General features: G+C 70.2%; 63 protein-coding genes (2 of these 63 running past the window's edge). 31 read left to right on the forward strand and 32 right to left on the reverse strand.

What is annotated here, in order from left to right; all coding sequences use genetic code 11:
- Positions 1–831, reverse strand: partial view of a glycoside hydrolase family 3 N-terminal domain-containing protein gene (locus ABD798_RS22960; RefSeq protein WP_344878113.1) — the 5' end (the start) only. Its footprint begins 1,482 nt before the window's first position; 831 of the gene's 2,313 nt are visible here — the first part of the coding sequence; its start codon is at positions 829–831; its stop codon lies off the left edge, out of view.
- A 108-nt stretch (positions 832–939) separates the two neighbouring features.
- On the opposite strand from ABD798_RS22960, the gene ABD798_RS22965 reads away from it, so the two are divergent.
- Positions 940–1,746, forward strand: a complete 807-nt coding sequence (locus ABD798_RS22965; RefSeq protein WP_344878115.1) for a TSUP family transporter — start codon at positions 940–942, stop codon at positions 1,744–1,746.
- Here the strand turns inward: ABD798_RS22965 and ABD798_RS22970 are convergent, their stop codons facing one another.
- The 5 genes from ABD798_RS22970 to ABD798_RS22990 form a co-directional block, all read right to left on the reverse strand.
- Positions 1,747–2,514, reverse strand: a complete 768-nt coding sequence (locus ABD798_RS22970) for an esterase/lipase family protein (RefSeq protein WP_344878117.1) — start codon at positions 2,512–2,514, stop codon at positions 1,747–1,749.
- A gap of 103 nt (positions 2,515–2,617) precedes the next feature.
- On the reverse strand, positions 2,618–3,373 hold the full coding sequence (locus ABD798_RS22975) for an esterase/lipase family protein (protein WP_344878119.1): 756 nt from the start codon (positions 3,371–3,373) through the stop codon (positions 2,618–2,620).
- Positions 3,374–3,465: 92 nt separating this feature from the next.
- Positions 3,466–3,675 (reverse strand): type II toxin-antitoxin system antitoxin, encoded by a 210-nt coding sequence (locus ABD798_RS22980; protein ID WP_344878121.1) that lies wholly within the window; start codon positions 3,673–3,675, stop codon positions 3,466–3,468.
- A 10-nt stretch (positions 3,676–3,685) separates the two neighbouring features.
- On the reverse strand, positions 3,686–4,612 hold the full coding sequence (locus ABD798_RS22985; RefSeq protein ID WP_344878123.1) for an SPFH domain-containing protein: 927 nt from the start codon (positions 4,610–4,612) through the stop codon (positions 3,686–3,688).
- 376 nt (positions 4,613–4,988) lie between these two features.
- A complete protein-coding gene (locus tag ABD798_RS22990) occupies positions 4,989–5,567 on the reverse strand; it encodes a class I SAM-dependent methyltransferase (RefSeq protein WP_344878125.1) in 579 nt (192 codons plus the stop codon).
- Between the two features lie 194 nt (positions 5,568–5,761).
- Here ABD798_RS22990 and lepA point away from each other — a divergent pair, with 194 nt between their 5' ends.
- The gene (gene lepA / locus ABD798_RS22995) at positions 5,762–7,606 is read left to right on the forward strand and encodes a translation elongation factor 4 (protein WP_344878127.1); all 1,845 of its coding nucleotides are present in this window, start codon (positions 5,762–5,764) and stop codon (positions 7,604–7,606) included.
- Positions 7,607–8,023: 417 nt separating this feature from the next.
- On the opposite strand, the gene ABD798_RS23000 is transcribed toward lepA, so the two are convergent.
- Entirely contained in the window at positions 8,024–8,479 is a 456-nt protein-coding gene (locus ABD798_RS23000; RefSeq protein WP_344878129.1) for an HD domain-containing protein, read from the reverse strand.
- A 683-nt stretch (positions 8,480–9,162) separates the two neighbouring features.
- On the opposite strand from ABD798_RS23000, the gene ABD798_RS23005 reads away from it, so the two are divergent.
- The 7 genes from ABD798_RS23005 to ABD798_RS23035 all read left to right on the forward strand — a co-directional run bounded on the left by ABD798_RS23005 (position 9,163) and on the right by ABD798_RS23035 (position 15,668).
- Positions 9,163–10,458: an ATP-binding protein gene (locus tag ABD798_RS23005; RefSeq protein WP_344878131.1), complete on the forward strand. Its 1,296-nt coding sequence runs from the start codon at positions 9,163–9,165 to the stop codon at positions 10,456–10,458.
- Positions 10,455–10,868, forward strand: coding sequence for a roadblock/LC7 domain-containing protein (locus ABD798_RS23010; protein ID WP_344878133.1), 414 nt, complete (start codon positions 10,455–10,457; stop codon positions 10,866–10,868). The genes ABD798_RS23005 and ABD798_RS23010 overlap by 4 nt, the downstream gene beginning before the upstream one ends.
- The gene (locus tag ABD798_RS23015) at positions 10,865–11,218 is read left to right on the forward strand and encodes a DUF742 domain-containing protein (RefSeq protein WP_344878135.1); all 354 of its coding nucleotides are present in this window, start codon (positions 10,865–10,867) and stop codon (positions 11,216–11,218) included. The genes ABD798_RS23010 and ABD798_RS23015 overlap by 4 nt, the downstream gene beginning before the upstream one ends.
- Positions 11,196–11,795 carry a GTP-binding protein gene (locus ABD798_RS23020; RefSeq protein ID WP_344878137.1) on the forward strand — a complete coding sequence of 200 codons (600 nt, stop codon included), beginning with the start codon at positions 11,196–11,198 and terminating at the stop codon, positions 11,793–11,795. Before ABD798_RS23015 ends, ABD798_RS23020 begins: the two co-directional genes overlap by 23 nt.
- The gene (locus ABD798_RS23025) at positions 11,792–13,141 is read left to right on the forward strand and encodes a cytochrome P450 (RefSeq protein WP_344878139.1); all 1,350 of its coding nucleotides are present in this window, start codon (positions 11,792–11,794) and stop codon (positions 13,139–13,141) included. The genes ABD798_RS23020 and ABD798_RS23025 overlap by 4 nt, the downstream gene beginning before the upstream one ends.
- A gap of 43 nt (positions 13,142–13,184) precedes the next feature.
- Positions 13,185–14,540 (forward strand): cytochrome P450 family protein, encoded by a 1,356-nt coding sequence (locus tag ABD798_RS23030; RefSeq protein WP_344878141.1) that lies wholly within the window; start codon positions 13,185–13,187, stop codon positions 14,538–14,540.
- Positions 14,541–14,609: 69 nt separating this feature from the next.
- Positions 14,610–15,668, forward strand: coding sequence for an NAD(P)H-dependent flavin oxidoreductase (locus ABD798_RS23035; RefSeq protein WP_344878143.1), 1,059 nt, complete (start codon positions 14,610–14,612; stop codon positions 15,666–15,668).
- On the opposite strand, the gene ABD798_RS23040 is transcribed toward ABD798_RS23035, so the two are convergent.
- Positions 15,669–17,105 carry an amino acid permease gene (locus ABD798_RS23040; RefSeq protein ID WP_344878145.1) on the reverse strand — a complete coding sequence of 479 codons (1,437 nt, stop codon included), beginning with the start codon at positions 17,103–17,105 and terminating at the stop codon, positions 15,669–15,671. It abuts the gene before it with no gap.
- 92 nt (positions 17,106–17,197) lie between these two features.
- Here ABD798_RS23040 and ABD798_RS23045 point away from each other — a divergent pair, with 92 nt between their 5' ends.
- Positions 17,198–17,863 (forward strand): MOSC domain-containing protein, encoded by a 666-nt coding sequence (locus ABD798_RS23045; protein ID WP_344878147.1) that lies wholly within the window; start codon positions 17,198–17,200, stop codon positions 17,861–17,863.
- A 14-nt stretch (positions 17,864–17,877) separates the two neighbouring features.
- Positions 17,878–18,483: a DsbA family oxidoreductase gene (locus tag ABD798_RS23050; RefSeq protein ID WP_344878149.1), complete on the forward strand. Its 606-nt coding sequence runs from the start codon at positions 17,878–17,880 to the stop codon at positions 18,481–18,483.
- An 83-nt stretch (positions 18,484–18,566) separates the two neighbouring features.
- Here the strand turns inward: ABD798_RS23050 and ABD798_RS23055 are convergent, their stop codons facing one another.
- Together ABD798_RS23055 and ABD798_RS23060 are read right to left on the reverse strand one after the other, a co-directional pair.
- A complete protein-coding gene (locus ABD798_RS23055; RefSeq protein WP_344878151.1) occupies positions 18,567–19,232 on the reverse strand; it encodes a response regulator transcription factor in 666 nt (221 codons plus the stop codon).
- A 220-nt stretch (positions 19,233–19,452) separates the two neighbouring features.
- Entirely contained in the window at positions 19,453–20,418 is a 966-nt protein-coding gene (locus tag ABD798_RS23060) for a zinc-binding dehydrogenase (protein ID WP_344878153.1), read from the reverse strand.
- 76 nt (positions 20,419–20,494) lie between these two features.
- Here ABD798_RS23060 and ABD798_RS23065 point away from each other — a divergent pair, with 76 nt between their 5' ends.
- The 3 genes from ABD798_RS23065 to ABD798_RS23075 are packed head-to-tail and all read left to right on the forward strand — an operon-like array spanning position 20,495 to position 21,445.
- The gene (locus ABD798_RS23065) at positions 20,495–20,692 is read left to right on the forward strand and encodes a hypothetical protein (protein ID WP_344878155.1); all 198 of its coding nucleotides are present in this window, start codon (positions 20,495–20,497) and stop codon (positions 20,690–20,692) included.
- Positions 20,689–21,132 carry a guanyl-specific ribonuclease gene (locus tag ABD798_RS23070; protein ID WP_344878158.1) on the forward strand — a complete coding sequence of 148 codons (444 nt, stop codon included), beginning with the start codon at positions 20,689–20,691 and terminating at the stop codon, positions 21,130–21,132. The genes ABD798_RS23065 and ABD798_RS23070 overlap by 4 nt, the downstream gene beginning before the upstream one ends.
- Before the next feature lie 22 nt (positions 21,133–21,154).
- Positions 21,155–21,445 (forward strand): barstar family protein, encoded by a 291-nt coding sequence (locus ABD798_RS23075; protein WP_344878161.1) that lies wholly within the window; start codon positions 21,155–21,157, stop codon positions 21,443–21,445.
- On the opposite strand, the gene ABD798_RS23080 is transcribed toward ABD798_RS23075, so the two are convergent.
- The 15 genes from ABD798_RS23080 to ABD798_RS23150 all read right to left on the reverse strand — a co-directional run bounded on the left by ABD798_RS23080 (position 21,432) and on the right by ABD798_RS23150 (position 34,538).
- Positions 21,432–21,791: a GntR family transcriptional regulator gene (locus ABD798_RS23080; protein ID WP_344878163.1), complete on the reverse strand. Its 360-nt coding sequence runs from the start codon at positions 21,789–21,791 to the stop codon at positions 21,432–21,434. The two genes, ABD798_RS23075 and ABD798_RS23080, sit on opposite strands and share 14 nt — an antisense overlap.
- Positions 21,785–22,759 (reverse strand): DUF1648 domain-containing protein, encoded by a 975-nt coding sequence (locus ABD798_RS23085; RefSeq protein ID WP_344878165.1) that lies wholly within the window; start codon positions 22,757–22,759, stop codon positions 21,785–21,787. Before ABD798_RS23085 ends, ABD798_RS23080 begins: the two co-directional genes overlap by 7 nt.
- Before the next feature lie 4 nt (positions 22,760–22,763).
- A complete protein-coding gene (locus tag ABD798_RS23090; protein WP_344878167.1) occupies positions 22,764–23,603 on the reverse strand; it encodes a hypothetical protein in 840 nt (279 codons plus the stop codon).
- Between the two features lie 83 nt (positions 23,604–23,686).
- Positions 23,687–24,457 (reverse strand): enoyl-CoA hydratase-related protein, encoded by a 771-nt coding sequence (locus ABD798_RS23095; RefSeq protein ID WP_344878170.1) that lies wholly within the window; start codon positions 24,455–24,457, stop codon positions 23,687–23,689.
- 263 nt (positions 24,458–24,720) lie between these two features.
- The gene (locus ABD798_RS23100; protein WP_344878173.1) at positions 24,721–25,335 is read right to left on the reverse strand and encodes a cyclase; all 615 of its coding nucleotides are present in this window, start codon (positions 25,333–25,335) and stop codon (positions 24,721–24,723) included.
- A 145-nt stretch (positions 25,336–25,480) separates the two neighbouring features.
- Complete coding sequence (locus ABD798_RS23105; protein WP_344878176.1) at positions 25,481–26,092, reverse strand: cyclase; 612 nt, start codon at positions 26,090–26,092, stop codon at positions 25,481–25,483.
- 231 nt (positions 26,093–26,323) lie between these two features.
- Positions 26,324–27,055, reverse strand: a complete 732-nt coding sequence (locus ABD798_RS23110) for a sirohydrochlorin chelatase (protein WP_344878179.1) — start codon at positions 27,053–27,055, stop codon at positions 26,324–26,326.
- Complete coding sequence (locus tag ABD798_RS23115; RefSeq protein ID WP_344878182.1) at positions 27,052–27,924, reverse strand: ABC transporter permease; 873 nt, start codon at positions 27,922–27,924, stop codon at positions 27,052–27,054. Before ABD798_RS23115 ends, ABD798_RS23110 begins: the two co-directional genes overlap by 4 nt.
- A complete protein-coding gene (locus tag ABD798_RS23120; protein ID WP_344878185.1) occupies positions 27,911–28,672 on the reverse strand; it encodes an ABC transporter ATP-binding protein in 762 nt (253 codons plus the stop codon). The genes ABD798_RS23115 and ABD798_RS23120 overlap by 14 nt, the downstream gene beginning before the upstream one ends.
- Positions 28,673–28,679: 7 nt before the next feature.
- On the reverse strand, positions 28,680–29,753 hold the full coding sequence (locus ABD798_RS23125) for an ABC transporter substrate-binding protein (RefSeq protein WP_344878188.1): 1,074 nt from the start codon (positions 29,751–29,753) through the stop codon (positions 28,680–28,682).
- A gap of 18 nt (positions 29,754–29,771) precedes the next feature.
- Positions 29,772–31,082: a sulfate adenylyltransferase subunit 1 gene (locus tag ABD798_RS23130; RefSeq protein ID WP_344878191.1), complete on the reverse strand. Its 1,311-nt coding sequence runs from the start codon at positions 31,080–31,082 to the stop codon at positions 29,772–29,774.
- On the reverse strand, positions 31,082–31,987 hold the full coding sequence (gene cysD / locus ABD798_RS23135) for a sulfate adenylyltransferase subunit CysD (protein WP_344878194.1): 906 nt from the start codon (positions 31,985–31,987) through the stop codon (positions 31,082–31,084). The genes ABD798_RS23130 and cysD overlap by 1 nt, the downstream gene beginning before the upstream one ends.
- The gene (locus ABD798_RS23140) at positions 31,980–32,660 is read right to left on the reverse strand and encodes a phosphoadenylyl-sulfate reductase (protein WP_344878197.1); all 681 of its coding nucleotides are present in this window, start codon (positions 32,658–32,660) and stop codon (positions 31,980–31,982) included. Before ABD798_RS23140 ends, cysD begins: the two co-directional genes overlap by 8 nt.
- On the reverse strand, positions 32,657–32,818 hold the full coding sequence (locus tag ABD798_RS23145) for an Insertion element protein (protein WP_086827869.1): 162 nt from the start codon (positions 32,816–32,818) through the stop codon (positions 32,657–32,659). The genes ABD798_RS23140 and ABD798_RS23145 overlap by 4 nt, the downstream gene beginning before the upstream one ends.
- A gap of 34 nt (positions 32,819–32,852) precedes the next feature.
- Entirely contained in the window at positions 32,853–34,538 is a 1,686-nt protein-coding gene (locus ABD798_RS23150; protein WP_344878203.1) for a nitrite/sulfite reductase, read from the reverse strand.
- 272 nt (positions 34,539–34,810) lie between these two features.
- Between ABD798_RS23150 and hemW the strand changes: the two genes are divergently transcribed.
- The 9 genes from hemW (at position 34,811) to ABD798_RS23195 (ending at position 43,339) form a co-directional block, all read left to right on the forward strand.
- Positions 34,811–36,025, forward strand: a complete 1,215-nt coding sequence (hemW, locus tag ABD798_RS23155) for a radical SAM family heme chaperone HemW (protein ID WP_344878206.1) — start codon at positions 34,811–34,813, stop codon at positions 36,023–36,025.
- Positions 36,026–36,201: 176 nt separating this feature from the next.
- Positions 36,202–37,224, forward strand: coding sequence for a heat-inducible transcriptional repressor HrcA (gene hrcA / locus ABD798_RS23160; protein ID WP_344878209.1), 1,023 nt, complete (start codon positions 36,202–36,204; stop codon positions 37,222–37,224).
- A gap of 66 nt (positions 37,225–37,290) precedes the next feature.
- Positions 37,291–38,451: a molecular chaperone DnaJ gene (gene dnaJ, locus ABD798_RS23165; RefSeq protein ID WP_344878212.1), complete on the forward strand. Its 1,161-nt coding sequence runs from the start codon at positions 37,291–37,293 to the stop codon at positions 38,449–38,451.
- The gene (locus ABD798_RS23170) at positions 38,448–39,197 is read left to right on the forward strand and encodes a 16S rRNA (uracil(1498)-N(3))-methyltransferase (RefSeq protein WP_344878214.1); all 750 of its coding nucleotides are present in this window, start codon (positions 38,448–38,450) and stop codon (positions 39,195–39,197) included. Before dnaJ ends, ABD798_RS23170 begins: the two co-directional genes overlap by 4 nt.
- A 412-nt stretch (positions 39,198–39,609) precedes the next feature.
- Positions 39,610–39,975 (forward strand): histidine triad nucleotide-binding protein, encoded by a 366-nt coding sequence (locus ABD798_RS23175; protein WP_344878217.1) that lies wholly within the window; start codon positions 39,610–39,612, stop codon positions 39,973–39,975.
- Positions 39,976–40,059: 84 nt separating this feature from the next.
- Positions 40,060–41,124, forward strand: coding sequence for a PhoH family protein (locus tag ABD798_RS23180; protein ID WP_344878220.1), 1,065 nt, complete (start codon positions 40,060–40,062; stop codon positions 41,122–41,124).
- Entirely contained in the window at positions 41,121–41,666 is a 546-nt protein-coding gene (gene ybeY, locus ABD798_RS23185; protein WP_344878223.1) for an rRNA maturation RNase YbeY, read from the forward strand. The genes ABD798_RS23180 and ybeY overlap by 4 nt, the downstream gene beginning before the upstream one ends.
- 4 nt (positions 41,667–41,670) lie before the next feature.
- Positions 41,671–43,002 carry a hemolysin family protein gene (locus tag ABD798_RS23190; protein WP_344878226.1) on the forward strand — a complete coding sequence of 444 codons (1,332 nt, stop codon included), beginning with the start codon at positions 41,671–41,673 and terminating at the stop codon, positions 43,000–43,002.
- Positions 42,995–43,339 carry a cytidine deaminase gene (locus ABD798_RS23195; RefSeq protein ID WP_344878229.1) on the forward strand — a complete coding sequence of 115 codons (345 nt, stop codon included), beginning with the start codon at positions 42,995–42,997 and terminating at the stop codon, positions 43,337–43,339. The genes ABD798_RS23190 and ABD798_RS23195 overlap by 8 nt, the downstream gene beginning before the upstream one ends.
- Here the strand turns inward: ABD798_RS23195 and ABD798_RS23200 are convergent.
- On the reverse strand, positions 43,274–43,534 hold the full coding sequence (locus tag ABD798_RS23200) for a hypothetical protein (RefSeq protein ID WP_344878232.1): 261 nt from the start codon (positions 43,532–43,534) through the stop codon (positions 43,274–43,276). The genes ABD798_RS23195 and ABD798_RS23200 overlap by 66 nt on opposite strands.
- 490 nt (positions 43,535–44,024) lie before the next feature.
- On the opposite strand from ABD798_RS23200, the gene ABD798_RS23205 reads away from it, so the two are divergent.
- A complete protein-coding gene (locus ABD798_RS23205; protein WP_344878234.1) occupies positions 44,025–44,942 on the forward strand; it encodes a hypothetical protein in 918 nt (305 codons plus the stop codon).
- Between the two features lie 83 nt (positions 44,943–45,025).
- On the opposite strand, the gene ABD798_RS23210 is transcribed toward ABD798_RS23205, so the two are convergent.
- A complete protein-coding gene (locus ABD798_RS23210) occupies positions 45,026–46,411 on the reverse strand; it encodes a glycine--tRNA ligase (protein ID WP_344878236.1) in 1,386 nt (461 codons plus the stop codon).
- Positions 46,412–46,649: 238 nt separating this feature from the next.
- On the opposite strand from ABD798_RS23210, the gene ABD798_RS23215 reads away from it, so the two are divergent.
- A complete protein-coding gene (locus tag ABD798_RS23215; protein ID WP_086825695.1) occupies positions 46,650–46,985 on the forward strand; it encodes a hypothetical protein in 336 nt (111 codons plus the stop codon).
- Positions 46,986–47,051: 66 nt separating this feature from the next.
- Here ABD798_RS23215 and ABD798_RS23220 read toward each other — a convergent pair whose 3' ends face one another.
- Positions 47,052–47,435, reverse strand: coding sequence for an antibiotic biosynthesis monooxygenase (locus ABD798_RS23220; RefSeq protein WP_344878242.1), 384 nt, complete (start codon positions 47,433–47,435; stop codon positions 47,052–47,054).
- A gap of 64 nt (positions 47,436–47,499) precedes the next feature.
- On the opposite strand from ABD798_RS23220, the gene ABD798_RS23225 reads away from it, so the two are divergent.
- The 3 genes from ABD798_RS23225 to ABD798_RS23235 all read left to right on the forward strand — a co-directional run bounded on the left by ABD798_RS23225 (position 47,500) and on the right by ABD798_RS23235 (position 48,802).
- Positions 47,500–47,775, forward strand: a complete 276-nt coding sequence (locus tag ABD798_RS23225; protein ID WP_344878245.1) for a hypothetical protein — start codon at positions 47,500–47,502, stop codon at positions 47,773–47,775.
- A 185-nt stretch (positions 47,776–47,960) separates the two neighbouring features.
- Positions 47,961–48,386: an ArsR/SmtB family transcription factor gene (locus ABD798_RS23230; RefSeq protein WP_344878247.1), complete on the forward strand. Its 426-nt coding sequence runs from the start codon at positions 47,961–47,963 to the stop codon at positions 48,384–48,386.
- Complete coding sequence (locus ABD798_RS23235; protein ID WP_344878250.1) at positions 48,383–48,802, forward strand: Fur family transcriptional regulator; 420 nt, start codon at positions 48,383–48,385, stop codon at positions 48,800–48,802. Before ABD798_RS23230 ends, ABD798_RS23235 begins: the two co-directional genes overlap by 4 nt.
- Before the next feature lie 138 nt (positions 48,803–48,940).
- Here ABD798_RS23235 and ABD798_RS23240 read toward each other — a convergent pair whose 3' ends face one another.
- Genes ABD798_RS23240 through ABD798_RS23255 form a run of 4 tightly spaced genes read right to left on the reverse strand, consistent with a single transcriptional unit; the run spans position 48,941 to position 52,019 of the window.
- A complete protein-coding gene (locus ABD798_RS23240; RefSeq protein WP_344878253.1) occupies positions 48,941–49,687 on the reverse strand; it encodes a TIGR03943 family putative permease subunit in 747 nt (248 codons plus the stop codon).
- A complete protein-coding gene (locus ABD798_RS23245; RefSeq protein WP_344878256.1) occupies positions 49,684–50,721 on the reverse strand; it encodes a permease in 1,038 nt (345 codons plus the stop codon). The genes ABD798_RS23240 and ABD798_RS23245 overlap by 4 nt, the downstream gene beginning before the upstream one ends.
- Positions 50,722–50,763: 42 nt before the next feature.
- Positions 50,764–51,210, reverse strand: a complete 447-nt coding sequence (locus ABD798_RS23250; RefSeq protein ID WP_344878259.1) for a hypothetical protein — start codon at positions 51,208–51,210, stop codon at positions 50,764–50,766.
- Positions 51,207–52,019 carry an isoprenyl transferase gene (locus ABD798_RS23255; protein WP_344878262.1) on the reverse strand — a complete coding sequence of 271 codons (813 nt, stop codon included), beginning with the start codon at positions 52,017–52,019 and terminating at the stop codon, positions 51,207–51,209. The genes ABD798_RS23250 and ABD798_RS23255 overlap by 4 nt, the downstream gene beginning before the upstream one ends.
- Positions 52,020–52,094: 75 nt before the next feature.
- Here ABD798_RS23255 and ABD798_RS23260 point away from each other — a divergent pair, with 75 nt between their 5' ends.
- The 3 genes in view from ABD798_RS23260 to recO are tightly spaced (at most 17 nt apart) and all read left to right on the forward strand, a layout consistent with a single transcriptional unit that may run on beyond the window.
- Complete coding sequence (locus ABD798_RS23260; protein ID WP_344878265.1) at positions 52,095–52,424, forward strand: (2Fe-2S) ferredoxin domain-containing protein; 330 nt, start codon at positions 52,095–52,097, stop codon at positions 52,422–52,424.
- 17 nt (positions 52,425–52,441) lie between these two features.
- Positions 52,442–53,356 (forward strand): GTPase Era, encoded by a 915-nt coding sequence (era, locus tag ABD798_RS23265; protein WP_344878268.1) that lies wholly within the window; start codon positions 52,442–52,444, stop codon positions 53,354–53,356.
- 9 nt (positions 53,357–53,365) lie between these two features.
- On the forward strand, positions 53,366–53,410 hold the beginning of the coding sequence (recO, locus tag ABD798_RS23270; RefSeq protein WP_344878271.1) for a DNA repair protein RecO. Its footprint extends 705 nt past the window's final position; 45 of the gene's 750 nt are visible here — the first part of the coding sequence; it begins with the start codon at positions 53,366–53,368; its stop codon lies off the right edge, out of view.

A 53,410-nucleotide genomic window follows, 5' to 3' on the forward strand; every position in this document is an offset into this window, starting at 1 on the left:
CTGGTCCTGGAGCGTGCGCACCGGGAGGAAGGCGGGCGCGCGGTCGTGGCCGCCCTTGGGCTCGGAGTACCCGGCGAAGTGCTTGGCCGTCGCGGCGAGCCGGGCGGTCTTGCCGTCATCGGCCTGCATGCCCCGAACCGCTGACGCCGCAAGGGTTCCGGCCAGGTGCGGGTCCTCGCTGTAGGTCTCGTAGTAGCGGCCCCACCGGGTGTCCCTGGCGATGTCGGAGACCGGCGCGAAGTTCCAGAACACGCCCGTCGCGCGCATCGCCTGCCCGGTCGCGGCGCCCGCGCGCTCGATCAGCTCGGGGTTCCAGGTCGCGCCGAGACCGATCTGGTGCGGGAACATCGTCGCGGTCACCACGTTGCTGTGCCCGTGCACGCCGTCGGCGCCGTAGAGCACGGGGATCTTGAGCCGGTTGGTGCCCAGCGCGTACTTCTGGATGGCGTTGGTCATCTCCGCCCACGCCTTGGGGCTGGGGTCCGGTGCGGGAACGTCGCCGCCGCCGGAGAGGATCGAGCCGACCTTGGCGTCCACGAGCACCGGCTTCATGCAGTCCTCGCGCAGCGGTCCCGGAACCGCGTCGCAGTCGCCCCTGAGCTTGCCGACCCGGATCTGGGTCATCTGGCCGATCTTCTCCTCCAGCGTCATCAGGCCGAGCAGGGCGTGCACCCTGGCCTCCAGGGGCAGTGCGGCGTTGAGGTGGTCCGCCGGTAGCGCCGCCGTGGTGAGCGGCAGGGTGAGCGCGGCCGTGACGGCCAGCGCCGCTGTTCTTCGAGCGGTGAGCACGTGCTCCTCCAACGAGAGGGTGTGCGGCAGCAGCCCCCTCACCTTCGGCGGTGAGCTTGGTCACCAGTAGCTGCGTTCGGAGCAGTATGAGAGCGTTTTCCCGCTGGTAAGCGTTGTTTTGTTGCACGGGTGCGTGCCTATCGTTCGCCCGTGTTCACAACCCTGGACCTGCCCGGTTTCGCCGGTGTCTCCGTCGCCGCGCTCGCCTTCCTGTGCGCCGCCGCCTTCCTGGCAGGTGCCATCGACGCGATCGTCGGCGGAGGCGGTCTCGTCCAGCTGCCCGCGATGCTCCTGGTGATGCCGGGCGGCGCCCCGATCCACTCGCTCGCCACGAGCAAGCTCTCCTCGTTCGTCGGTACGGCGGCGGCCGTCGGCACCTACGTCCGGCGCACGAAGATCGACTGGCGGAGCACCGCGCCGACGGCCGTGCTCGCGTTCGGCGGTTCCGTGGGGGGAGCGGCGTTCGCCGACGTGCTGCCGCCGGGCGTGCTCAACGTGGTCGTCCTGTGCGCGCTGGTCGGGGTCGGCCTCTACACGTGGCGCAAGCCGGAGTTCGGCGCCGAGGACGCGGAGCGGCTCTCCCGTGCGCGGACGCTGATGGTGATGCTGGGCGGGGGCGTGGTGATCGGTTTCTGGGACGGGCTCGCCGGTCCTGGAACGGGCTCGTTCCTGGTGTTCCTGTTGGTGGGCCTGGTCGGCTTCGCGTTCGTGCGCGCTTCGGCGACGGCGAAGGTGATCAACACCGCGACCAACCTCGGCGGGCTCTGCTACTTCGTGCCCGCCGGGCAGGTGCTGTGGGGGATCGGCCTGACGATGGCGCTGTGCAACCTCGCGGGCTCCGTCCTCGGCGCGCGGATGGCGGTGCGCCGAGGATCGGAGTTCGTCCGCAAGGTGTTCCTGACCGTCGTTGCGGCCCTGGTGCTCAGCCTGGGGTGGAAGGTCGTGCTGGGAACGTGATCAGCACCGCGGGCGGAAACCGGGATCGGCGACGCCGCCGCGCTGCAAGGCGTTGATCACCCACTGCGCCGCTGGCCTGGAGTGCGGGATCAGCAGGTGTTCGGTGAAGTGCCCGGGACAGGTGTCCTGGAGCACGACGTTGGTCACGCGGTCGCGGGGGCCGGACAGGGCCTGGCTCTGGTACGGCGTCACGACCAGCTCGTGGCGCGTGGCGATGGTCGTGTACTTCACCGACCCCACGAGGTCGCCGCCGTCGTTGAGCGCGCGCAGGAACGACGATCCGGCGGACTGGTCGTCGCAGGCCGGGCAGAAGGTCGCGCCGAGCAGCTTCGCCAGCGGTTGGGTGGTGCCGTGGTTGGACGGCGCGATGCCGATCACCGAGTTCACCTTCGCGGAGCCGCCGAGGAACTTCAGGTACTGCCGGGGCATCATGCCGCCCTGGCTGTAGCCGACGATGTCCACTTTGGACGCTCCGGTGGCCGCGAGCACCTGGTCCACGTAGGTGGCCAGCTCGCGCGCGGACTGCGCGACGGGGTTCAGCCCGCCGTTGCCGTAGTCGAGCGCGTAGTGGCACCAACCACCTCGGCTCAGCTCGGGCGCGAGCACGTCCCACGTGCTGCCGGACTTCTTGAAGGTCCCGTGCAGCAGGATGACCGGCCGTTTGCTGGATTGGCACGCGGCGGGCGCTGCGGTGGCAGAGCCCGCCGCGATGACCGTCGTGGCGATGGCGAGAAGGGCGGCGCAGAGCAGGGCGCGCAGCAGTCGCATGTCGTCTCCCCGTTGAGACTTGCGGTGAACTCGCGAGTAACTTCAGGGAAATGTAAGCGAGGTCACTTTTGCCTGTCACTCCGCCAATCGGTCGCCGCGCTGCTCAGCAGGGCTTGTACGCCGGGTCCGCCAGTCCGTTGTTGCGCAACGCGTTGACGGCCCACTTCACGGTGGTCCACGCGTGCGTCATCTGACCGTGGCCGGTGAAGTCCAGCGGACAGCTGTCCTGAATGACCACATTGGACACTCGGCCGGGCGGGCCGGTCAGCGCCTGCGTGGCCAGGCTCAGCAGGCCGTCGTGCTTGGAGGCGATGGTCGTGTAGCGCACTGCCCCGACGAGGTCACCGCCCTCGCTGAGCGCCTTCATGAACGGGGAGCCCGACTGCATGTCGACGCAGGCGGGGCAGCGCTTGGCCAGCCAGTCGGGGGTGTTGCCGGGCGGAAGGCCGTGGTTGGGCGGCGCGATGCCGATCAGGGAGGTGGCCTTGGCCGCGCCGCCGAGGTTCTTCGCGTAGTACCGCGCGAGGACCGCGCCCTGGCTGTAGCCGACGAGATCGACGGTGGCCGCGCCGGTCTTGCGCAGCACCTCGTCGACGAACGCGGACACCTCTCCCGCCGACTGCGCGATCGGCCGCTTGCCCTTGTCGCCGTAGTCGAGGGCGTGGGCGCAGCGGCCGTCCTTCTTGAGCGCGTCGGTCAGTTCCTTCCACGTGCTCTTGCTGTCGCTGAACGTGCCGTGCAACAACACGACCGGCCGCGCGGACGACGTGCACGTTGTGTCCACAGCGGACGCAACGGCCGTTGGTGTCCACGCGGCCGGAACCAGTACGAGCAGCAGGGCGGCGAGAAGCGGCTTCATGAGTTCTCTCCCGGGGTTCGAAGTTCGGAACCTAGGGCCGGAAACCCTTCTGCGCCAAAGCAAGGAGCTGTTCTCGTGTTCTCGCTAAACGGCTAGTCGGTCTCGGGAGGGTGCTTCGGCGGGCGTCCCCGGCGCGTGGGCTTCGCTGCCTTGTCCGGCATCCGCCCCGCTTCGGTGAGCGCCCGCCGGAGCAGGAACTCGATCTGCGCGTTGGCGCTGCGCAGTTCGTCATTGGCCCATTTCGTGAGCGCGTCGTGCACCGCCGGGTCCAGCCGGAGCAGGACGCTCTTGCGTTCAGCCACGACGGAGTCCCTAGTGGTAGAGCGACCCGGTGTTCACGATGGGCTGGGTCGAGCGGTCACCGCAGAGCACCACGAGCAGGTTGCTGACCATGGCCGCCTTGCGCTCCTCGTCGAGGTCCACGACGTCGCGCTCGGCGAGCCGGTCCAGTGCCAGCTCCACCATGCCGACCGCGCCCTCCACGATCCGCTGACGTGCCGCCACCATCGCGCTCGCCTGCTGCCGCTGGAGCATCGAGTGCGCGATCTCCGGCGCGTAGGCGAGGTGGGTGATCCGCGACTCGATGACGTTCACGCCGGCGGAGGTGACGCGCGCGGCGACCTCTGCGGAGAGCCGCTCGGTGATCTCGTCGGCGTTCTCGCGCAGCGACAGCCCGGTTTCGCCGTGGTTGTCGTAGGGGTAGCTGGTGGCGATGTGGCGCACGGCGGTCTCGGTCTGCACCTGCACGAAGTCGACGAAGTTGTCCACCTCGAACACGGCCTGCGCGGTGTCGCTGACCTGCCAGACCACGACCGTGGCGATCTCCACCGGGTTGCCGTCGGCGTCGTTGACCTTCAGCACCGCGGTCTCGTGGTTGCGGATCCTGGTCGACACCGGGGTCTTGGTGGAGATCGGGTTCACCCACTGGAGACCGTCGGAGCGGATCGTGCCGGTGTAGCGGCCGAGCACCTGGAGCACGCGCGCCTGGCCCGGCGCGACCATGACCAGACCGGCGAACAGCAGGGCGCCGACCGCCACGGTGCCGATGCCGGTGAAGAGGAACGCCGAGGTGCTGGTCTGGGCGGCGAGCACGACCTGGAGGGCGCCCGCGACCAGCAGGACGAAGCCCACCAGGAACATCGGCACGCCAGGAAGGCGGTTGCCGTCCCTCTCGCCGATCTTCGGTGACGGCCTGCTCGCGGCGATCTCGGACGGCGTGTGGACGCGTTGGTCTGACATGGCGGCCTCCCCTGGGCGGTGCTTAGCAAAGTGATATCAGATTTATAGCAGGTGCGTCGGCCGGTGCCAAGCGACGAGGTGGCCGGGCCAGTGCCTGGGGTTCCGTTGCCGGGGGCGCCTGGGGAAGGAACCTCGGCGAGCCTCACCGCGCTGTCGCACACCGGCTGTTTCCCGTTGCTGCAGCACGGTTGTTTGATCGGCGCCCCGCTTGCGCGCGGAACGGGACCGTCGTGCTCGCCGGAGGTGCCATGCGCGCGCTCGCCTAGGGCTTGTCCTGCGGGTCGCCAGGTTCGCTGGTCTTCAACGGCAGCAAACCCCCGCGAAGCCGCAACGTGTGAGGCGGTTAACGATGATCAACAGGCGGGTTTGCTGGTCTTCAAGACGCCCCAACCCCCGGCTTGCGGGCGAGGAGTTCGAAGCGGCGCGCGGAGAACGGGCGCAACGAGCCGAGCCGCATGATCACCTCGGCGAAACCGGCGTTGCGGGCGAGCAGGCGCAGATCGAGCGGCTTGCAGCGCAGCCTGGACCGGCGCACGGACAGCAGCAGCGAGCCGCCGGGGCGCAGCACGCGGTGCAGCTCGGCGAAGCCCGCCGCGATGTCGGGCCACAGGTGCACGGTGTCGGTGGAGATCGCCACGTCGACGCAGGAGTCGTCGAGCCCTGTGTGCTCGGCGGTACCCGGGCGCAGCCGAACCCGCCCGTCGCCGACCAGCTCCGGGCAGCGCGCGGCGCACCCGCGCAGCGCTTCCGCTGACGGGTCGACCCCGATGGCCACGCCCCTCGGCACGAGCTCGCCCGCCGCGCGCAAGCCGCTCCCGGTGCCCGCGCCCAGCACGAGCACCGCGTCACCGGGCCGCAACCGCGCGTGTTCGACCAGGCGGCGCTCCGCCCGCGCCGTCCCCGGCTCGAACAGCGCGGACAGGGTGCCGGGCTCGGAGGTCGCCACACTGGTCATGGGCTCAAGCCAAGCGCCTGGTGACTGAGGCCGCATCAGGGTTGTCCCGGACGTGTGCCGGGCATCGTCACCGACGTGGGACCATGGGGTGTCACCCATAGCCAGCGAGGACATCGAGTGAAGCGAACGAACTCCCTGCGCGGTTCAGCCGGCGCAGCTGCCCTGACGACCGCCGAGCACTGCGAGGTCGCCGCATGAGCTCGTTCGCGGACAAGACGTTCACCAACCCGGAGCTGATCCGGAACTTCTGCATCATCGCGCACATCGACCACGGCAAGTCGACGCTGGCCGACCGGATGCTCCAGCTGACCGGTGTCGTCGAGGAGCGGGCCATGCGGGCCCAGTACCTGGACCGCATGGACATCGAGCGCGAGCGCGGCATCACGATCAAGGCGCAGAACGTGCGGCTGCCGTGGAAGGTCGGCGACACCGAGCACGTGCTGCACCTGATCGACACCCCCGGCCACGTGGACTTCACCTACGAGGTCTCCCGCGCGCTTGAGGCGTGCGAGGGCGCGATCCTGCTGGTCGACGCGGCGCAGGGGATCGAGGCGCAGACGCTGGCGAACCTGTACCTGGCGCTGGAGAACGACCTCACCATCGTGCCGGTGCTCAACAAGATCGACCTGCCCGCCGCCGACCCGGACAAGTACGCCAAGGAACTCGCGCACATCATCGGCTGCGAGCCGGAGGAGGTGCTGCGGGTCTCGGCCAAGACCGGTTTCGGCGTCCGCGAGCTGCTCGACGAGGCGGTCCGGCTCATCCCGGCCCCCCAGGGCGACAGCGACGCCCCGCCGCGCGCGATGATCTTCGACTCGGTTTACGACACCTACCGCGGCGTGGTGACCTACATCCGGGTGATGGACGGCAAGATCACCCCGCGCCAGCGGATCAAGATGATGTCCACCGGCGCCACGCACGAGCTGCTGGAGGTGGGCATCGTCTCGCCGGAGCCCAAGGCCAGCGTGGGCTTGGGCGTCGGCGAGGTGGGCTACCTGATCACCGGCGTGAAGGACGTCCGCCAGTCCAAGGTCGGCGACACCGTGACCTCGGAGAAGCACGGGGCCACCGAGGCGCTGCGCGGCTACCGCGAACCGCGCCCGATGGTCTACGCGGGCCTGTACCCGATGGACGGCTCCGACTACCCGGAGCTGCGCGAGGCGCTGGACAAGCTCCAGCTCAACGACGCCGCGCTCACCTACGAGCCGGAGACCTCGGCGGCGCTGGGCTTCGGCTTCCGCTGCGGCTTCCTCGGCCTGCTGCACCTGGAGATCACCCGCGACCGGCTGGAGCGCGAGTTCGGCCTCGACCTCATCTCCACCGCGCCGAACGTGGTGTTCCGCGTGGTGATGGAGGACGAGACCGAGCACATCGTGACCAACCCCTCCGACTGGCCGGACGGCAAGATCGCCGAGATCAACGAGCCGATCACCAAGTGCACCATCATCTCCCCGGCGGAGTACGTCGGCGCGATCATGGAGCTGTGCCAGAGCAGGCGCGGCCAGCTCGGCGGCATGGAGTACCTCTCCGAGGACCGCACCGAGCTGCGCTACACCATGCCGCTCGCGGAGATCATCTACGACTTCTTCGACGCGCTGAAGTCACGCACCCGCGGCTACGCCTCGCTGGACTACGAGGAGGCGGGCGAGCAGGCCTCGCAGCTGGTGAAGGTGGACATCCTGTTGCAGGGCGAGCCGGTCGACGCCTTCAGCGCGATCGTGCACCGCGACGCCGCGTACGGCTACGGCACCAGGATGACCGGCAAGCTGCGCGAGCTGATCCCGCGCCAGCAGTTCGAGGTGCCGATCCAGGCCGCGATCGGGTCCAGGGTCATCGCCCGCGAGAACATCCGCGCCATCCGCAAGGACGTGCTCGCCAAGTGCTACGGCGGTGACATCACCCGTAAGCGCAAGCTGCTGGAGAAGCAGAAGGAAGGCAAGAAGCGGATGAAGATGGTCGGCCGCGTCGAGGTGCCCCAGGAGGCGTTCGTGGCTGCGCTGTCCACCGATGAGGCGGGCGACAAGAAGTCCAAGAAGTAGCCCAGCTCCACAGCCAACCGCCCTCGACCCCGTTGGGGTAGGGGGCGGTTTGCGATGTCTGGGGGTGGGGTTCGTGGTACTTGAAGACTGTCAAACCCTGGCGTCGAGCAGGGCCACCGCGCGGTCGTAGGAGGCCGTCCCGCCTGCTGGTGACGGCGTGCAGCTCCGCCCAGCGCAGCGTCCGCGTGCTCAGGACGCGGCGCACGCGCACGCCGTGGTCGCTGACGTAGCACCAGGACAACGGCCGTGGGGACCTCGTTGTCCCACAACAGGAACGCGATGATCAGTGCGATCGCGCCGAAGCTGGTGGCGCCGAGAACCCTTGCCGGGCCTGAAGGGCGCACGCTGCGCCCCATGAACATGCGGCGAGGATGCGCCGGGCCCGACCGCGCCGAACAGGTCCACTCGGCGAACCCGTCAGGAGGAGGCGGCGGACTCGTACTCGTCGAGCAGGCGCAGCGCGGTGGCGTACTTGAGCCGCAACCGCTCCCGGGTCGGCTCGTCGAGCTGGTCCAGCCGGAGCGGCCCGCTGTTGTCGGCGATGTCGGCGCGCTTGACCACGAGGGCGATCGGGTCGGCGGCGGCGCGGGCCAGGTAGTCGGCCATGGGCTCGCCCGGCCGGTGGCTCAGCGCGATCACGGCGGTGACCACGCGCTCGGGGCAGCCCGCCGCGCGCAGGTCGTCGGCGGTGACGGGGGTGTCCTCGATGACGTCGTGCAGCACGGCGGCCATCCGGTGCGCGGTGCCCTCGACGTTGTCCATCACCCGCAACGGGTGCTTGATGTAGGGCTTCCCGGCCTTGTCGAGCTGTCCTTCGTGGGCGCGCGTGGCCAACGCGATCGCCGTGTCCAAGGTGAACGGGGGTTGGTTCATGGTGCCTCCGGGGGAGCGGGTCGCACGATCTGGTGACATGCGGTCCGCCCAGTGTCCTCCCGGCCGTTTTCTGTCAGACCCCCCGGTCACAGTGACGGGGTGCGGGAGAGTGACGGCGGCGGCCGGCCCCCGACAGTCCGGTCGCCGCCGTCGTAGTGGATGAAGGCCGTCCCCGAACCTCCGCGCGCGTGCATGCAAACGCTGCGAACAGGCTGGAGGGCGTGCCTTGAGAGGGAGACGGGGAAGAGGGGGGATGCGTTGCCCCGGAGTCCGCGATTGCCCGAATGATCACGCGAACGGCCTAGCCGGGGGGTGGTGCGCGTTGATTCGGGCGGGTCCGGCGAACGGCTTCACCGAGTCGGGTGGACCGTCATGATTTCGGGTGATTTCCCACCGGTCCACCTGCGCGAATTGGCACCATTTCGGCCAGCCGGAAAGGCGAGAACTATTCGAAGATCGCCCGCGTGCTGCGCCGGGAATCGCCGATGCCGCAGGGTAGAGGTGGATTCACCGCATTGTGCGGCGAATGCACTGTTGATGATCTTGGAGATGCACCCGATAGGGTAGGCCGACCGGTGATCACCCGAAAACACGCGGCCTCCCCGGCGTTCCATGACTGTCGTGCTCTCAAGCGGTGTTGTTCTGAGTCGTTGTCCTGAGTCGCTGTCGACCGTGAGGATCTGATGGGGCAAGAAGTACTTGCGGCCGCGTTATGGGTCGCGGTCGCGTTCGGGCTCGTCGTGGTCGTTCTGCTGGCCCGCCAGCACGGCATCGCCAACCGCTTGCGCGCGCGCAACACCGAACTGGAGTCCACGGTCCGCGCCCGGGTCGAGGAGGAGGCGCACCTGGTCTCCACCCGCCTGCCCGCGCTGGCGGCCACGGCCGACCACCGGCAGGAGGAGGTGCCCGGCCCGCTGCACCACTCGGTCGCCGGAGCGCACCAGGTCGTGCTGGAGCTGTTCGCCGAGTCCATGCGCCAGGCCAAGGACCGGGGCGAGCAGTCGGCGCGCACCGCGGTCAAGGCGATGATGCGCGCGGTGCAGAGCCTCGCCAACGAGCAGCAGCTGGCGATCTCGGCGATGCAGGAGGAGCACGACAACCCCACCGTGCTCGGTGGCCTGATGACCATCGACCACATGAACTCCCAGCTCGGCCGCCGCGCGCAGGCCACGGCCGTGCTCTGCGGGTCGTGGCCGGGCCAGCAGCGCTCCGCCTCCTCGCTCAGCGACGTGGTCCGGGGCGCGACCTCGCGCATCCGCGACTACCTCCGCGTCCAGGTCTCCACCCAGGTCGACGTCGCCGTGGTCAGCCGCGCGGTCGAGCCGGTCGTGCTCACCGTGGCCGAGCTGCTGGACAACGGCGCGCGGCACTCGCCGCCGATCGCCTCGGTGCAGGTCAACTTCCAGCAGGCGCACAACGGCCTCGCGATCGTCATCGACGACGCGGGCGTCGGCATGAACAACGACGAGCTGCGGCACGCCGCCGAGCAGCTCTCCGGCCGCGCGGGTCAGGACATCAACCGGCTCGGCGACCCGCCGCAGGTCGGCTTCGCCGTGATCGGCCTGCTCGCCGCGCGCTACGGCTTCTCCGTCTCCGTCGACACCCGCTCGCCCTACGGCGGCGTGCGCGCGGTGATCTTCCTGCCGACCGCGCTGCTGACCAGGGTCCCGCTGCCGGAGCCCGTGGTGAAGCGCTCCGAGGCGCGCGAGACCCACGCCACCGTGCTGCCGCACCCCAGCTCGCCCCGGCACGGCCGCCAGGAGGAGCCGGACACCGAGCAGGAGCAGGAACAGGAGCGCACCGCGGGCGGGCTGCCCAAGCGCCGCCGCCGCGAGGCCCCTGCCGAGGTCGCCGCCCAGACCACACCGTTGCCGATCCGCCCGGCGTCCAGGACCACGTCCGGACTGGGAGCCTGGCAGCGCGGCACCCGTTCCGGGCGCGCCGTGCCGCCCGTCGCTGAGGGGAGCCCCCAGGAATGACCGAACCGACGAACAACAAGCTGGGCTGGATGCTCGACAACGCGTTGCAGATGCCCGAGACACTGCACGCGATCCTGCTCTCCGCCGACGGGCTGCTGATGGCCCACTCGCAGACGATCAGCAGGGACGACGCCGACCGGCACGCCGCGGCCATGTCGGGTTTGCAGGCGCTGGCCCGCAGCACCGCGGAGTTCTGCGGCGGCGAGATCAGCGGCTGGCAGCAGACGGTCAACGAGTTCGCCGGTGGCTACGTCTTCCTCGTCGCCGCCGGACCGGGCGCCTACCTGGCGGTCTCGGCGACCGAGCGGGTCGACATGGAGGCCGTGTCCTTCCGGTTGCAGGAGCTGGTGCAGCGGCTCGGCAAGGAGCTGACAAGCCCGCCGCGACAGGGCATCGGTAGCCGGGCATGACCCCGAACCGCCGGGAACGGGCGTTGGTGCGGCCGCACGTCGTGACCGGTGGCCGCGCTCACCCGACCCGCAGCACCTTCGACCTGGTCACCCTGGTGTCGGTGGTCAAGGACCAGCTCGCGGGCCTGAGCCCGGAGAAGCGCCGCGCCATGGAGCTGTGCAGCGGCGGGTCGCTCTCGGTCGCCGAGGCCGCCGCGCACCTCGGCCTTCCGGTCAGCGTCACCAAGGTGCTGCTGTCCGACCTCGTCGACAGCGGGCACCTCGCCGTCACCTCCGAGTCCCCGGCGCGCGGCGGTCCCGACCTCAAGCTGCTCAAGGATGTGCTCGATGGCCTTCGCGCGCTCGTCTGAGGGGATCTACGTCCGCGACACCGTGCGCACCTCGGTGAAGCTGCTCGTCGTCGGGCACTTCGCGGTCGGCAAGACCACCTTCGTCGGCACGCTCTCCGAGATCCGCCCGCTGCGGACCGAGGAGACGATGACCCAGGCGGCCGAGCACGTCGACGACCTGTCCGGGGCCAGGGGCAAGAGCACCACGACCGTGGCCATGGACTTCGGCAGGCTCACGCTCAACGACCAGCTGGTGCTCTACCTGTTCGGCGCGCCCGGACAGCACCGCTTCAAGCAGCTGTGGAAGGACATCGCGACCGGGGCGCTGGGCGCGCTGGTGCTCGCCGACACCCGCAGGCTCGACGCGTCCTTCGACATCATGGGCCTGCTGGAGGAACTGGGGCTGCCCTACGCCGTCGCGGTCAACGACTTCGACGACGCGCCCAAGTTCCCGGAGCACGAGCTGCGCGAGGCGCTCGACCTGCTCCCGGAGACCCCGCTCGTCACCTGCGACGCCCGCGACCGGGTGTCGTCGACGCACGCCCTGATCGCGCTCGTGGAACACCTCCTCCGTCGTCCGGTACGGGAGTACGCGTGAACTCAGCACCCGCAGGCAACGACCTCGGCACGGGCGGCTGTCCCGTCACCGGGCACCGGACCCCGTTGTACGGGCCGGAGTTCACCGCGAACCCGGCCCGGGTCTACGAGCGGTTGCGGGCCAACGGGCAGCTGGCGCCGGTCGAGCTGGCGCCGGGGGTGCCCGCGACGCTGGTGGTCGGCTACGAGGCCGCGCTGGAGGTGTTGCGCAACCCCGGGGACTTCCCCAGGGACGGCCGCCGCTGGGCGAAGACGGTCCCCGAGGACTGCCCGGTGCTGCCGGTGATGTCCTACCGGCCCAACTGCCTGATGACCGACGGCGCCGAGCACGCGCGCTTCCGCGGGGTGATCACCGACAGCGTGGCGCGGGTGGACCCGAACAAGGTCCGCGCGCACGTCGAGGCCACCGCGGACATGCTGATCAACCAGTTCGCCGAGCGCGGTTCGGCCGACCTGCTGACCGAGTACGCCGTCGCGCTGCCGCTGTGGGTGTTCACCTTCCTGCACGGCTGCCCCAAGGACGTCGGCGAGCGCATGGTCACCGGCATGCGCGACATCGTGGACATGCGCGATCCGGAGCGGGCGAACGAGCGGCTGACCACCGCGCTGCTGGAGCTGATCGCGCTCAAGCGGGCCGAACCCGCGCAGGACATGGCGTCCTGGATGCTGGCGCACCCCGCCCAGCTGACCGACGAGGAGATCCTGCACCAGCTGTTCCTGATGCTGGGCGCGGGAACCGAGCCCGAGGCGAACCTGATCGCCAACGCGCTGCGGCTGCTGCTGTCCGATCACCGCTTCGCCGGGTACGTGTCCGGGGGCAGCATGCGGATCGAGGACGCGCTCGACGAGGTGCTGTGGACCGACCCGCCGGTGGCCAACCTCTCCGCGAGCTACCCGGAGCGCGAGGTGCTGCTGGCCGGGCGGCGGCTGCCCGCCGACCAGCCCGTGGTGATCAGCTACGCGGCGGCCAACACCGATCCCGAGTTCGGCGACGAGCACCGCTCCGGCAACCGGGCGCACCTGGCGTGGGGCGCCGGTCCGCACGCGTGCCCGGTGCAGGGGCAGGCGCGGATGGTCGCCTCGATCGCCATCGAGAAGCTGCTCGACCGGCTGCCGGACCTCGCGCTCGGCGTCCCGGTGGAGGACCTGCCGTGGCGGGAGTCGCCGTTCCTGCGCGCGCTGGCCGGGCTGCCGGTCACCTTCACCCCGGTGCGCCCGGTCGAGACGGCGCCGGAGACCACCCAGCTGCCCGCCGTTCCCGCGCCCGCGCGGCACGCGGCCCCGTTGCCCACGGCCGTCAGGCAGCGCTGGAAGCACGCGATCATCCGGTGGTGGCGCGGGCAGTGAACCTCGGCCGAGCAGCAGAGCGCAGGAGATCAGGAGCGCACCCGTGAGCTCTTTTCCCCCCGACGACACCCAGGACCGGCCGGGCTGCCCCTTCTCCGGGGACCGGGAGCCGCTGTACGGGCCGGAGTTCACCGCCGACCCGAGCGCGGTGTACGAGCGCCTGCGCGAGCGCGGCCAGACCGCGCCGGTCGAGCTGGCGCCGGGGGTCAACGCCACGCTCGTGCTGGGCTACGACGCGGCGCTGGAGGTGCTGCGCAGCCCTGGCACGTTCGTCAGGGACAGCAGGCGCTGGCAGGCCACCATGCCGCCGGACTCCCCGGTGCTGCCCGTCATGGGCTACCGGCCGACCTGCCTGATGTCCGACGGCGACGCGCACGCGCGGCTGCGCCGGGTGATCAGCGACGCCTACGCCAGGGTCGACCCGAACATGATCAGGGCGCACGTCGAGGCCACCGCCGAGATGCTGATCGGCCGCTTCGCCGCCAAGGGCGAGGTGAACCTGCTCGCCGACTACGCGCTGGCGCTGCCGCTGTGGGTGTTCAACTACCTGCACGGCTGCCCGACCGAGCTGGGCGACCGGCTGGTCAGCGGGATGAGCCGGGTGGTGGACGTGGTCGAGGCCGAGCAGGCCAACATCGACCTCACGCGCGCTCTGACCGAGCTCGTCGCGTTGAAGCGGCGCGAGCCGGGGCAGGACGTGACCTCGTGGATGATGCAGCACCCGGCGCGCCTGTCCGACGACGAGATGCTGCACCAGCTGTTCATCATCCTGGGCGCGGTCACCCAGCACGAGGCGAACCTGACCGCGAACGCGCTGCGGCTGCTGCTCTCCGACGACCGCTTCGCCGGTGACCTCGCCGGGGGCAGCATGCAGATCGAGGACGCCCTCGACGAGGTGCTGTGGACCGACCCGCCGATGACCAACCTGTCGGTCACCTTCCCCACGCACCAGGTGAACGTGGGTGGGGCGATGCTGCCGGCCGACCAGCCCGTGCTGATCGGCTACGCGGCCGCGAACACCGATCCGACCGTCCACGGTGGACACCGCGCGGGCAACCGGGCGCACCTGTCCTGGGGCGCCGGACCGCACGCCTGCCCGGTGCAGGGGACCGCGCGGCTGATCGCCGCGATCGCGATCGAGAAGCTGCTGGACCGGCTGCCCGATCTGCGCCTCGCGGTGCCCACCGAGAACCTGGAGTGGCGGCCGAGCCCGTTCTTCCGGTCGCTGACGGCACTGCCGGTCCAGTTCACCCCGGTACGGGCGGACTCCGCCGGCACGGTCTCCGTACCGTCGTGGGCGCGGCTGACCCCCAGCTCCGTGCCGCAGCCCCCGCCGCAGCAGCCGCCGCCGCCCACGGGCTGGCGGCACGCGATCGGCCGGTGGTGGCGCGGCCAGTAGCTCCCCGTGGCTGTGGCGTGCGCGGCATTCGCCCGCCCAGGGCGGTGACCTGGGTCTAGGGTCCGAAGGATGTTGGCGGACTTGCGCGTGCCGGTCATCGCGGCGCCCATGGCGGGCTGGGTGTCCACCCCGGAGCTGGTCACGGCGGTCGGTTCGGCGGGCGGCCTCGGCTTCCTCGCGGCCGGGTACCTGCCAGCGGACTCGGTCGCCGGGCACATCGCCAGAACACGGGAACTGGGGCCACATCCCTTTGGTGTCAACCTCTTCGTGCCCGGGCCGGAGAGCGAGGCGGACCTGCGCCCCTACCGGGAGTCGCTGCGCGCCGACGCCGCGCGGTACGAGGTGAGCTTGGGCGAGCCGCGCTGGGACGACGACGACTACGCGGCCAAGCTCGACCTCGTGGTCCGCGAGCGGGTTCCGGTGGTGTCCTTCACCTTCGGCTGCCCGGAGCCCGCGACCGTGCGGCGCTTGCGGGACAACGGGATTCAGGTCGTCGTCACCGTGACCACGCCCGCCGAGGCGCGCATCGCGGTCGACGCCGGGGCTGACGCGCTGTGCGTGCAGGGCGCTGATGCCGGAGCGCATCGCGGGCTGTTCACCGACGACGGCTCAGCGGCGGGCGGGCCGAGCTACGGCTTGCTCACCGCGCTGCGACTGGTCCTGGATTCCGTGGACGTGCCCGTGATCGCCACCGGTGGGCTGATGCACGGCGCGGACGTCGCGGCGGTGCTGACGGCCGGAGCCGTTGCGGCACAACTGGGAACGGCTTTCTTGCGCTGCCCGGAAGCGGGGACCGCGCTGGCCCACCGCGCGGTGCTCGCGGAGGGGAACAGGCCGACGGAGTTCACCCGAGCCTTCACCGGCCGCCCCGCGCGCGGGCTGGTGAACCGGTTCCTCACCGAGCACGACGCCGACGCGCCCTCGGCCTACCCGCAGCTGCACCACGTGACGAAGCCGGTGCGCAACGCGGCGAACCGGGCCGGTGACGTGGAGGCGATGTCGTTGTGGGCGGGGCAGGGCTACCCGCTCGGCCGGGAGCTGCCCGCCGCCGAACTGGTGGCCCGCCTGGACGGCGAGGCCCGGGACGCGGTGTCCCGGGCTCGCCGCCGGTACAGCGCTCAGCCCTGATCAGTCCTGAGTGGACTTGTTGAGCTCGGACTTGCGGTAGGAGTACGCGAAGTAGATCACCAGGCCGATGCCGAACCAGGCCGCGAAGCGCAGCCAGGTCTCCCACTGGAGGAAGGTGATCAGCCAGATCGAGAACGCGATGCCGATCAACGGCACCACCGGCATGCCGGGGCAGCGGAAGCTGCGCGGCAGGTCGGGCTGGCGGTAGCGGAGCACGATCACCGCGACGCACACCACCACGAAGGCCAGCAGGATGCCGATGTTGGTCAGCTCGGCGGCCTCGTTGATGTTGAGGAAGCCCGCGATGAACGCCGAGGCGACACCGACGATCCAGGTGATCCTGGTCGGTACCTTGCGCACCGGGTGGGTCTTGGCGAACCACTTGGGCAGCAGCCCGTCGCGGCTCATCGAGTAGCCGACCCTGGTGACACCCATCATGAAGGTGAACATCACCGTCAGGATGCCCAGGATCGCCCCGACCGCGATGATCGTGCCGATCAGCGGCAGGCCCACCTGCGCGAAGGCGTCGGCGAACGCGGCCTCACCGTCGATCTTGGCGAACGGGATCATGCCGGTGAGCACCAGGCAGGCCAGCACGTAGAGCACCATCGAGATGGCCAGCGAGTAGATGATCGCCTTCGGCATGTGCTTCTGCGAGTCCTTGGACTCCTCGGCCGCGGTGCTCATCGCGTCGTAGCCGAAGACCGCGAAGAACACCGTCGCCGCGCCGGTCACCGCTCCGGTGAAGCCGAACGGGAAGAAGTCGGTGTAGTTGCCGGTGTCGATGTGGAAGAAGCCGACCACGATCACCAGGACGACCACGCCGACCTTGAGCCACACCAGCGCGGTCTCGAAGCGAGCCGCGTTCTTCATGCCCAGCGTGAGGACCCACGCGATCAGCAGGCACAGCAGCACGGCGAACAGGTTCACCGAGTACGTGCCCGGGGCGACGTTCTCCGGCTCGGTACCGGGTGCGCCGAGCATCCACTGCGGCAGGTCGATGTGCAGGAAGCCCAGCAGCTTCGTGAAGTAGCCGGAGATGCCGATGGCCACCACCGCCACGATCGCGGTGTACTCCAGCAACAGGTCCCAGCCGATGAACCAGCCGACGATCTCGCCGAGCACCGCGTAGCCGTAGGTGTAGGCCGAACCCGCCTTGGGGATCAGCCCGGCGAACTCCGCGTAGGCGAAGGCCGCCGCGGCGCTGGCCACGCCCGCGATCAGGAACGAGATCAGCACCGCAGGGCCCGCGGTCTTGTTGGCGACGGCACCGGCCAGGGAGAAGATCCCCGCGCCGATGATGCCGCCGACGCCGATCGCGGTCAGCTGCCAGAGCCCGAGCGAGCGCGACAGCTCACCCTCGTGCTCCGAGGCGATCTGTTCCACCGGCTTGCGTCGGAACACACTCCGACCTCCCCGGGGGCCTGCTGTAGTCATGCCTTCTCCCTCCATGCGCGGCGTTGCGCATCACAGATCCAGGCGCGAAAAGTAGTTGAACAGCTCGGCAAGCACAGCGCTACGTTCATCACATGAAGCTGGGGCGTGTCGAGTCAGTGAACCTCGCGGTGGTCAGCACCGCCGCGTGGACGGGTCGCAAGAAGAAGTCCGGGATGGACAAACGGCCCACCGAGGGGCCGACGATGTTCACCGCCGAGGGCGTCGCCGGGGACACCGTCGTCGACCTCGCGGTGCACGGCGCGTGGTTCCAGGCGGCCTACGCCTACCAGCTGGAGGACCTGGAGTACTGGTCCCAGCGCCTCGGCAAGGACCTGGTTCCCGGCAACGCGGGGGAGAACCTGACGCTGTCCGGGTTCGACGCCAGCGCCGCGATCATCGGGGAGCGGTGGCGCGTCGGCGGGGCCGTGCTGCGGGTGACCGGGCCGCGCTCGCCGTGCGTGGTGTTCGCGGGCTTCTGGGACCACCCGAAGCTGATCAAGGAGTTCACCGAGGTCGGGCGGCCGGGGCCGTACCTCGCTGTGGAGCGGGCCGGGGAGATCAGCGCGGGCGACTCCGTGGAGCTGCTCGACCGCCCCGACCACGACGTGTCGGTGGCGACGCTGTTCGCGTTCACCCACGGCGCCCGCGAGCTGGCCGATCGCATCCCGCCGGCCGTGCGGCACCTGCCGGACAGGTGGGCCGAGCGCGCGGAGAAGCTGTTGGCCGTGGCACAGGGCGGAACAGTCCCCCAGAGCTGAGCGTTGCCGCTGGCATGCGAGTTGAGGTGTGGTCCGACGTCGTCTGCCCCTGGTGCTACATCGGCAAGCGCAGGCTCGAACAGGCGCTGGAGCTCCTGCGCGCCGAGGGCGGCGAGGACGTCGAGGTGCGCTGGCGGCCCTTCCAGCTCGACCCGGAGGCCAGCAGCGACGGCCGCCCGTTGGATGAGGCCATGGCGGAGAAGTTCGGCGGCGCGGAGCAGGCCGCGCGGATGATGGCCGGGGTGAGCGCCACGGCGGCGGAGGTCGGGCTGGAGTACCGCCTCGACCGCGCCGTCCGGGCGAACACCTTCGACGCGCACCGCGTGCTCGCCCTCGCCGAGAAGGCGGGCGTGCAGGACGCGGTCCAGGAACGGCTCTTCCGCGGCTACTTCGTCGAGGGCGCCAACCTCGGTGACCGCGCCACGTTGGCGGCTCTGGCGGCCGACGCGGGCCTGCCGGGCGTGGATCTCTCGGGTCCTGCCGAGGACCTGCGGGCCGAGCTGGCCGAGGGCATCGCGATCGGCGTGCGCTCGGTGCCGACGTTCGTGGTGGGCCGCCGAGGAGTCGCGGGTGCTCAGCCCGCCGAAGTGCTGCTCGACCTGCTGCGCGGCGGGACCTGAGACAGGGAGCCGGCACGAACGAAGGCCCGGCGGTTGGCCTCCCCCGAGGTGGCCGCCGGGCCTTCGTCCTGCGTGGTGCGGTGTTACATCGCGCTCGGTTCGAGCACGGAGCGGTTGGTGACCAGGCCCATGCGATAGGCCTGGACGACCGCTTCGGTGCGGTTGGCCGCCTGCAGCTTGCGCCGGATGCTGAGCACGTGCGTGCCCACCGTGGCGCTGGAGATGTGCAGGTAGGCCGCGATCCGGGAGTTCGACATGCCCTCCGCCAGCAGGCGAAGGACCTCCGTCTCCCGATCCGTCAACTCCTCCTCCGGCCGCTGGTTGCTCGGCGACAGGAGGTGGATGATCTCCTGGCTGTACTGGCGCAGCATGCGCGGCGAGATGAACAGCTCGCCGCTGGCCGCCGCGGACACCGCGCACAGCACGTCCCAGGCCCCTACGGGCTCGGTCAGCACCGCGTTGACCCTGCGTCGCAGGGTGCGGGCCACGTCGTCCTCGCTCGCGCAGACCACGATGACGGGGACGGACCCGCCGTCCCGCTCGCGGTGCCGGTCGAAAGCCTCCCAGTGACCGGCGATCGCGTCGTGGTCGACGAGCCAGACGTCGACGTCAGAACGGGGCGGCTGTGCCAGAGCCGCTGCCGCGTCGTACCAGACGTCGACGATGTTCAGACCGTAGAGATCGCCGTTGAGCGTGTAGATCCACGACGCCGCGGGTCTGTCTCCGGTGATGTAGCCGACTCGCATCATGCGGAAGCCCCCACTTCCTCGATTACTTCAGCGCGCCGGACCGGAACGAGGATGTGTCCGTTGTGAACGCCACGGACCGCCCCCATGCGGTCCAGCCGAATTGTGTTACGGGCACCCTGTTTTTCATGACGTGCACCCCTCGCGGGGCAGCGCGAGTCTAGCCGTTTCTACGGAAGCCCAGCGGGCTTCATCGACGTTTCAAACGACGCGGTAACGCCCGTCAGCGGGTGAAAACGATCTTGCCGGCGGTGTCCCCGCCGAGCATCGCCTCGAAGCCCTCCCGCGCCCGCTCCATCGGCAGCTCGGCACCGATGCTCGGCCGCAGACCGGCCACGTCCATGAACGAGATCAGCTCGGCCAGCTCCGCGCGGGTGCCCATGGTCGAGCCGATCACGCGCAGCTGCAGGAAGAACAGCCGTTGCAGGTCCGCGGGCGGGTTGCCGCCGGTGGTGGAGCCGGAGCAGACGATCACGCCGCCGGGCTTGAGGCTGCGCATGGAGTGGCCCCAGGTGGCCTCGCCGACCGTCTCGAAGACGCCGTCGACCTTCTCCGGCAGCCGCGCTCCGGACTCGAAGGTCTCGTGCGCGCCCAGCTCGGCGGCCAGCGCGCGCTTGGCCTCGCTGCGCCCGGTCGCCCACACCCGCAGCCCGGCCGCGCGCCCGAGCTGGACGAGCGCGGTGGCCACGCCACCGGAGGCGCCCTGCACGAGCATGGTCTGGCCCGGCCGCAGCCCGGACTTCACGAACAGCATCCGGTAGGCCGTCAGCCACGCGGTGCTCAGGCAGGCGGCGTCGGCGAAGCCCATCGACGCGGGCTTGGGCAGCACGTTGGCCTTCGGCACGACCACGGTCTCGGCGAGGGTGCCCTGGTGCACCTCGGTGAGCAGGCTGCGCCGGGGATCCAGGGTCTCCTCACCGGTCCAGTCCGGCGAGGTGATCACGGAGTGCAGCACCACCTCGGAGCCGTCCGCGAGCACCCCCGAGGCGTCGCAGCCGAGGATCATCGGGAAGCGCTCGGCCTTGATGCCGACCCCGCGCAGCGTCCACAGGTCGTGCATGTTCAGGCTGGCCGCGCGCACCGAGACCGCCACCCAGCCGTCCGGGACCTGCGGTTCGGGGCGCTCGCCGACCACGAGGCCGGCAAGGGGGTCGTCGGGGTGCGGGGCGTCGGCGTACACGGCGAACATGCTCGAAACCTAGCGCCGCGGCCCGGAGGGTGCCCGTGACGCCGGTCACTCCGGGCGCTGGGCGTATGGTTCTCGCGTGTTTGACTGGCTGGTCTCCTGGTGGGACGGCGTGGAGTTCTGGGTGGTCGGGCTCTGGTTCCCGTTCCAGTTCGTCCTCGTCATGGCCGTGCTGCTGCCGGTCTGCTGGGGTGTCGCGCTGGGCATCGACCGGTCGGTCGACCGCGTCTCCGCCGCGCTGGGCACCGCCCGCCGCCAACGGGAGGACCGCGGATGAGCCCGCGCAGACGGATCACCGTCGCCCTGGTCGGACTCGTCGCGCTGGTCGTGCTCGGGTGGTTCGGCAAGGACCTGTTCTCCGGCTCCGAGTCCTCGGCGGGCGGCGGCTGCGTCGCGGCGTCGGGGTCCAAGGTCGCGGGCGCGGCCAGCGGGCTGAAGGTGTGCCCGTTGACCGGGCTGCCCCAGGAGGCCGCGAGCACCTGGGAGAGCATCCGCGCCGGGGGCCCGTACAAGTACCCCAAGAACGACAACGTGGACTTCTTCAACCGCGAGGGCGTCCTGCCCGCCAAGGCGAAGGGCCACTACCGCGAGTTCACCGTTGTCACTCCGGGGGAGAAGACCCGGGGCGCGCGCCGGTTGGTCACCGGGCAGGCCGGTGAGGTCTACTACACCGCCGACCACTACAAGAGTTTCGTCGTCGTCGACACGTCCCGATGACTGTTCCCAGTGAGGTGAGGCAATGACCACCAGGCACGTGGTCGACGGCTCTACCGTCAACTCCAAGAGCGCGGCGATCGACGCGATCGCCAAAGCCATGTCGTTCCCGTCCTACTTCGGGCGGAACCTCGACGCGCTCTACGACTGCCTGGTCGACCTCTCCTGGCTCCCCGTCGGCAACCACGTGCTGGTGTGGACCGACCACCACGTCCTCGCCGAGGAGGACCCGGACGCTTACGGCCGGGTGCGCGACGTGCTGGAGGACGCGGCGGAGGTCAACCCGAGGCTCGTGCTGCGGCTCACCGCGAACTGAGCTCCACCCGGACCAGCTCCAGCACCTCCGCCTCGCCCAGGCCCAGCCGCCGCGCGGTCGCGACGAGGTCCCTGGTGAGCCGGATCAGCTCGGCGCGCTGGTCGGTGGCGCCGTCCGCGACCACCGCGCCCCGGCCCCTGCGGAGTTCGATCAGGCCTTCGTCGCGCAGTTGCTGGTAGCCGCGCAGCACGGTGTGCAGGTTGATGCCGAGCGACTCAGCCAGTTCGCGCGCGGGCGGCAGCCGGTCGCCCGCCTTGACCGCGCCGTCGGCGATCCCGCCGCGCACGGAGGCGGCGACCTGTTCACCGAGCGGTACGGAGGAGGACGGGTCGATCCTGATCAACATGGTCGGTCCCCGGTTCTCGCCCGCTCGGCGAGCGAGTTCAGCAGTGCGGCCGCGGTGTGCGCGTCGTCGGCGGTGACGACGAACTCCGAGCCGTTGGTCAGCTCGACCACGATCGCATCCCCCGCTCGCAGCACGACGCCCGAGGCCGCTCCGTTGAACCGGTAGCCCCACCCGCCGAAGTCCTTGAACGGCCGGATCTTCTTGACGTGCACGACCGCGACCTCCGACAGCGCGATCCGCTTGCGCGGCCAGCTGACCAGAGACGGCCGCACGGTCATGCCCGCGCCGTTCACGGTGACCCTGATCGAGGCCGACAGGAACAGCAGCAGTGCGGGCAGGATCGCGATCAGCGCGGGCCAGGCGACCGAGGCCCCGAGGCCCGCGCCGATGAAGAACAGCACTCCGCCGCCGAGAAGGCACAGCGGGGTCGTGATGGTCTGGCTCCAGCTGGCGCGCTCGGTCGCGGCCAGTGGCATGCGCGGGGCGTCCTCCGGCAGCGGCTCCGTGCGCGGGGGCGCGGGCACGTGCCCGGCCAGCACGTAGCCCAGCGCGCCCGCGATCGGTGCGGCGAGCAGCACCAGCAGCAAGGCCCACCACGACAGGACCACGGTCGAGGCGTCGGTCGCGTCGGCGTTGCCCCACAGGATCTGCGCGTGCATGAGGCCGAAGAGGGCGCTCAGCGCGAAGCTGCACGTGACCACGAAGCGCTGGCCGTGCGGGTTGCGCCGCATCGCCACGACCATGACGACGAGTGCGATCCCGAGAACTCCGATCAGCGGGCCGGTCTTCAGCAGGAAACCGTTGGTGGCCATGAACCCGTCGGCGTTGCCGCTGGGGCCGAAGTGCGTGGCGAGCCTGTCGGGCAGGCGGTCGGCGAGAGAGGACCACAGCAGCCACGTGCCGCCCAGCGCGAGCAACGGGGCCACGAGGGTCAGCAGGAGTCGGCGGGCGAACTTCGGTGATCGCACGGGGCTACCTCGCTTCTGTGCGCGCGGCGAGTGTGTTCAGCAGCGCGGCCGCGGTGTGCGCGTCGTTGACGCTGATGGTGTACTCCGTACCGTTTTTCTGTTTCACGACAAGGGTTTCCCCGTTGCGCAGGTACATCGCGAACGTGTCGCCCGCTCGGCGCACCGTCGCGGACTCGATCTGCTCCAGCCGGATTCGCTTGCGGGGCCAGCGCAGCAGTGTCGGCCACACCGACAAACCGTTGATGTCGACCCTGATCCGGAAGGACACCAGGAACGCGAGCGCGAGAGAGGGCAGGATCAGCGCGGGCAGCACCGACCAGGCGCGACTGGAGAACACCAGGTACGCGAACAGGATTCCGGGCACGAGGATGAAGGCCAGGGCGGGCCACTTCAGGGGGGAGGTCCTGCTCCACGTCGCGACCTCACCCGGCTCCAGGTCGATGCGCGCGGACTCGTCCGCGTCGGCGAACTCGACCTCGCGCCCGATGAGGACGACCAGCGCTGTCAAGGCGATCGCGACCACCAACCCCACTGCCAGCTCCGCCCAGAACGGGAGCGGGTCGCCCGCGAGGTACAGGGCATAACCGCTCCCGACGACCCCCGTGCCGATGGCGGAGTAGCTCGGCGCCCAGCGGGAGTTGGTCGAGGTGCCGCGGAAGGCCCAGACCTCGAAGGCGCCGAACGCGGCGGCCAGCCCCAGCTTGAACCCCAGCGTGCCCACCTCGGCCGCGTCCAGCGGAACGTCGGTGAACAGCCACTGGACGAGCACCAGCAGTGCGAACGCGGCGAGCGGGACGCCCATGGCGAGCGTCATGTGGCGGCGGTTCGTCGTCGGTTTCTGCATCAAGATCACCCCTTGTTCGCATACAACTATAACAAGTTGTCCAGGGGTGTGCGCGGGGGCGATGTCCGCCCCCGCGCGGTGCCTCAGTCCTGCGGCACCCAGGAGGCGGGGCGTTTCTGCAGGAAGGAGGCGATGCCTTCCTGGCCCTCCGCGCCCGCGAAGTGCTTGGCGGAGAGCTCCAGCATCGCGGCGAAGTCGTCGGCCATGCTCACCGGGTGCCTGCGCAGCATCTGCTTGGTGGCGGCCAGCGCCTGCGGGGCGCCGAGGGCCAGCATGTCGGTGTAGCGGCGCACCTCGTCGTCCAGCCGGTCGGCGGGCACCGCGGAGTTGATCAGTCCGATCTGCGCGGCCCTGGCGGCGTCGAACTTCTCGCCGGTCAGGAACAGCTCGTGCGCGGCCCGGGGCAGCAGCCTCGGCAGCACGGTCACCGAGATCACCGCGGGCACCACGCCGATGCGGACCTCGGTGAAGGCGAAGCTCGCTCCCTCCGCCGCGACCGCGATGTCGGCGGCGGCGATCAGGCCGACCCCGCCCGCGCGCGCCGGGCCCGCGAGCTTGGCCACGACGGGGGTGGGGCTCTCCCAGATGAGCTGGAGCAGCTCGGGGAACTCGTTGACGCCCTGATCGGAGGAGCCCGCGCCCTTGGACTCCTTGAGGTCCATGCCCGAGCAGAACACCGTGCCCGTGTGGTCGAGCACGATCACCCGGACTTCAGGCGCGTCGATCGCGGTCGTCAGGTGCGCGCGCAGCTCGCGGCGCAGCTGAGCCGACAGGGCGTTGCGGTTGTGCGGGGAGTCCAGCGTGATCGTCGCGACCCCGCGCTCCACGGAGAGGTGCACCAGCTCGTCAGCCATGCCCCGCACTCTAAGCGCCCCACCACCCCTCCTCCCCACCCGCCAAAGTCCCGTTTGGTGCGTCTAACGCGCTGAACGACCCGTTCAGTGCGTTGAGCGCACCGAACGGGTCGTTCAGCTCCTTCAGCGCACCAAAGGGGCCGTTGGGGTGGGGGCTAACGCGCTGAATGACTCATTGAGGGAGTTGAGCGTCCTCAATGAGTCATTCAGCTACCTCAACGCACCGAAGGGGGCATTGGGGCATTGGGGTGGTGGGGGACGGGTCAGGTGATGGTCGTGGTGGTGAGGGCGGGGTTGGGGTCGGGGTAGCAGGCGGTCGGGGCGTCGATGGCGCCGATGATCGTCTGCGCGGTGACGACGAAGTTCAGGCCGGGGTCGGTGAACGAGGTGCCGCCGAGCTTGGACTCGATCGTCCCGGAGCCGCCCGCCTTGAGGTTCACGGTCAGCGTGGGCAGTTCGAAGTCCGCGCCGCCCGCGAGCGTCCCGGACAGGCGCAGCACCAGGGTCCCGTTCTCGTGGGTCACGGTCGCCTGACCGACTCCCGAGCCACCGGAGAGGCTCGACGAGACATAGGTCGAGTTCGCCGGAACCGGAACCTTCAGTGCGAAGTTCTTGACCTCTTTGAGCGTGTAGTCACCGACCTTCGCCGGAACCTTGTTCGGTGCCGGGTCGACGACGACGGTCAAGTCCCCGTTCGCGGCGACCGAAGCCGGAGCGGTTGCGGAGACTTCTTGGTTGAGCGAAGCGGAAACCTTGCCGATAGGCGTGCTCGCTTCGCATTTGTAGACGATGGGAGCGGCGACGGCCGAGGTTGCCAGTGCGAATACGGGGGTGACGGCCATCAAGGCGACGAGAGCGATTCGAGATGCAGGGGACATCTTCTGACCTCGCTTCTTCAACATTCCCGACAACGGCGGCGGGAATGCGAGCATCACACGGGTACTACCTCCGGGTAACCCGCCGAAGGTCGCAGGTTCGCGTCCGTGCGGGCGCCGGAGCAGGGTCGGCGCCCGCACGGGAGAATCAGACGATCTTCGTGGTGGTCAGCGCCGGGTTGGGGTTCGGGTAGCAGGCCACCTTGGCCTCGACCGGGATCGGGCCCATCTCGGCGGTGCCGACGAAGGTCAGGCCGGGCTTGTCGAAGCCGGTCCCGCCGAGCTTGCTCTCGATCGTCCCCGAGGCACCGGCCTTGAGCTTCACGGTGATCGTGGGGATCTCGATGGTGGCGCCGCCCTTGAGCGGCCCGGCCAGCGTGACCACCATGTTCCCGTTCTCCTGCACGATCGTCGGCGTGCCGACGCCGGAGCCGCCGGAGAGCGCGACCGAGACGAACGTCGAGTTCGCCGGGACCGGGACGCTGAGCTTGAAGTTCTTCACCTCGCGCACCTTCACCCCGTTGATCGCGCCGGGAATGGTGCTCGCGGGCGGGTCGAAGACCAGCTCGAACTCGGAGCCCGCCGCCACCGTCTCAGGGGCTTTCGCTTCCATGGCCTGGGTGACGTTGGCGTTGATCGGGCCGATCGGTGTCTGCGCCTGGCAGGCGAAGGTCACCGCGGCAGCGGAAGCGGGGGTGGCCAGTGCGAGCACGGGCGCGATCGCCAGTGCTGCGGTCAGTGCGATACGGGCAGGGCGCATCGAAGAAACCTCGCTTTGTGAATGCTGCGCTCCCGGCTTCGGCGGCGGGAGGAAAGCGAGCCTCGCACGAACAATGCTTTCCGGTGATGCGACGAAAGTAGGGTCTCGCCTTCAGTGAATTCTGGTCACCGCGAATTCTTCACCACGGAACGTGCGGTACGAGCCCGAGAAAGGCCGCGATGATCAGCACCGCCGCGACGACAGCGGCGGTGCGGTCGATCCGCCACCTGGTCACGCCGACCGCGCGGTGTCCAGCCGGGCGCGGAGCGCGGCGTCGAAGCGGTGCAGGACCAGCTCCGCGACCTCGACGTCATCGCCGAGCGGCGGAGCCACCACGGCGTCCGGCCCGGCCAGCTCGGCGACCCGGTCGGGCAGCCGCCCCGGCGCGAGGAACCACGACGCCACGGCGATCCGCCGAGCACCACGGGCGCGCAAGCGCTCGACCGCTGCGGGCACGTCGGGCTGGGCCGAGGCCGCGAACGCCGCTTCGACGCCCGCCCACCGCGAGCCCCGCTGCCACCGGCGCGCCACATCGGTGACGGCGGCGTTGGCGGGCGCGTGCGAAGAGCCCGCCGCCGCCAGCACCACGCCCAGCTCCGGATCGCCCGGGTCGACGCCCGAAGCCAGCAACCGACGCCACGCCGCAGACTCCAGCCGTGGGTCGGGGCCGAGCACGTCGGCGATCCGAACATCCAGAAGTGGTTGACGCGCAACGGCTTCAGCCACCGCGCCGGGGACGTCCACGCGCGCGTGGAAGGCACTGCCGAGCAGCAGAGGCACGACAACGGCCGACCGCTCGATGCCGCGCAGCACCTCGCCGAGGCGCGGAGCGGACAGGTCGAGGAAGGCCGCGCGCACGTCCTGGCCCGGCCGGAGTCGCCGCACGACGTCGAGCAACTCCGACACCGACGCCGCCGAACGGGGATCGCGACTGCCGTGGGCGACTGCGACCAAGGGGATCATGCGGGGGCTCCGGTGAGGCCGCGGGAACGGAGCACGCGCCGTTCCAGTGGACGGAAGAAGAGCAGTTCCACGCCGATGCCGACGGCGAGGATGAGCAGGATCGCGGTGATCACCGTGGACATGTCGGTGAGCAGCCGCCCCTGCTCCAGCAGCTGGCCGAGGCCGATGCCGAGGTCGGGGGAGCGCGCGATGATCTCGGCGGCCATCAGCGAGCGCCAGGAGAACGCCCAGCCCTGCTTCAGGCCCGCGAGGTAGCCGGGGAACGCGGCGGGCAGCAGCACGTGCCGCGCCGACTGGAGGCGCCCGGCGCCGAGCACCGAGCCGACCCGCAGCAGCAGCGGTGGCACCTGGTCGATGCCCGCCACCAGGCCGTTGGCGATCGAGGGCACCGCGCCGAGCAGCACCACCGCGTAGATCATCGAGTCGTTCAGACCGAGCCAGAGCACCGCCGCCGGGACCCACGCCACCGACGGCAGGCTCTGCAGGCCGCTCAGCAGCGGGCCGATCGCGGCGCGCACGACCCGCACGCGCGCCACGACCAGCCCCAGCGGCGTGCCGATGGCCACCGCCACGAGAAAGCCGAGCACCGCGCGGTGGGTCGAGGTCCACAGCGTCTCAGTGATCTTGCCTTCCCCTGCCAACCTGACGAACTCGCCCGCGACCGCCAGCGGTGACGGCAGTTTCCACTCCGGCCACAGCGCGGCGGCCCACAACGCCTGCCACACAACGATGATCAGCACCACCGCCACCAGCGGCGGCAGCACGACCGCGGCGAAGCGGCGCAGGCCGCTCGGGCCCTGCTGAACGAGGGCGGGGGCGTCGAGCGCGTCGAGCCCCGCCTCCAGCGCCCTGTGGTCAACCTCTGGCATGACTGGAGATCACTCCTCGCAGCTCGCCGGTGATCTCGTGCGCCAGGTCCTCCCCGCCGTCGCCGACGGTCCATTCGCGGACCACGCGGCCCGGCCTGGAGGACAGCAGCACGACGCGCTGCCCGAGCCGCACGGCCTCGCGCACGTCGTGTGTCACGAACAGCACGGAAGTGTTGGTCTGCGCCCAGATCCGCCGCAGTTCCTCCTGGAGCACGTCGCGCGTGATCGCGTCCAGCGCCGCGAAGGGCTCGTCCATCAGGAGCAGCGGTGCGCCGGAATCGCTGTCGTCCAACGTCGTCGCGAGCGCGCGGGCGAGCGCGACCCGCTGCCGCATACCGCCGGACAGCTCGTGCGGACGCTTGCGCGCGGCCTCGCCGAGGCGCACGAGGTCGAGCAGCTCCGCCGCCCGCGCCTCGCGCTCCACACGGCCGATCCCGCGCAGCTTCAAGGGAAGTTCCACGTTGCGCGCGGCGGTCAGCCACGGCATCAGCGCGGGCTCCTGGAACACCACGGCCGGGCGTCCACTGTGGACGTCCACGACCCCGCTCGTCGGCTTGTCCAGCCCGGCGACCAGCGACAGCAACGTGGACTTGCCGCAGCCGGATGCGCCGAGCAGGCAAACGAACTCGCCGGGCGCGACGTCGAGGTCCACGCCGTCGAGCGCGGCGACGTCACCGAAGGACTTCCCGACACCGGAAAGCCTTACCACGTGGTCGATTCGAGTGGGCTTGTCGAGGAGCGCGGTCATGGCAGCCTCACTTCTTGTCGAGTCCGGAAGCGTCCACCGTGGCCACACCGGCTGCCTTCAGCGCTTCGTTGAGCGCCGCGACGTCGACAAGGCCCTTGAGGTCGATCTCCTGCTTGGTCACACCAGCGGTCACGGCGTCCTTGGACAGCTTGGGAAAACGCCCTGCCAGGGGATCGAAGGAGAACTCGATCTGGCTGAAGGCTCGCTCCAGCACCGAATCCGCGAGTCCCTTGCCCGCGTGCTTCGCCAAGCCCGCGTTGACCACCTTCTTCGCCGCCGCGGGTTCGGAGTTGAGCCACCGCACGGCCGCGACATGGCCGCGCAGCAACGCCTTCACGGTCTCCGGGTGCTTGGCGGCGAACTCGGTCCGCACGATCAGCACGGTGGTGGGGAACTTGCCCTCCGGCCACAGCTGCCGCTCGTCGACGAGCACCTTGGCGCCCGCCTCCAGCACCAGCCGCGAGGCCCAGGGCTCCGGCAACCAGCCCCCGTCCAGCTGTCCGCTTCGGAACGCGTCGAAGGTCTGCGGGTTGTCGGTGGTCAGCACCTTCACGTCGTTGCCGCCGGTGGTGTCGACCTTCAGCTTGTGCTCGGCCAGCCACGCGCGCAGCGCCACGTCCTGCGTCCCGCCGAGCTGCGGCGTCGCGATCGTCTTGCCCCGCAACTGCTCCACGCTGGTGATCGACGGCTTCACCACGAGCTGCGCGCCGCCGGAGGCCGCGCCCGCGATGAGCCGCACGGCCTCGCCCTTGGTCTTGGTGAAGGCGTTGATCGTCGGGTTGGGGCCGACGAACGTGGCGTCCAGCGAGCCCGACAGCAGCGCCTCGATCGCCGACGGTCCCGCGTTGAACGCCTGGGTGCTGAGCTTCGTCGAGCCCAGTTCCTTGGCCACGAAGCCCTTTTCCTGGTCGATGCCGACCAGGGCGGCCGCGTGCGTGACGTTGGGGAAGAAACCCAGACGCAGCTCGGCGGCGGGCCCGGCGTCCGCGGCAGGTTTGTTCTCAGCCGGGCCACCGTCCGCGCGGCTGCACGCGCTGAGCGCCAATGCGGCGACGAGAGCTATCGCGATGGTGCGGAGCACGTGACCCTCCTGAAGGGGTTAGGGGCCGGGGGTGAGCTCGGCGAGCTGGAGCGGGGCGCCGCCCTTGAGCGGCAGTGGTGCGCCGACGAGTCCCGCGGCGAGGGTGCCGCCGTCGGCCGGGTCGATCACCAGGAACGACCCCGTCCGGCGGCTCGCCACGTAGTCGTCGACAGGGAGCTGCTCCGAAGTACGGATGACAACACGGCCGATCTCGTTCAGGGACAACGACTCTGGACCGTCCACAAGGGACAGGTTCTGCTCGTCGAAGCGCCCGGACAGCTCGGTGACGATCGCCTGAACCGTCCTCGTCCCGTGCTTGACGAGCACCCGGGCGCCCGCGCGCAGCGGCTTCTCGGCCAACCAGCAGACGGTCGCGTCCAGCTCGTCCACGAGCTTCGGCTGATCATCGGCGGCCGCGATCACGTCGCCCCGAGCGATGTCGATGTCGTCGGCCAGCAGCACGGTGACCGACTGGCCCGCTGTCGCTTCGGCGAGCGAACCGTCGGCGGTGTCCACGCGCTCGATGCGGCTGCGCCTGCCGGAGGGCAGCACGACCACCTCGTCGCCGGGCTTCGCGACACCGGCCGCGACCTGTCCGGCGTAGCCCCGGTAGTCGGGGTGCTCGGCGGTGCGCGGGCGGATCACGTACTGCACCGGGAAGCGCAGCGGCACATCGCGCGGATCGGGTGCGACCGGCACGGTTTCCAGGTGCTCCAACAGGGTCGGCCCGGTGTACCAGGGCGTCTGCTCGGAGCGGTCGACCACGTTGTCCCCGAGCAGCGCCGAAACCGGCACGATCACCAGCGCGTCGGCGGTGTAGCCCAGCCCCGTGACGTACTCGGTGAACTCCCGCGAGATCGCGTCGAACACGGTCTTGTCGAAGCCGACGAGGTCGATCTTGTTGACCGCCAGCACGAGCCGAGGAACTCCCAGCAGCGCCAGCACGGCGGCGTGCCTGCGGGTCTGCTCCAGCACGCCCTTTCGCGCGTCCACCAACAGGATCGCGAGCTGAGCCGTGGAAGCGCCGGTCACCGTGTTGCGGGTGTACTGCACGTGTCCGGGCGTGTCGGCGAGCACGTAGCTGCGGTTCGGCGTGGCGAAGTAGCGGTAGGCCACGTCGATGGTGATGCCCTGCTCGCGCTCCGCTCGCAGCCCGTCGACGAGCAGCGACAAGTCCGGAGTGGACAGTCCTTTGTCGGCGCTCGCGCGGTGCACAGCTTCGAGGGTGTCAGCGAGCACGGACTTCGTGTCGTAGAGCAGGCGTCCGACCAGGGTGGACTTCCCGTCGTCCACGCTGCCCGCCGTGGCAAGCCTCAGCAGGTCACTCATCAGAAGTACCCCTCACGCTTGCGGTCCTCCATCGCGGCCTCGGACAGCCGGTCGTCGGCTCGGGTGGCTCCGCGCTCGGTGAGCCTGCTCGCGGTCACCTCGGCGATCACATCATCCACAGTGGACGCTTCGGACCGAACCGCTCCGGTGCACGAGCCGTCGCCGACAGTGCGGTAGCGCACGGTCATCTCGGTCACCGGCTCGTTCTCGCGCGGCCCGCCCCACGGCCCCGAAGTGAGCCACATGCCGTCGCGCTGGTAGACCTCGCGCTGGTGGGCGAAGTAGATCGACGGCAGCTCGATGCCCTCGCGGTCGATGTAGCGCCATACGTCGAGCTCGGTCCAGTTGGACAGCGGAAACACGCGCACGTGCTCGCCGGGGCGGTGGCGGCCGTTGTACAGGCTCCACAGCTCCGGGCGCTGGCGTCGCGGGTCCCACTGGCCGAAGGCGTTGCGCAGGCTGAAGATCCGCTCCTTGGCGCGTGCCCGCTCCTCGTCCCGCCGACCGCCGCCGAACACCGCGTCGAACTTGCCCTCGGTGATCGAGTCCAGCAGCGGCACGGTCTGCAACGGGTTGCGGGTGCCGTCCGGGCGCTCGGTGAGGCGGCCGTCGTCGATCCAGTCCTGGACCTTCGCGACCACCAGTCGCGCGCCGAGCTTGTCCACGAGGTCGTCCCGGAACTGGATGACCTCGTCGAAGTTGTGCCCGGTGTCCACGTGCAGCAACGGGAACGGGATCGGCGCGGGCCAGAAGGCCTTGTACGCCAAGTGCACGAGCAGTGTCGAGTCCTTGCCGCCGGAGAACAGGATCACCGGCCGGTCGAACTCGCCCGCCACCTCGCGGAAGATGTGGATGGCCTCAGCTTCAAGGGCGTTCAAGTTGTCGGTGACGACCGCGTTAGCCATGCAAACCACACTCCGTCTTGGCCTGGCCCGCCCAGCGCCCGCTGCGCGGATCGGCGCCGGGCAACGGCTTCGCGGTGCACGGAGCGCACCCGATGGACGGATAACCTTCCTGCACCAAGGGGTTCTCCAGGATTCCGTGATCGGCGATGTAGTGGTTGAACTCCTCGTCCGTCCACGCCGCGATCGGGTTGATCTTCACGAGGCCGTTGCGGTCGTCCCACTGCACGATCGGCGTGTTCGCGCGTGTCGGCGCGTCCACCCGGCGCACTCCGGTCACCCACGCGTCGTAGCGGGCCAGAGTCCTTTGCAGGGGAACGACTTTCCTCAGCGCGCAGCACTTGCCGGGATCGCGGGCGAAGAGGTTCTTGCCGTGCTCCGCGTCCTGCTCCGCCACGCTCTGCTCCGCCTGCGCGGTCACGATGTTCACGTCGTAGACGGTCTCCACCGCATCGCGCGTGCCGATCGTCTCCGCGAAGTGGTAGCCGGTCTCCAGGAACAGCACGTCCACGTTCGGCTTCACCTTGGTGGCGAGGTCGATCAGCACGGCGTCCTGCATGTTCGACGCGACGATCCACCGGTCCCCGAACGTCCGCGCCACCCACGCCAGCGCTTCGCCCGCAGTGGCCTCGGAGAGTTCCACCGATGCCTTCTCCGCCAGCTCACGTGTGGTCATCTGCTCACCTCCGCGGTCGTGGACGACAACCCGACGTACTTCACGGCGAACACGCGACGGCAGCCACCGCACAACCAGGCGCCGTGCGGCTCCGGCTCGGGACGCAAATCCTCATCGCCGCAGTACGGGCAGTAGAAAGCCGCTGCGCGCTCGCTCATGACTGCGCCTCCGCTGGGATAAGTACGTCGGCGCTCACTGAAGATCAGCCTCCTCGGCGCGCGTGACCCACTGCGCGAACCGCTCGCCCTCGGCGCGCTGCTTCACGAAGTTGCGCACCACGCGCTCCACGTAGTCGCCCAGCTCGGCCGAGGTCACCTTGTGGCCGCGCAGCTTCCGCCCGAAACCGGAGTCCAGTCCGAGCCCGCCGCCGAGGTGCACCTGGAAGCCCTCGACCTGCTTGCCCTCCGCGTTCGTGACGATCTGCCCCTTGAGACCGATGTCGGCGACCTGGATGCGCGCGCAGGAGTTGGGGCAGCCGTTGATGTGGATGCTCACCGGAGTGTCCAAAGTGGACTGAACGTCGGCGAGGCGCTCCTCCAGCGTGTCCACGAGGGACAGTGCGCGTGCCTTGGTCTCCACGATGGCGAGCTTGCAGAACTCGATCCCGGTGCACGCCATGGTGGAGCGCCGCCACGGCGAGGGGTTCGGCTGCAACCCGAGCTTGGTCAGGTCCTCCGACAGGCCGGGCACGTCCTGCTCGGCGATGTCGAGCACCACGACCTTCTGCTGCGGGGTGAAGGCGATCCTCCGCGATCCGGCCCGCTCGGCGGCCTTGGCCAGCGACACCAGGGTCGAGCCGGACACCCGCCCGGCGACCGGCGCGGCGCCCACGTAGAACTTGCCGTCCTTCTGCTCGTGCACGCCGACGTGGTCGATCGGCACGGCCAGCTGCTCCGGCGCGGGGCCGTCGAGCATGGGGCGCTTGAGGTACTCGGTCTCCACGACCTCGCGGAACTTCTCCACGCCCCAGTCCTTGACCAGGAACTTGATCCGCGCGCGGTGCCGCAGCCTGCGGTAGCCGTAGTCGCGGAAGACGCTGATCAGCGCCTCCCACACGTCCGGCACCTCCTCCAGCGGGATCCACACGCCCAGCCGCTGCGCGATCATCGGGTTCGTCGAGAGCCCGCCGCCGACCCAGAGGTCGAAGCCCGGCCCGTGCTCGGGGTGCTCGACCCCGACGAAGGACACGTCGTTGACCTCGTGCGCGATGTCCTGCAAGCCGGAGATCGCCGACTTGAACTTGCGCGGGAGGTTCGAGTAGGCCGGGTCGCCGATGTAGCGGCGCACGATCTCGGTGATCGCGGGTGTGCCGTCGATGACCTCGTCGGCGGAGATCCCCGCCACCGGCGAGCCCAGCACGACGCGCGGGCTGTCGCCGCACGCCTCGGTGGTGCTCAGGCCGACCGCCTCCAGCTTCTGCCAGATCGTCGGCACGTCCTCGATGCGGATCCAGTGGTACTGGATGTTCTGCCGGTCGGTGATGTCGGCGGTGTCGCGCGCGTAGGTCTGCGAGATCTCACCGACGACGCGCAGCTGCTCCGTGGTCAGCGCGCCGCCGTCGATGCGCACGCGCAGCATGAAGTACTCGTCGTCCAGCTCTTCGGGCTCCAGCACGGCCGTCCGCCCGCCGTCGATGCCGGGCTTGCGCTGCGTGTACAGCCCGTACCAGCGAAAACGCCCTCGCAGGTCGCCCGGGTCGATCGAGTCGAAGCCGCCGTGCGCGTAGATGTTCTCGATGCGCGCGCGGACGTTGAGCGGGTTGTCGTCCTTCTTGGAGCGCTCGTTGGGGTTCAGCGGTTCGCGGTAGCCGAGCGCCCATTGCCCCTCGCCCCGGCGCTGTGCGGGGCGCCGGGATGATGTGGTGGTAGGGGGGACCATTCCGTCCGACCTCCGGGGTCTGGAGCGCAGGTGCGCGCTGGCAGAGCCCCGTCGTGACGGGTGGGAACCTCAGCCGACGCGACCGGCGCCGGCTGGATGAAGACAGACTGCGGCGCGGGTCTACAGACCGCGCCGACACAGGGAACTGGCCACGCGCAACTGATCGACGTGGCGTCGAGCCACGAGCGGCAGGCCATCCGAGGTCATGCCCCGACGATGCCACGCGTCCACGGCGTGGTCTACCGCCATCCGAATACTGAGACACTGGTGATATGCCCTCTGCACTTCCCACCGGCGATCCGGCCCCGTCAAGCGGGGAATTGCCGCCTTCCGCGCTGGAGGGCCTCGGTACCCGTCCGTTCGGCGTGTACGTCCACGTGCCGTTCTGCGCCGCGCGCTGCGGTTACTGCGACTTCAACACCTACACGCCGGGCGAGCTCGGTTCGTCAGCTTCGCCCGAGTCGTGGCTCGAAGGCTTCCGCCGAGAACTCGCGCTCGCGGCGTCGGTTCTGGGCTCGGTCCCGCCCGTTGAGACGGTCTTCGTCGGCGGTGGGACGCCTTCGCTGCTCGGTGTCGCGGGTCTCACCGAGGTCCTGGAAGGCATCCGTTCGACCTTCGGCCTCGCTCCCGGCGCGGAGGTCACCACGGAGTCCAACCCGGAGTCGACCTCGCCGGAGTTCTTCGCGGGACTGCGCGAAGCGGGCTACAACCGCATCTCGTTGGGCATGCAGTCCGCCGCCAGTCACGTGCTGAAGATCTTGGACCGCAAGCACACCGCGGGCCGCGCCGTCGCCGCCGCGCTCGAAGCGCGCTCCGTCGGCATCGAGCACGTGAACCTCGACCTCATCTACGGCACGCCGGGCGAGACCGACTCCGACCTCAAGGCGTCCCTCGAAGCCGTGCTGTCCGCCGGTGTCGACCACGTGTCCGCCTACGCGCTCATCGTGGAGGAAGGCACCGCGCTCGCCCGCCGCATCGCGCGCGGAGATCTCCCGGCTCCCGACGACGACGTGCTGGCCGACCGCTACGAGATGATCGACGACATGCTCAGCGGCGCGGGCATGCGGTGGTACGAGGTGTCCAACTGGGCTCTGCCCGGCGTCGGCGCGGAGTGCCGCCACAACCTCGGCTACTGGCTCGGCGGCGACTGGTGGGGCTTCGGCCCTGGTGCGCACAGCCACGTCGGCGGAGTCCGGTGGTGGAACGTCAAGCACCCCGCGCGCTACGCCTCCGTCCTCGCCACCGGCGCCTCGCCGGCCGCAGGCCGCGAAACCCTCACCCCCGCCGAGGCCCTGTCGGAGCGCGTCCTCCTCGAACTCCGCCTGGCCCAAGGCATGCCCCTCGCCGACCTGCCGTCCCCCTTGGCGGCCGCGCGCGCAGCCGAAGACGGCCTCCTCGCCCCGGAAGCCCTGGCCGCGGGCCACTGCGTCCTCACCCGCCAGGGCCGCCTCCTCGCGGACGCCGTGGTCCACCGCCTCCTCACCTGACCCGTTTTCGTGAACCCAATGCGGCATTTGTTTCGCCAGACGTAACCAATGCCACATTGGGTTCATCAGTCGGCGCTGATGGGGTTGAGACCGTGCGGGGGTGGTCCGGGCGACCGCATAGAATTGACGTTCACACGGCTGAGTGGCTGCCGAACGTGTTCCGGAGGTGACGTGCAGTGAACGCGGACGAGCGGCGTTTGCAGGTTCTTCGCGCCATCGTCGCGGACTACGTGTCGACACACGAACCCGTCGGCTCGAAGGCCATCGTCGACCGCCACAACCTCGGCGTCTCCAGCGCCACCGTGCGCAACGACATGGCCGCGCTGGAGGAGGAGGGCTACATCGCCCAGCCGCACACCAGCGCGGGGCGGGTGCCCACCGACAAGGGCTACCGGTTGTTCGTCGACCGGCTGCACGAGGTCAAGCCGCTGTCCTCGGCCGAGCGCAGGGCCATCCAGCACTTCCTGGAGGGCACGCTGGACCTGGACGAGGTGATGCGCCGCAGCGTGCGGTTGCTCGCCCAGCTCACCAGGCAGGTCGCGGTCGTGCAGTACCCGACGCTGACGCGCTCCACCGTGCGCCACGTCGAGGTCGTCCCGATCACGCCCGCGCGGCTGATGCTGGTGCTCATCACCGACACCGGCCGCGTCGACCAGCGCGTGGTCGAACTCGGCGACGTGACCACGGAGGCCGCGACCGCGCGCATTCGCACGGTGCTGAACTCCACGATGGTCGGCCGCAGGCTCACCGAAGCCTCCGCGCTGGTCGCCGAACTGCCCGAGGAGGCGCCGCCGGAGCTGCGCGACGCCATGCTGAGGGTCTGCACGGTGCTGATCGAGTCGCTGGTCGAGCACCCCGAGGAGCGGCTGGTGCTCGGTGGCACCGCCAACCTCACCCGCAACGTCACCGACTTCCCCGGCTCCCTGCGCGGGGTGATGGAGGCGCTCGAAGAGCAGGTCGTCGTCCTGAAGCTGCTCGCGGCCTCGCGCGACCCGTCGACCGTGACCGTGCGGATCGGCGAGGAGAACGAGGCCGAGGACCTGCGCAGCACCTCGGTGGTGTCCATCGGCTACGGCTCCCCGGGCATGATCTTCGGCGGCATGGGGGTCGTCGGGCCGACGAGGATGGACTACGCGGGAACCATGGCGTCGGTGCGAGCCGTTGCCGCATACGTGGGAGAGATCCTGGCCGGTCGTTGACCGGCTGGACGGAATGACCGGACTGGCCGTGACGCGCGCACGCGTGCCGCGGCGGGAGGATTCGCAGTGGCAAGGGACTACTACGGCACGCTCGGAGTGAGCCGGGACGCAACGCCAGAGCAGCTCAAGCGCGCCTACCGCAAGCTCGCCCGCGAGCTGCACCCCGACGTCAACCCCGAGCCGGCGGCCCAGGAGCGCTTCCGCGAGGTCAGCGCCGTCTACGAGGTGCTCTCCGACCCGGAGAAGCGCAAGCTCGTCGACCTCGGCGCCGACCCGCTGGACCCCTCGGCGGGGATGCGCGGAGCAGGCGGCGGCATGGGCGGCGACCCCTTCGGCGGGTTCGGCCTCGGCGACATCATGGACGCCTTCTTCGGCGGCGGCGGGGGCGGCGGCGGACGCGGCCCGCGCAGCCGGGTCCAGTCCGGTTCGGACGCGCTCATCCGCGTCGAGCTGACGCTGGAGGAGTGCAACAGCGGCGTCACCCGCGAGATCAGCGTGGAGACCGCGGTCCTGTGCACCACCTGCTCCGGTTCCGGCTGCGCGGGCGACTCCCGCCCGGCCACCTGCGACACCTGCTCCGGGCGCGGCGAGGTCCAGTCCGTGCAGCGCTCCTTCCTCGGCCAGGTCGTCACCGCCCGCCCCTGCCCGACCTGCCGCGGCTTCGGCGAGGTCATCCCCGACCCCTGCCAGAAGTGCGGCGGCGAGGGCCGGGTCCGCGCGCGGCGCACCATCAGCGCGAAGATCCCGCCGGGCGTCGCCGACGGCATGCGCGTGCGCCTGGCGAGCCAGGGCGAGGTCGGCCCCGGCGGCGGTCCAGCAGGCGACCTCTACGTCGAGGTCGAGGAGCTCCAGCACGAGGTCTTCACCCGCGACGGCCACAACCTGCACTGCACGATCCGCGTGCCGGTGACCGCCGCGGCGCTGGGCACCTCGATCCCGCTGGAGACCCTGGACAGCGAGGAAGAGCTGACCCTGGAGCCGGGCACGCAGCCCAACACGGAGCTGGTGCTCAGCGGCCGCGGCATGCCCCGCCTGCGGTCCTCCGGGCGCGTCGACGGCCGGGGCAACCTGCACGTGCACGTTGAGGTGGTCGTGCCGACCAAGCTCGACAGCAAGCAGGCCGACCTGCTGCGCCAGCTCGCCCAGCTGCGCGGCGAGGACCAGCCCGAGCTCGCCACCACCGGCCGCGCGCAAGGCGGTCTGTTCTCCCGGCTGCGCAGGCGTTGAGCTCCACCGCTGGCCTGCCGGTCTTCCTGGTCGACGCCCTGCCCGAAGGACCGGCCGCCGTGCTCGACGGTCCCGAGGGCAGGCACGCGGCCACCGTGCGCAGGCTGCGCGCCGGTCAGCGGCTCGTGCTCTCCGACGGCGCCGGCGGGCTCGCGGACTGCGACATCGAGCGCGTCGACGGCGACACCCTGGCGCTGTCGGTGCGCCGTGCCTGGCAGGAGCCCCCGCCGGCGCCGCGCGTCGTCCTCGCGCAGGCGTTGATCAAGGGCGACCGCGGAGAGCTGGCCGTCGAACTGGCGACCGAAGCGGGGGTCGACGCAGTCCTGCCGTGGCGCGCCTCCCGCTGCATCGCCCGCTGGGACGACGGCCCGCGCGGAGCCAAGGCGCTGGCCAAATGGCGCTCCACCGCGCGCGAAGCGGCGAAGCAGGCACGCAGGTCCCGCCTGCCCGAAGTGGGCGAACCGGTCAGCACCAAGCAGCTCGCCGCCCTCATCGGTGCCGGAGCCGGAGCGCTCGTCCTGCACGAGTCCGCCACCGCACCCCTGACGGAGATCCCGTTGCCCACCAACGGTGACCTGATCATCGTGGTCGGTCCCGAAGGCGGGATCACCGACGACGAGGTCGCCGCGTTCACCGGAGCCGGAGCGCGCGCGGTGCGACTCGGACCCACCGTGCTGCGCGCCTCGACGGCCGCCGCGGTGGCCCTCGGAGCCCTCGGAGTGCTCACCGACCGCTGGCGAACATGATCACTCTCTGCGGCCATCGGATACGAAGCCCCCGTACATAACCGAATGGGCGCATTAGGGGCTCGAACGGCCCCTATAGCTACCGGAGTATGTAGCGGACCCGCCCAGCCACGCGTTACTCTCGGTGTCCAACGGCAGCGGAGCCGCCCCGGCGACTCCCACCGTCAACGACCTCGGGTGACGGGCACCCGCAGGATCGCCGGACACCTCCCCCCTCGGTCCGGCGTCGGCTGCGTCGCGGCGGAGTAACCCCCAGGCTCCGCCGCGACGCGTCTGCTCGGCGGCTTTGCCGCCTTCGCGGGTTCCTCGTCATGTTGGGGGGCCGAGCCCCCCCAAGCCCCCACGGTGCGAGCTCCTGCTGAACCAGCGTGGTTCTTTTTCTGCTTGCGCGTGGGTCACTAACCTTTCGGGTATGAGTGGTGCTGAGGGGTGTTTGTTCTGTCGGATCGTGGCGGGGGAGATTCCGGCGAAGGTCGTGCACGAGAGCGAGAACGTGCTGGCGTTCCGGGACATCAGCCCGCAGGCGCCGACGCACGTGCTGGTGATCCCCAAGGAGCACTTCCCGCACGCGGCGGCGCTCGCGCAGGCGCGGCCGGAGGTGACCGCGGAGCTGGTGGCGGCGGCCGGGGTGATCGCGGAGCAGGAGGGAATCTCCGAGGCGGGCTACCGGTTGCTGTTCAACACAGGGGAACAGGCCGGGCAGACGGTCTTCCACGCGCACCTGCACGTGCTGGGCGGCGAATGGCTCGGCGGGCTGGTCGGCGGAGAACTGCGCTAATGCGGTGGGGACCGCTCCGCGAGGGCGGCTAGCATCACCCTGTTCCGAAAACGGCACGCACACAGGAAGCAGGCCCGAGCGGATTTGGCCGGTAGCGCACAGGACGAGGCAGCCCGTTCCACCGAACCCAGCGACGGCGCGCCACGCGAGGGCTCGCAGTCCAAGCTGACCGTCCCCGACGACGCCCTGCTGGCACTGCTGGGTTCCAGCGACGAGAACCTCCGCCTCGCGGAGGAGCTGCTCGCCGCCGACGTGCACGTCCGGGGCAACGAGATCACCCTGTCCGGCGGCGCGCAGGACGTGCTGTTCGCCGAGAAGGTCTTCACCGAACTGATCGCCATCGCCAAGGGCGGCCAGCAGGTCGGCCCCGACGCGGTCCGGCGCAGCGTCGCCATGCTCGCCACCGGCGGCAAGCAGTCACCGGCCGAGGTGCTCGGGCTCAACATCATCTCCAGGCGCGGCCGCACCATCCGGCCGAAGACCCTGAACCAGAAGCTCTACGTCGACGCCATCGACTCGCACACCGTGGTCTTCGGCATCGGCCCCGCTGGCACCGGCAAGACCTACCTGGCGATGGCCAAGGCCGTGCAGGCGTTGCAGGCCAAGCAGGTCTCCCGGATCATCCTCACCCGCCCGGCGGTCGAGGCGGGCGAGCGGTTGGGCTTCCTGCCCGGAACCCTCTACGACAAGATCGACCCGTACCTGCGCCCGCTCTACGACGCGCTGCACGACATGATCGACCCGGAGTCGATCCCCCGGCTGACCGCCGCGGGCACCATCGAGGTCGCGCCCCTGGCATACATGCGTGGCCGCACCCTGAACGACGCGTTCGTCGTCCTCGACGAGGCGCAGAACACCACGCCCGAGCAGATGAAGATGTTCCTGACCCGGCTCGGCTTCGGCTCCAAGATCGTGGTCACCGGCGACGTCACCCAGGTCGACCTGCCCGGCGGGCAGAAGAGCGGCCTGCGCGTGGTCCAGGAGATCCTCGGCAAGGTCGACGACATCCACTTCTCGCAGCTGACCAGCCAGGACGTCGTCCGGCACCGCCTGGTCGGGGACATCGTGGACGCCTACGAGCGGTGGAGCGTCACCCAGGAAGACGGTCAGCAGGACCGCGGCGGCAAGACTCGGAAGGGACGCCGGTGAGCATCGAGATCGCCAACGAGTCCGGAGTGGCGGTCGAGGAGACCTCGATCGTCGCGGCGGCGCGCTTCGCGCTGGACCGGATGAACGTCAGCCCGCTCGCGGAGCTGTCGGTGCTGCTGGTCGAACTGGACGTGATGTCCGACCTGCACGAGCGGTGGATGGACCTGCCGGGCCCCACCGACGTGATGGCCTTCCCCATGGACGAGCTGGACTCCGCGCGCCGTCCCGACGCCGCCGGGGTGGGCCCCGCGCTGCTCGGCGACATCGTGCTGTGCCCGGCCTTCGCCAAGGACCAGGCGCGCAAGGCCGGTCACGCGTTGATCGACGAGCTGCACCTGCTCACCGTGCACGGCGTGCTGCACCTGCTCGGCTACGACCACGCCGAGCCGGAGGAGGAGAAGGAGATGTTCTCGCTGCAGAACAGGATCCTCGCCGACTTCCAGGCGCACCGGGCCGACGAGCAGCGCCGCGCCGCCCAGCGCAGCGCCGACGACCGCGTGCTCGGCGCGGTCGGGCTCGACGAGGACCAGACCGGCGGCTGAACCCATGACCAGCTCCACCACGCTGATCGTGTTGGCGGTGCTGCTCGTGCTCGCCGCCGGAGCCTTCGGCGCCGCCGACGCCGCGTTCGGAACCGTGTCCAGGGCACGCGTGGACGCGCTGGTGCGGCAGGGCCGCCTCGGCGCGCGCCAGTTGTCACTGGCCATTGAGGACAGACCACGGCACATCAACCTGTTGTTGCTGCTGCGCTTGGCTTGCGAGCTGTCCGCGACGGTGCTCGTGACCGTCGTCTGCCTGCGGCACATCGACCCCGACTGGGTCGCGCTGCTCACCGCGGGCGTCAGCATGCTCGTGGTGTCCTACGTCCTCGTGGGCGTCGGCCCGCGCACCATCGGCCGCCAGCACCCCTACGCGGTCGGCATGGTCGTCGCCGCGCCGGTGCGCGTGCTCGGCACGGTGCTGGGACCGTTGAGCCGCTTGCTGATCCTGGTCGGTAACGCGATCACGCCGGGCAAGGGCTTCCGCGAGGGACCGTTCTCCTCCGAGGTCGAGCTGCGCGAACTCGTTGACATGGCGCAGGAACGCGGTGTCGTGGACGACGACGAGCGCGAGATGATCCACTCCGTCTTCGAGCTGAGCGACACCATCGCGCGCGAGGTCATGGTGCCGCGCACCGAACTGGTGTGGATCGAGCGCACCAAGACCGTGCGCCAGGCCCTCGCGCTCAGCCTGCGCACCGGTTTCTCCCGCATCCCGGTGATCGACGAGTCCGTCGACGACGTGGTCGGCGTCGTCAACATCAAGGACCTCGCGCGAGCGTCCACCGTGGACTACGAGACCGCGTGCCGCACCACCGTGGACCAGCTGATGGGGCCCGCCGAGTTCGTCCCGGACTCCAAGCGGCTGGACGAGCTGCTCAAGGAGATGCAGCTCTCCCGCAGGCACATGGCGATCCTGGTCGACGAGTACGGCGGCACCGCCGGGCTGCTGACCATCGAGGACATCATCGAGGAGATCGTCGGCGAGATCACCGACGAGCACGACGCCGACGAGCGCCCTCCCGTGGAGGAGCTGGCCGACGGCGCGGTGCGCGTCTCGTCGCGGCTCCCGGTCGAGGACCTCGGCGAACTGTTCGACGTGGAGCTGGACGCCTCCGAGGTGGAGACCGTCGGCGGTCTGATGGCCCAGCGCCTCGGCCGGGTCCCGCTGCCGGGCGCCGAGGCCGAGATCGAGGGCCTGCGGATGCGCGCGGAGGGCGGCAAGGACCACCGGGGGCGGATGCGCATCACCAGCGTCCTCGTGCACAGGGCGAACAACGGCAACGGGCGCTCCGCCGATCGCGGCGAGGAGCGGGAGGGAGTCGACAGCCATGGCTGAGCAGCGGGAGCTCGACCCCGAGGACGCCAAGATCGTCACGCTGGCCAGGTCCGCGCGGGCCCGCACCGGAGCCGCCGAGGGCGCCGCGGTCCGCGACACCGACGGCAGGACCTACTCCGCGTGCACCGTCGCGCTGCCCTCGCTGCGCCTGACCGCGCTCCAGGCCGCCGTCGCCGCCGCCGTCGCCAGCGGCGCTGAGGGCCTGGAAGCCGCTGCGGTCGTCACCTCCGCCGGCGCCGTCGACGCCGATTCCCTTGCGGCGGTGCGGGATCTAACGCGTGAGGCCACCGTGCTGCGTGCCGACGCCACCGGCGCGGTGCTCGAAGTGCTCGGCTGACTTCGGGGTGAGCTGCTGGGGGATGGCGCGTTCGGCCAGCACCTCGTCGACGTAGTCCAGCAGCAGACTCCGCTCCCGGCGCCACCGGCGCTGGAAGTGCAGGCCGATCAGGACCATGTACGCGGGCGGTAGCAACAGCCACACCAGGAACAGCGCGATCCCGGTGCCGTCGCGGGCGAGCTCGGACCAGAGCATGGTAGTGACCTTAGTCACGCAGCGGTCAGCGTCGAGCACTCCACGTGAGCGCCCGCCGATCGGGCGACCGCGTCCCGGGTGACACCCCGCGAGCGATACCCACGCACCCGCGAAGCGAACGAAAGCCACCCTCGGTCCTCCGCCCACGCACTCCGGTCGTCGCACGCAGCGCTCCGCCCCCGTGGTTCCGCAGTCTTCAAGACCACCAAACCCTCGTCCCCGGGGTCTCAAACCGCCACAAACTCCGAGCCGGACCGAGTCACCGCGACGAGCCTTTCTGGCCACAAATCCCTTGGTGTACAACAGTTTCGCATCCCGGCGACTCTTGTCTGGCACCAGTCCGATCTCGGAGCGACGCGCACCGGCCAAGAGCGGGCGAAAGCCACCCTCGCCACGACCACCTCCGCCGAGTTGTCCACATCGGACCCCGTTGTCCACAGATCCTCGACAACGCCCACCGGCCACCCCGGAACCACCGCATCCTCAAGTCATGCCGAGCAGCCGCACGGTCATCGACATCGATGGCCTCGCCACCGTCTTCCCGCACCAGGTCGCCAGGCTCAGCGCCCTGGTGGCACTGGGCATCAGCGCTCCGTCCGTCTACCGCCGCTGCCAGCCCGGCGGCCGCTGGCGCACGCTGTTCCCAGGAGTGCTCCTGCTCAGCTCCAACCCGCCCACGCGGGCGCAGCTCGTCCAGGGAGCGTTGTGCCTGGCCGGACCGGACGCGATGGTCAGCGGGCACGACGCCCTCCACCTGCACGGCGCCCACACGACGGAGGCGGGAGGGCAGCTCCACCTCCTCGTGCCGCACGGCAGACAGCTGCGCAGCGGCAAGACACTCATCGTCGAGCGCACCCGGCGTATGCCACAACCCGTGCTGCGCAAAGGATTCCTGACCGCGCCCGTGTCCAGAGCGCTGCTGGACACGTTGCGCGCCATGCGACATCCGATGGCGATGCGCACGCTGCTGAGGGAAACCGTGCTCCGCTACCACCTCAACCCGGCGGACCTGCTGTGCGAGCTGTCGCTGGGCAGCGCGCGCGGTTCTGCCTTCCCCAGGCGGTTGCTGGCCGAGCTGACCGACCCGCGCGCGGTGGAGTTCTCGCCGCGCCGGGTGGTGCAGCTCTCGGGCGTGCCGAAGCCGAGGTGGAACGTGAGCGTCCGGGACGAGGGCGGCGACATGATCGGCTGGGCCGACGCGTGGTGGGACGACGTCGGCATGGCGTGGCGGGTCGTGGAGAACAGCCTCGCCGGGCTCACCGGACCCGAACTCACCAGGACCGGAGTGGTCGTGGTGCGCACGGCGAAGAGCCACCTCCTCGGTGACGCGGCGGAGGTCGCCGAGGAGCTCCGGAGGGCCTACGCCCGAGCGGTTCGCAGACCACGACCCCGGGTGGTCGCGGCGTGACGGGCGTAGAGGGGGTGGCCTTCACCGATGCCCCCGACAGCGTGGGGGCCACCCCGTCCCTCGCAGTGCCGGAAGGGCTCCGGTCAGCAGCCGACCAGGTGCCCGGCCAGGTAGGACTCCAGCTTGTCCATGGCGACCCGCTCCTGGGTCATGGAGTCGCGCTCCCGCACGGTGACCGCGTGGTCGGTGAGGGTGTCGAAGTCCACGGTCACGCAGAACGGCGTGCCGATCTCGTCCTGGCGGCGGTAGCGCCTGCCGATGGCGCCCGCGTCGTCGAAGTCCACGTTCCAGTTCCTGCGCAGCTGCGCGGCCAGGTCGCGGGCCTTGGGCGAGAGGTCGGAGTTGCGCGAGAGCGGAAGCACAGCGGCCTTCACCGGGGCCAGGCGGCGGTCCAGGCGCAGCACCACGCGCTTGTCCACCCCGCCCTTGGCGTTGGGCGCCTCGTCCTCGGTGTAGGCCTCCAGCAGGAACGCCATCATCGGCCTGCCCACGCCCGCGGCGGGCTCGATCACGAACGGCCGGTAGCGGGAGTTCGTGGCCTGGTCGAAGTACGTCAGGTCCACACCGGAGTGGTTGGAGTGCGTGGTGAGGTCGAAGTCCGTGCGGTTGGCGATGCCCTCCAGCTCGCCCCACTCCTGCCCGGCGAAGCGGAAGCGGTACTCCAGGTCGACGGTGCGCTTGGAGTAGTGGGAGAGCTTCTCCTTGGGGTGCTCGTAGTGCCGCAGGTTGTCCTGGGCGATGCCGAGGTCGGTGTACCAGCGCGTGCGCTCGTCGATCCAGTACTGGTGCCATTCCTCGTCGGTGCCCGGCTCGACGAAGAACTCCATCTCCATCTGCTCGAACTCGCGGGTCCGGAAGATGAAGTTGCCGGGGGTGATCTCGTTGCGGAAGGACTTGCCGATCTGGCCGATGCCGAACGGCGGCTTGCGGCGCGCGGTCGTCTGCACATTGAGGAAGTTGATGAAAATGCCCTGCGCGGTCTCGGGCCGCAGGTAGTGCATGCCCTCCTCGGTCTCCACCGGGCCGAGGTGGGTGCGCAGCAGACCGTTGAACATCTTCGGCTCGGTGAACTGGCCGCGGTTGCCGCAGTTGGGGCACGGCACGTCGGAGAGGTCGCCCTCGATGAGCTGCTTGCCGGTGCGCTCCGCGTACTCCTCGCCGAGCTGGTCGGCGCGGTAGCGGCGGTGGCAGGACTGGCACTCCACCAGCGGGTCGACGAACTCGGCGACGTGGCCGGAGGCCTCCCACACCTCGCGGGGCAGGATCACCGAGGAGTCGAGGCCGACCACGTCCTCCCGGCCCTGCACCATGAACTTCCACCACTGGTGCTTGATGTTGTTCTTCAGCTCGACGCCGAGCGGGCCGTAGTCCCACGCGGACCGTGTGCCGCCGTAGATCTCGCCGCAGGGGTAGACGAAGCCACGGCGCTTGCAGAGGCTGACGACGGTCTCGATCTGATCGGCGGGCACGAACGCTCCAGGCTGGTTTGTACGAGCACTACTTCAGGAGTTCGCAAGCGTAGCGGCCCTGCTCACGGCCCCCGACACGGGATTCGGGCACGCAGGCGGTACCCGGGAGCGCCTCGCGCGCACCCGTTTTCACCCGGTCGTGCCGAGTCCGGCTTTCGATTAGACATGCAATCGTGCGCATATGAGGATTTGTCCCCTCGAGGTGATCGACACGGTCACCGGGACCAGAGGAGCGACCATGAGCGCGGCACTCGACCACCGCCCCGCGGAGACCCACCAGCACACGCACGGCCCCGGCTGCGGGCACGACGCGGTCCTGCACGGTGACCACGTCGACTACCTGCACGACGGCCACGTGCACCGCGAACACCGCACCCCGGAAGGAGTCCACTACGACGAGTGCGACACGTGCCAGTGCGCCGACTGCTCCGACAACTGCGCGGTCTGCACGTGCGCCGACTGCTCGTGCCCCACGTGCAACCACGCCACCTGCCAGTGCTCGGGTTGCTCCGACGCGTGCCAGAACTGCACGTGCGCCAACTGCTCCTGTCCCACCTGCGAGCACGCGGCCTGAGCCCTCGTTTCGTACTCATGGCGGCAAAGAGAGCGTTTCTCTTGGCTGCTGTGAGTACGGAACGGATCAGCGAGGGGTGGAGTGGGGTTGGGCGGCTTCGCCCAAGCGGACGGTGCCCGCGTCCTGGGCCAGCAGGCTGGTGTGGTCGGTGACGGCGCCGTCGGTGGCCTCGGCGAGGACCTCGTAGGCGGCGGGCTCGTCGGGCAGGGCCTCGGAGAGCAGCGGGATCACGTGCTCGCGGACCTCGAAGGGGGAGAGCGCGCGGCGGTAGGCCACCACCGACTCGAACTCCACCACGAGCACCCAGCGGTCGGCCTCATCTGTCGCCCTGGCGAGGCGGCCGGACAGGCAGCGGGGCTGCGCGGTGAGCAGCTCCAGCGCCCGGCGCGCGCGGGCGGTGAAGGTCTCGACCTCGGCATCGGTCACGGCGAAGCGGCATACCAGCAGCACGACCCCATCCTGGCAGGATGGCCGCGCGCCTCGCTCCGGTGGGCGTCGAGGACGAGGAGGGGTCATGAACCAGCGCAGGTCGTCGCGTGCTCAGCTCATTCCGGGCGAGGGGCCGCTGTCCCGGGTGCCACCGGCGGCGGCGTTCTTCGGAGTGCTGGTGCTCTTCGTCGCGGGCGTGCTGATCAAGGGCGTCATCGGTGCGGTGCTGCTCGGCGTGCTGACGCTGGGCGTGCTGGGCATGCTCGTGGCGGCGTGGTCCGCGCTGTCCGTGGTCGACCGGCTGATGCGGTTCCTGGTGTTCGCGATCATGGTCGCCGTGACGATCTCGGTACTGGGCTGAGCCGCGCGGGCCGAGCGCTGGCGAACACGATTACCGTCGTCTCCTAGAATGGCGAGTAGCCTTGCGCTCCCGGGTGCCCGTCGGCGCCCGGTCACTGCCGAAGAGCCCGCCCGAGGGCTCCGCTCGCGGGTCGAGCGCTGGCAGCGAGAACCGCTCGCGCGATCGAGCGGTGAGGGAGAGGAGCCATGTCCGCCGTGAACCAGGACCCCACGTCGCCGGCACCGCACGGCGTTGCGGACGGTCCCGTTCTCGCGCCGGTCGCGGCCGCCCCCACCGCCGAGCACGTGCACTCCCACGACCGCACGCCACCACCGCCCGCCCCGCGCCGCGACTCGAAGTCGCTGGTCGCGGCGGGTGACCTGCTGCGAGCGCTCGCGGCACCCGTGCGGATCGCCATCGTGCTGCAGCTGCGCGAGTCCGAGCGCTGCGTGCACGAGCTCGTCGACGCGCTCGGCGTGACCCAACCCCTGATCAGCCAGCATCTGCGCGTGCTGAAGTCGGCCGGTGTGGTGCACGGCGAACGGCACGGCCGCGAGGTCGTGTACCGGCTCGCCGACGAGCACCTGGCGCACATCGTGATCGACGCCGTCGCGCACGTGGAGGAAGCGTGACCATCAGCGAACGGCCGACCCCGGCGGTGCCGGGCCTGCGGGCGACCAAGCAGCGGGCGGCGGTGTCGAAGCTGCTCGACCAGCTCGACGAGTTCCGCTCCGCTCAGGAGATCCACGAGGAGCTCCGCCGACGGGGCGAGGGCATCGGCCTGACCACCGTGTACCGGACGTTGCAGAGCCTGGCCGACGCCAGCGAGATCGACGTGCTGCGCACCGGTTCCGGCGAGGCGATGTACCGCCGCTGTTCGGCGCACCACCATCACCACCTGGTGTGCCGCAGCTGCCAGCGCACCGTCGAGGTCGAGGGGCCCGCGGTCGAGCGCTGGGCGGAGAAGATCGCGGCCGAGCACGGCTTCTCCGAGGTCAGCCACACCATCGAGATCTTCGGCACCTGCGCCGACTGCACCCGCGCCTAGGGCCTGTCCTGCAGAAGGTTGCGCTGTGCGTTCCGGTCACGGTGCTGCCGGGGGTTGGAGTGTCTTCAAGACCGGCAAACCCTCTGTTGATCATCGTTGACCGCCGCAAACCCAGCGGTCTTGCGGGGCGGGCCCCGGTCACTCGTAGGGCATCTCCGGGATCGGGATCTGCTTGATGCTGGTGACGGTCAGGGACGGCGTGTAGGAGTTGGCCTGCGTCGAGGTGCCGGGCTGGATGCGGCCGGTGACCTCGACCCAGCTGTCCACGGCGTAGCCGGACACGCTCGGCTCCTCGGTCAGGCGCACGCGCACCGGCGTCGCGTCGGCGGCGCAGCAGCCCATGACCAGGCGCGCCATCAGCGTGGAACCCTTGTCGTGCACGATGAATCCGCTCATCCGGACCGTGCGGTCGTTGAGCGTGTTGGCGTCGTCCCACGCGGAGCGGGTGACGAAGTCGGTCATCGTGATCGGTACGACGTCACCCGCCGGGAGCGGGTCGAACACGGCGCCGCCGCTCTTGCGCTCGCTCTGCGCGACCGAGCGGCCGTCATTGCGGGTCACCGAGTCCGAGCCGAGCGCGGGCGGAGCGATCAGGAAGATCGCCAGCACCGGCAGCATCAGCATCCAGCTGCTGCGGCCGTGCGCGTGCCCATGACCGTCCTCGTGCGAGTGCCCTTCACCGGAAGCACCGGCGGAGGCGCGGACGTGCTGCTTCAGGTCGCGGGCGATCGCGAAGAGCGCGAGCAGCACCATGACCGCGCCGGCCGCGAGCACGAGCCACTGGAACGACGGCTTCACGTAGTTCAGGTACGCCCCGGTGAGCCCGATCTTGAGCAGCGCCCCGCCGAGCAGCACCAGCAGGATGTTCTGCGTCTCGCGCCTCATCGCACCCCTCCGAAGACCACCAGGCCCGCGCCGACCGCGCACAGGACCGCCACCACGAACGTCAGCGGGGCGAAGCGCGCCGCGAACGGGCGGCCGAACGCGCCCGCCTGCATCGCGATCAGCTTCACGTCGACCGCCGGACCCACCACGAGGAACACCAACCGGGGCAGCAGCGGCAGCATCGACAGCGACGCCACCACGAACGCGTCGGCCTCGCTGCACAGTGCCAGGACCACCGCGAGCACCGCCATCACGATCACGCCGAGCACCACCTGGCCGCCGAGCGAGGTCATCCACGAGCCCGGGACGATCACGTGCAGCGCGGCCGAGGTGACGCCGCCGAGCACCAGGAACCCACCGGCCTCGACGAGGTCGTGCCGCGCGGTCTCGGCGAAGATCGCGAACTTCGAGTCCCCCGCCTTGGGCTCGTGCCTGCGCAGCGCGCGCTCGGCGATCCACTCCGCCTTGCCCAGCCGCAGCCACAACCAGCCCATGACCACGGCGGTCAGGAACGAGCCGAGGAAGCGCGCGAGCACCATCAGCGGCTCACCGGGGAACGCGACGGCCGTGGAGACCAGCACGATCGGGTTCACCGCTGGCGCGGCCAGCAGGAACGTCAGCGCGGCCGCCGGAGCGACGCCCTGCTGCATCAGGCGACGGCTCAGCGGCACCGAGGCGCACTCGCAGCCCGGCAGCGCCATGCCCGCGAGCCCGGCGACCGGAACGGCCAGCGCGGAGTTGCCGGGCAGCGCCCTGCGCAGCGCGCTCATCGGCACGTACGCCGCGATCAGGCCGCTGAGCAGGACGCCGAACACCAGGAAAGGCAGCGCCTGCACGCACACGGCCACGAAGATCGTCGAGCCGGTGCGCAGCTCGGGCACGTTGAAGAACTGGGTCAACGGGTCGCGGAAGACCAGCGCCAGCACCAGCACCAGGCACAGCACTTCCAGCGATGACGGAACCCAGCGGCGGCGCTCAGGAGCCGCTGGCTCGGCCTCGGTGGTCGTGGGCACGGGGGACGTCACGGGGGACATGGTGCCAGGCCGAACCGACAATCGTTACCAACGTCCGCCGGGTCACGCGCGGTGGCGCGGGCTCCTCGGTCGCAGCAGGTCGGGCGTTGCCAGCGCGTCCCGCAGCTTGGAACTGTTGCCGATCATGATCCCGAAGAGCGTGCCGAGCGCGTCCTTGCTCAGCCCCTCCGCAGGGAACTCGTAGCGCAGCGTCATGTCCATCTTGCCGTCGTTGCGCGAGATCACCGGGGTGCCGCCGAAGGGCAGCTCCGAGGCGCGCTCGATCGCCGAGAGCGCCAGCTCGGTGTCCTCGGGCAGGTTCACCGCGACGACGCACATCAGGCTGAGCACCACGAGGCCCTCGGCGAGCTGGGCCGCCTGGACCATCCACGGGATGCCGGAGTGCTCGAAGAACAGCACGCCCTCGTCGTCGACGCGCACCTCGTGGTAGGCCTCAAGAGCGCCGCGCGCGTGGCCCAGCAGCGCCGCCGTGTTCGCCGCCTCGGTCACTGCGCGCTCACCTTGTTCGGCACGGCGCCGCCGTAGCGGCGGTCCCGCTTGGCGTAGAGCTCGCAGGCGTGCCACAGGTCGCGGCGGTCCATGTCCGGGAACAGCTTGTCCAGGAACACCAGCTCGGCGTACGCGGACTGCCACAGCAGGAAGTTCGAGGTCCGCTGCTCGCCGGAGGTGCGCAGGAACAGGTCGACGTCGGGCATGTCCGGCTCGTCGAGGTAGCGCGCCAGCAGCTTCTCGGTGATCTTCTCCGGGTTGAGCTCCCCGGCGGCCACCCTGCGGCCGATCTCCCGCGCCGCGTCCGCGATCTCCGCGCGCCCGCCGTAGTTGACGCACATGGTGAGCGTCAACACGTCGTTGTCCTTGGTCTGCTCCTCGGCGGCCTCAAGCTCCTTGATGACGCTGCGCCACAGCTTCGGCCGCCGCCCCGCCCAGCGGACGCGGACGCCGATGGAGTCCATGTAGTCCACCTGGCGGTGGATGGTGTCGCGGTTGAAGCCCATCAGGAACCGGACCTCGTCCGGGCTGCGCTTCCAGTTCTCCGTGGAGAAGGCGTAGGCCGACAGCCACTTCACCCCGGCGTTCACCGCGCCGTTGACGAGCTCGATCAGCACGGCCTCGCCGCGCTTGTGGCCCTCGATCCTGGGCAGCCCGCGCTCCTTGGCCCAGCGGCCGTTGCCGTCCATCACCAACGCGATGTGCTTGGGCACGAAGTCGGCGAGCACGGTCGGGAAGGTCGCGCCGGAGGGGTGCGCCTCGGGAGCCTGGATATCGGTCCGCGTGCGGCCGGAACGCCGTCGCAGCATGGGTTCGCCTTCTTTCCCCGCGAGTTCAGCCATCGATCCTACGCAGTCCCCGAGCTCGGGATAGCGTGGCCTCTCGTGATCTCACCGGCCGTTCGGCTCACCGTGTGCCGGGACTGCTGTTGCGGCAACGCGACCAAGCACCCCGATGTCGACCACGACGCCCAGCTCCTCCGGCTGCGCGAGATAGCGGATGCGACCGGGGCCGCCGTCACCGTCTCCGACTGCCTCGACGTGTGCGAGCACGCGAACGTCGTCGTGGTGCACCGCAGGGGCGGACGGCCCGAGTGGTTCGGCTTCGTGAAGGGCGACGGAGTGCTCGACGACCTGCACGAGTGGATCAAGGGCGGCGGGCCCGTTCCGGACACCCTTGAGCTGCACCGGATCTCCCCGCCCGTGCGGTCCTGAGAGCGGCTGCGAGAATGATGGGCGTGACCAGCCCCCAAGACGCACACCGGTCCGGGTTCGCCTGCTTCGTCGGCCGCCCCAACGCGGGCAAGTCGACCCTGACCAACGCGCTGGTCGGTTCCAAGGTCGCGATCACCTCGGACAAGCCGCAGACCACCCGGCACACCATCCGGGGCATCGTGCACCGCGAGGACGCGCAGCTGATCCTCGTCGACACGCCCGGCCTGCACCGTCCGCGCACGCTGCTCGGCCAGCGGCTCAACGACCTGGTGATGGAGACCTGGTCGGAGGTCGACGTGATCGGCCTGTGCATCCCGGCCGACCAGAAGGTCGGCCCCGGCGACAAGTTCATCGCGAGCGAACTCGCCAAGATCACCAAGAAGACCCCGGTGATCGGCATCGTCACCAAGACCGACCTGGTGCACCCGAAGCAGGTCGTCGAGCAGTTGCTCGCGTTGCAGCAGGTGATGGAGTTCGCCGAGCTGATCCCGGTCTCGGCGGTGGACGGCTACCAGGTCGGGCTGCTGTCGGACCTGCTGGTCAAGCAGCTGCCGCGCGGCCCGCAGCTCTACCCGGCGGGCGAGCTGACCGACGAGCCGGAGCAGACGCTGATCGCGGAGCTGATCCGCGAGGCCGCGCTCGACGGCGTCCGCGACGAGCTGCCGCACTCCATCGCGGTCACCGTCGAGGAGATGCTGCCGCGCGAGGGCCGCGACGACATGCTGGAGATCCACGCCGCGCTGCACGTGGAGCGGCAGAGCCAGAAGGCCATCGTGATCGGTCGTGGTGGCGAGCGGTTGAAGCAGGTCGGCATGGTCTCCCGCAAGCAGATCGAGAAGCTGCTCGGCACCAAGGTCTACCTGGACCTGCGGGTGCGGGTGGCCAAGGACTGGCAGCGCGACCCCAAGCAGCTGCGCCGCCTCGGGTTCTAGACTCCGGTGGTGAGTCTCTACCGCGACACGGGCGTTGTGCTGCGGGTGCAGAAG

The sequence above is a fragment of the Allokutzneria multivorans genome, from assembly GCF_039537405.1.
Classification (GTDB): domain Bacteria; phylum Actinomycetota; class Actinomycetes; order Mycobacteriales; family Pseudonocardiaceae; genus Allokutzneria; species Allokutzneria multivorans.

What these genes read in the sequence shown, in the direction of transcription:
- ABD798_RS22970 (WP_344878117.1), bottom strand. Translation starts at nt 2,514, where the DNA reads ATGCGACTGCTGCGCGCCCTGCTCTGCGCCGCCCTTCTCGCCATCGCC.
- ABD798_RS22975 (WP_344878119.1), bottom strand. Translation starts at nt 3,373, where the DNA reads ATGAAGCCGCTTCTCGCCGCCCTGCTGCTCGTACTGGTTCCGGCCGCG.
- ABD798_RS22985 (WP_344878123.1), bottom strand. Translation starts at nt 4,612, where the DNA reads ATGTCAGACCAACGCGTCCACACGCCGTCCGAGATCGCCGCGAGCAGG.
- ABD798_RS22990 (WP_344878125.1), bottom strand. Translation starts at nt 5,567, where the DNA reads ATGACCAGTGTGGCGACCTCCGAGCCCGGCACCCTGTCCGCGCTGTTC.
- lepA (WP_344878127.1), top strand. Translation starts at nt 5,762, where the DNA reads ATGAGCTCGTTCGCGGACAAGACGTTCACCAACCCGGAGCTGATCCGG.
- ABD798_RS23000 (WP_344878129.1), bottom strand. Translation starts at nt 8,479, where the DNA reads ATGAACCAACCCCCGTTCACCTTGGACACGGCGATCGCGTTGGCCACG.
- ABD798_RS23005 (WP_344878131.1), top strand. Translation starts at nt 9,163, where the DNA reads ATGGGGCAAGAAGTACTTGCGGCCGCGTTATGGGTCGCGGTCGCGTTC.
- ABD798_RS23010 (WP_344878133.1), top strand. Translation starts at nt 10,455, where the DNA reads ATGACCGAACCGACGAACAACAAGCTGGGCTGGATGCTCGACAACGCG.
- ABD798_RS23015 (WP_344878135.1), top strand. Translation starts at nt 10,865, where the DNA reads ATGACCCCGAACCGCCGGGAACGGGCGTTGGTGCGGCCGCACGTCGTG.
- ABD798_RS23020 (WP_344878137.1), top strand. Translation starts at nt 11,196, where the DNA reads ATGGCCTTCGCGCGCTCGTCTGAGGGGATCTACGTCCGCGACACCGTG.
- ABD798_RS23035 (WP_344878143.1), top strand. Translation starts at nt 14,610, where the DNA reads ATGTTGGCGGACTTGCGCGTGCCGGTCATCGCGGCGCCCATGGCGGGC.
- ABD798_RS23040 (WP_344878145.1), bottom strand. Translation starts at nt 17,105, where the DNA reads ATGACTACAGCAGGCCCCCGGGGAGGTCGGAGTGTGTTCCGACGCAAG.
- ABD798_RS23045 (WP_344878147.1), top strand. Translation starts at nt 17,198, where the DNA reads ATGAAGCTGGGGCGTGTCGAGTCAGTGAACCTCGCGGTGGTCAGCACC.
- ABD798_RS23050 (WP_344878149.1), top strand. Translation starts at nt 17,878, where the DNA reads ATGCGAGTTGAGGTGTGGTCCGACGTCGTCTGCCCCTGGTGCTACATC.
- ABD798_RS23055 (WP_344878151.1), bottom strand. Translation starts at nt 19,232, where the DNA reads ATGATGCGAGTCGGCTACATCACCGGAGACAGACCCGCGGCGTCGTGG.
- ABD798_RS23060 (WP_344878153.1), bottom strand. Translation starts at nt 20,418, where the DNA reads ATGTTCGCCGTGTACGCCGACGCCCCGCACCCCGACGACCCCCTTGCC.
- ABD798_RS23070 (WP_344878158.1), top strand. Translation starts at nt 20,689, where the DNA reads ATGAGCCCGCGCAGACGGATCACCGTCGCCCTGGTCGGACTCGTCGCG.
- ABD798_RS23075 (WP_344878161.1), top strand. Translation starts at nt 21,155, where the DNA reads ATGACCACCAGGCACGTGGTCGACGGCTCTACCGTCAACTCCAAGAGC.
- ABD798_RS23080 (WP_344878163.1), bottom strand. Translation starts at nt 21,791, where the DNA reads ATGTTGATCAGGATCGACCCGTCCTCCTCCGTACCGCTCGGTGAACAG.
- ABD798_RS23090 (WP_344878167.1), bottom strand. Translation starts at nt 23,603, where the DNA reads ATGCAGAAACCGACGACGAACCGCCGCCACATGACGCTCGCCATGGGC.
- ABD798_RS23095 (WP_344878170.1), bottom strand. Translation starts at nt 24,457, where the DNA reads ATGGCTGACGAGCTGGTGCACCTCTCCGTGGAGCGCGGGGTCGCGACG.
- ABD798_RS23100 (WP_344878173.1), bottom strand. Translation starts at nt 25,335, where the DNA reads ATGTCCCCTGCATCTCGAATCGCTCTCGTCGCCTTGATGGCCGTCACC.
- ABD798_RS23105 (WP_344878176.1), bottom strand. Translation starts at nt 26,092, where the DNA reads ATGCGCCCTGCCCGTATCGCACTGACCGCAGCACTGGCGATCGCGCCC.
- ABD798_RS23110 (WP_344878179.1), bottom strand. Translation starts at nt 27,055, where the DNA reads ATGATCCCCTTGGTCGCAGTCGCCCACGGCAGTCGCGATCCCCGTTCG.
- ABD798_RS23115 (WP_344878182.1), bottom strand. Translation starts at nt 27,924, where the DNA reads ATGCCAGAGGTTGACCACAGGGCGCTGGAGGCGGGGCTCGACGCGCTC.
- ABD798_RS23120 (WP_344878185.1), bottom strand. Translation starts at nt 28,672, where the DNA reads ATGACCGCGCTCCTCGACAAGCCCACTCGAATCGACCACGTGGTAAGG.
- ABD798_RS23130 (WP_344878191.1), bottom strand. Translation starts at nt 31,082, where the DNA reads ATGAGTGACCTGCTGAGGCTTGCCACGGCGGGCAGCGTGGACGACGGG.
- cysD (WP_344878194.1), bottom strand. Translation starts at nt 31,987, where the DNA reads ATGGCTAACGCGGTCGTCACCGACAACTTGAACGCCCTTGAAGCTGAG.
- ABD798_RS23140 (WP_344878197.1), bottom strand. Translation starts at nt 32,660, where the DNA reads ATGACCACACGTGAGCTGGCGGAGAAGGCATCGGTGGAACTCTCCGAG.
- ABD798_RS23145 (WP_086827869.1), bottom strand. Translation starts at nt 32,818, where the DNA reads ATGAGCGAGCGCGCAGCGGCTTTCTACTGCCCGTACTGCGGCGATGAG.
- ABD798_RS23150 (WP_344878203.1), bottom strand. Translation starts at nt 34,538, where the DNA reads ATGGTCCCCCCTACCACCACATCATCCCGGCGCCCCGCACAGCGCCGG.
- hemW (WP_344878206.1), top strand. Translation starts at nt 34,811, where the DNA reads ATGCCCTCTGCACTTCCCACCGGCGATCCGGCCCCGTCAAGCGGGGAA.
- ABD798_RS23175 (WP_344878217.1), top strand. Translation starts at nt 39,610, where the DNA reads ATGAGTGGTGCTGAGGGGTGTTTGTTCTGTCGGATCGTGGCGGGGGAG.
- ABD798_RS23190 (WP_344878226.1), top strand. Translation starts at nt 41,671, where the DNA reads ATGACCAGCTCCACCACGCTGATCGTGTTGGCGGTGCTGCTCGTGCTC.
- ABD798_RS23195 (WP_344878229.1), top strand. Translation starts at nt 42,995, where the DNA reads ATGGCTGAGCAGCGGGAGCTCGACCCCGAGGACGCCAAGATCGTCACG.
- ABD798_RS23200 (WP_344878232.1), bottom strand. Translation starts at nt 43,534, where the DNA reads ATGCTCTGGTCCGAGCTCGCCCGCGACGGCACCGGGATCGCGCTGTTC.
- ABD798_RS23205 (WP_344878234.1), top strand. Translation starts at nt 44,025, where the DNA reads ATGCCGAGCAGCCGCACGGTCATCGACATCGATGGCCTCGCCACCGTC.
- ABD798_RS23215 (WP_086825695.1), top strand. Translation starts at nt 46,650, where the DNA reads ATGAGCGCGGCACTCGACCACCGCCCCGCGGAGACCCACCAGCACACG.
- ABD798_RS23225 (WP_344878245.1), top strand. Translation starts at nt 47,500, where the DNA reads ATGAACCAGCGCAGGTCGTCGCGTGCTCAGCTCATTCCGGGCGAGGGG.
- ABD798_RS23230 (WP_344878247.1), top strand. Translation starts at nt 47,961, where the DNA reads ATGTCCGCCGTGAACCAGGACCCCACGTCGCCGGCACCGCACGGCGTT.
- ABD798_RS23240 (WP_344878253.1), bottom strand. Translation starts at nt 49,687, where the DNA reads ATGAGGCGCGAGACGCAGAACATCCTGCTGGTGCTGCTCGGCGGGGCG.
- ABD798_RS23245 (WP_344878256.1), bottom strand. Translation starts at nt 50,721, where the DNA reads ATGTCCCCCGTGACGTCCCCCGTGCCCACGACCACCGAGGCCGAGCCA.
- ABD798_RS23255 (WP_344878262.1), bottom strand. Translation starts at nt 52,019, where the DNA reads ATGCTGCGACGGCGTTCCGGCCGCACGCGGACCGATATCCAGGCTCCC.
- era (WP_344878268.1), top strand. Translation starts at nt 52,442, where the DNA reads ATGGGCGTGACCAGCCCCCAAGACGCACACCGGTCCGGGTTCGCCTGC.